The following is a 56,597-nucleotide window of genomic DNA, read 5'->3' on the forward strand; positions in this document are numbered from 1 at the left end:
TCAAGTCGAGTGTCTCGATGCCCTGAAGGATCTGCCAGGCGTTGAAGGGCGAGAGCGACGGTCCGAGGTCGTGGACGTACTTGGATTTCACCAGCGCGGCGAACGCCTGTCCGATGCCGAAGCGCTCCCAGAGCACGAGCTCACCGAACCGAGGGTACGGCGCGGTGAACTGCGGCCAGCGCTCCGGCCGTGCGCCGAAGTCGAACGAGCCCTGATCGACGACGACACCGCCGAGCGATGTGCCATGACCCGAGAGGAACTTCGTCGCCGAATGCACGACGAAGTCTGCACCGTGCTCGCCGGGCCGGATCAGGTACGGCGTTCCGACGGTGTTGTCGATCACGAGTGGAACGTCCGCTTCATGCGCGATGTCGGCGACGAGGCGGAAGTCGAGCACTTGTGCGATCGGGTTGGCGACAGACTCTGCGAACAGGGCGCGAGTGGTCGGTCGGATGGCGGTCCGCCACGCGTCGGCATCGTCCTGATCGACGAAGGTCACCTCGATGCCGAAGTCGTCGAACGTGTCCTGGAAGAGATCGACGGTGCCGCCGTACAGCTGATTCGCGGAGACGATGTGACCACCGCGACCGACGAGAGCCATCAGCGTGACGGCGACGGCCGCCTGGCCCGACGCGACCGCGACGGCGGACGCTCCGCCCTCGAGAGCGGCGACGCGCTCCTCCAGCACCTGCTGGGTGGGGCTGGCGTTGCGGCTGTAGAGATTGCCTGTCCGGCGCAGGGCGAACAGATCGGCGGCGTCGGCCAGCGAGGCGAACTCGTACGCGGCGGTCTGATAGATCGGCGGCACTGCACTGTTCTGCGGGATGCCAGGGGTGTATCCGCCCTGCACCTGCTGCGTCGAGAACGCGGTCATGCGGCGGGCACCTCCGCGGCGCGGCGCACGACGGGCGCGTGCACGTCGCCGCCGCGCAGACGTTCCAGCCACAGCACGACGGATGCCGCCACGCTGCGGTGCGACTGATCGTTCAGTGCATCATGCAGCCCGCCGACGGTCTCGATCAGTTCGATGTCGGGCACCGCGCTCAGCAGGGCTGCGGCCTCGGAGATCGGGGAGATCGAATCGGCTGATCCGTGGAAGGCGAGCACCGACGCGGCGATCGCCGCAAGGTCGGCGGCCACCGGCACCTGTTCGGCGGCGATGTCGGCGGTGCGCGCCTCAACCGTGCCGAGTACGCCGAGATGGATGGGGCACGCGGTGCGCTCGGCATCGTCGGGCTGGGAGGCGCCGTCGACGTCGATCGGGATGCCGGCGACGATCGCACCATCCGGCGTCTCGCCCTGCGAGAGCACTCTCAGAACGGCAGCCGCTCCGGTGTCGGAGCCGACCAGGACGGTCGGTGCGTCGACGACGCCGGCGAGCCAGGCCACTGCAGCATCTGCATCCGCCTCGAAGACCGCCACGGTGTAGCCGTCGGCGCTGAGGCGCCTTCCGAAACGCTCGTACACCGGTGCGCGCTCTCCGCGACCGGTGACGACGGCGAGCGTGCCTCTCACGCGGGCGGGCGGCGTCCAGATGGCGTTGGGGGAACTCGTGGTCATGCGTCCATAGTGAGCGCTGACAGGGGCCTGACGACATGCATGTGTCGAACTGTTGCAGTCTGTGTCGCCCCGCATCGTGGGTGCTGGTTCGGCGTACCCCAGCCTTCTACTTTCACATCCATGACCTCACGACACCCACTCGCGGCGCTCGCCGCTCTCAGCGTCGCAGCCCTCGCACTCGCCGGATGCGCCGCATCGCAGGCGCCGGCAGGCGAGAGCGCCGAAGCGACCTCCCTCACCTGGGGCTGGCGGCTGCCGACCAGCTGGGACCCGGTGACGTCCACCGCAGGCTGGGACACCCACGCGCTGGCGCTCGTGTACGACGGACTCACGCAGCTCGACACGGAGGGCGAGCCCGTGCCCGGCCTCGCCGAGTCATGGGAGTACAACCCTGACGGCACCGCCGTCACCTTCCACCTTCGCGAGGACGCCGCCTTCAGCGACGGCACGCCGGTGACGGCCGAGGCGGTGAAGCTGAACCTCGAGCGGGGGCGCGACCAGGAGAACTCCACCCTCGCGGGTCAGTTGCGGATCGTCACCTCGGTGGAAGCCGCCGACGAGCACACCGTGACGGTGAACCTCGATCAGGCCGACTACCAGGTGCCGTATCTGTTCGCGGGCAAGACCGGCTTCATCGTCAACCCCGCGTCCTTCGACGATGTCGCCTCGCTCGCCACCCAACCGGAAGGCGCAGGTCCGTTCGCCCTGACCGAGTACGTGCCCAATGCTCACGCGACTTTGGAGAAGAACGACGAGTACTGGAACGCCGACCACATCTTCATCGACGACCTCTCGGTCGTTCCGGTCGCCGACGATGCCACGGCCGTTGCGGGAGTGAACACGGGCCAATGGGACGTCGCGATCATCCCCGCCTCCCAGGCGGAGGCGGCGGAATCCGCGGGCCTCGACGTGGAGGAGATCAAGGCGCTCACGGTACGGGCGCTGGACGTGAACGGCACGGTGGCACCGTTCGACGACCAGCGGGTGCTGCAGGCCATCAGTCACGCCACCGACCGTCAGGCACTGATCGATTCGACGTACTTCGGTCACGGCACGGCGAACTGGCAGCCGTTCCCCGACGGCTATGTCGCGCACAGTGAGGAACTGGACGACCTGTACCCGTACGACGTCGAGGCGGCTGAGGATCTGCTCGCGGAGGCAGGCCACCCCGACGGGATCGACATCACCCTCACTCTCGGTGAGGACGACACGGCACTCGCCGAACTCCTTCAGGCGCAGTGGGCCGAGGCCGGCATCCGCGTCACGTTGAACGTGCAGGCTGCGGCTGCGATCTCGCAGAACTACGTGCAGCGCACGTTCCCGTTCGTGCTCGACAGCTACTCGGGCCGCCAGTCGCCGCTGCAGGCGCTCGAGGTTCTGTACGGGCCGGAGGGACTGATGAATCTCGGTCGCCAGACACCGGCGGAGCTCACCGCGGCGATCGACAAGGCACGCGCCACGCCGACGGATGACCCGGCATACGCGGAGACCATCCAGGACGCCGTCGAGGTGGGAGTGAAGCTGCAGCCGAACACGTTCCTGTTCAGCTGGCCGCGCATCCTCATCCACCCGGACAAGGTCACCGGCATCCAGCACTGGCTCGATGTGCAGCGCTGGGAAGACGTGAAGGTCGAGGGCTGAGCCATGACGATGACCGTGTCCGCCGAGGCGCCTGACGCGTCTGAGATCGAGGACGTGCTGAGCGTGCGCCGTGTGTGGCCCGCACTGCGCACCGTGCTCGCCACCCTCGGCACGGCGGTCACGGTCTTCGTGCTCGCCACCTTCGCCACCTTCGCTCTCGGTGCGGCGAGCGGCTCGAACCCTGCAGCGGTCGCACTGGGAGAGGTCGCGACCCAGGAGGACGTCGACCGGCTCAACCACGTCTTCGGGCTGGATCGTCCGTTCCTGGTGCGCTACATCGACTGGATCTCGGGCGCTGTGACCGGTGACCTCGGGGCGAGCTGGTTCACGACCATTCCCGTCGCTGACAGCATCGCGCAGGCGTCTCCGGTGAGCGTGTCGATCGCCGCCGGCGCGATTCTTCTCGCTCTGCTGTTCGGATTCGCGGGCGGCATCCTCGCCGCGGTCAGCCGCGGCGGGCTCGTCGACCGCATCGTGACCCTGCTGGCCACCGTGTCGGCGACGGTCCCTGCATTCGTCGCGGCGATCGCCCTCATCCTTCTGTTCGCCTATGCGATCCCGATCTTCCCCGTCGCCGGATACGTGCCGCCGGAGAAGGATCTGGGCGGCTGGCTCCTCTGCCTCGTGCTGCCGTCCCTGGCGCTCAGTCTGGATGCCGGAGCTGATATCGCCAGGCAGTTGCGCACATCGCTGGTCGGCACACTGCAGGAGAACTTCATCATCGGCGCGCGGGTGCACGGACTCGGACCAGGCCGGATCGTGCTCAGACATGCACTGCCGATCGCGTCGACCCCGGCTCTGTCAGTGCTCGGAGTGCACGCCCCTCGGCTCGTCGGCGGAGCCGTCATCACCGAGGTGATCTTCGGGATGCCGGGACTCGGTCAGCTCGCGAACCGCGCTGCGCTGCAGGGCGACATCCCCGTCGTGCAGGGCGTGCTGCTCATCACGATCGCCATGGTCGTCATCATCGGCGTGATCATCAACCTCGTCATCGCCCGCACCGGCGGCACCGATCGGAGCGCCGCATGAACGCCCTTGCTCGCCTGTGGGCCGCCGGATGGACGGTGCGCGTCGCGATCCTCATCATCGTCGGCGTGTTCGTGATCGCTGTCGCCGGACCCGCGCTGGCACCGTACGATCCGCTGGGACAGGACACCGCGAATGCCCTGCAGGATCCGTCGCTCGCGCACCTGTTCGGCACCGACTACCTCGGCCGCGATGTGCTCTCGAGGCTTCTCGCAGGTGCGCCGGCCTCGCTGTTGAGCGCTCTGGGGGCGGCTCTCATCGGGCTCGTGATCGGCGCGGTTCCCGGTGCTCTCAGTGCCTTCGCGCCGAGGGTCGGCGAGTGGCTGTCGCTGCGCCTCGTCGACGCGCTGCTGTCGCTGCCGTTCATCCTCTTCGCCATCGTGTTCGCGGCGCTGCTCGGCAACGGGCTCGTGCAGGCGACGCTGGCGATCGGCATCCTGATCGCGCCGAGCTTCTTCCGCATCGCGCGAGCGGCGACGCTCCGTGTTCGCGACTCGCAGTACGTCGAGGCCGCCACGTTCCTCGGCGGATCGGCATGGTGGGTGCTGCGCCGCCATGTGTGGCGCCAGGTCGCACCGAACCTCGTCGTCGCATCGGTGTCGGCGCTCGGCGGTGCCCTCCTCGCAGTGGCGTCGCTCACCTTCCTCGGCATCGGAGTGCAGCCGCCGGCGCCGACCTGGGGAGGGATGCTCTCCAGCGACCTCGGGTATCTCGGTCAGCGGCCGTTCGGCCCTGTCGCCCCGGCGCTCGCCATCATCGTCACGGTCGGTGCGCTGAACCTGCTCGCGGATGCCGCCCGCGACGTGCTCGGAGCGGATGCCGTGACCGCTCGCCCCGCACGCAAGGAGGCCGCCCATGTCTGACGCGAACGTGTCGGTTGCGGCAGCATCCGGCCGGTCCCGATCTGCGGACTCGGTCCCGATCAGCGGACAGAATCAGGAGATTGGTCCGCGAATCGGGACACCTTCTGCTGATCGGGACACCTCAGCCGGAGCTCGCATCGCTTTCGCGCCGTCGTTCGACGAAGGCTCGCTGGTGCGCGCACCCGTGGCGTCGGCGGAAGACCTGGTGATCTCGTCATCCGACGGCACGGAACTCGTGCACGGTGTGTCGATCTCGGTGAGGCCGGGGGAGGCTCTCGGCATCGTCGGAGAGTCCGGCAGCGGCAAGACCCTGACCTGCCGGGCACTGCTCGGCATCCTGCCTGCCGGCCTCACCGTGACCGGCGGCGCGGTGACGATCGATGGTCAGGATCTCACGCATGCGTCCGAGAAGCAGTGGCGCCGGCTGCGCGGCACGAATGTCGCCGCCGTGTTCCAGGACCCCGCGTCGTATCTTCACCCCGCGATCCCGGTCGGCGCTCAACTCGAGGAGACGCTGCGCATCACCGCCGGGGTTCCGCGAAAGCAGACGCGCGAACGCGCCCGCGAGTTGCTCGATGGTCTCGGCATCCGCCGCGTCGACCTCGTGCTACGTCAGCGGGTCGCCCAGCTCAGTGGAGGGATGCTGCAGCGCGTTCTCATCGCGATGGCGCTCGCCGCAGACCCGGCGGTGCTCATCGCGGACGAGGCCACGACGGCGCTGGACGTCACGGTTCAGGCGGAGCTGCTCGAGCTGCTGAAGCGGCTGCGGGTCGAACGCGACCTCGCGCTCATCCTCGTCTCGCACGACCTCGCCGTCGTCGCTCAGGTCTGCGAGCGGGTGCAGGTCTTCCGTGACGGCCGGGTCGTCGAAGCAGGTGCGACGTCCCGTGTGCTGCGCGCGCCAGGACACCCCTACACGCGTGAACTGCTGTCGGCGCACGCCGCCTATGGACTGGAGAGGTATCTCGCATGAGTGGCCAGGGACCGGTGCTCGAACTGGACCACGTCTCGGTCGACTACGGCCAGGTCAGGGTGCTCGACGACGTCTCGCTGACCGTGCGCCCCGGCGAGGTCGTCGGCGTCGTCGGAGAATCGGGCTCGGGCAAGACGACCCTCGCGCGCACAGTACTGCGTGCTGTGACGCCTGCCCAAGGGCACGTGCACGTGGCGGGGCGCGACGTCACGCTGCTTCGCGGGGCGGCGCTGCGTGCGTGGCGGCGTTCGGGTGCAGCGCAGTACGTGTTCCAGGATCCGTTGCGTTCGCTGGATCCGGGCGTCGCAGTCGCCGACTCCATCGTGGAAGGACTGCGTATCGCCCGGGTGGCGACAGCGGATGCCGCCCGCCGCCGTGCCGCGGCACTCGAGGCCGTCGGACTCGACGAAGACCTCATCGCCCGACTGCCGTCCGGTCTTTCGGGTGGACAGCGACAGCGTGCCGCGATCGCCAGGGCGCTCGTGGTCGAGCCGCGACTGCTCGTGCTCGATGAGCCGGTCAGTGCGCTCGACGCCGCGAGCCGCGACCGGGTAGTGCAGGCCCTCATCGCGCTGCGCGATCGACGAGGCAGCGATCTCGCGATGCTCGTGATCTCGCACGACATCGGCTCGCTCGCGGCCATGAGCGATCGGCTCGTGGTCCTCAACCGCGGTCACATCGTCGAAGACGGCCCGACCAGGCGCGTTGTCGCGCACCCGGAGCATCCGTACACCAGGCGACTCATCGACTCCGTCCCTCTCATCCACACACCATCCGCCAACCGCCCCTGAACACTGGAGCTGCAGACATGCCCATCGAAATTCTCGGAATGATCGCCACGACCGCAGGCTCGGAGTCGAAGGCGATCGCTGGACCCGTCGTCGATCCCGCCTATGTGCGTGAATTCTCGCGGGCGCATGAGGAGGCCGGATTCGACCGGGTGCTCATCGGATACAGTGCGAGCGCTCCCGACGGCTTCGCCGTGGCCTCCGCGGCCCTGCACTCCACAGAGCGGCTGAAGGTGCTCATCGCACACCGTCCGGGTTTCGTGCCGCCGACGATCGTCGCCCGCAAGCTCGCCACGCTCGACCATCTCACCGGTGGTGGGCGCGTGGCGATCCATCACATCACCGGCGGCAGCGAGGCCGATCAGCGTCGCGACGGGGATTACAGCGAGAAGCAGGATCGCTACCGTCGCACCGGCGAGTTCATCGACGTGCTGCGCAAGACGCTCACGGAGGAGGAACCCTTCGATCACGAAGGCGAGTTCTACCGCTTCGAGGGCGCGTACTCGGCGGCGAAGCCGGCGACGGATGCCGGAATACCGATCTTCTTCGGAGGACTCTCTGACGGTGCGATCGAAGTCGGGGCGAAGAACGCGGATGTCTACATGCTGTTCGGCGAGCCGCTCGCCGAGGTCGAGGAACACATTCGCACGATCCGGGCCGCCGCGGTGAAGGAGGGCCGGACGATCGAGTTCAGCCTGTCGACGCGTCCGATCATCGCCGACACCGAGGAGGAGGCATGGGCGAAGGCCGACCGCATCTACGCCGAGACCGAGGAGCTGATCGCGTCGCAGCGCGACGGGAACACACTGTCGTTCGCCCGCTCTCGTGGGCATGAGCGCAACGCCGTGTCGGCGGATCGCCTGCAGCAGATCGCGAAGCGCGGTGACGTGCACGACGATCGGCTGTGGACCGGCATCACCCGCCTGACCGGCCCATCCGGCAACTCGACGGCGCCGGTGGGCACGCCAGAGCAGGTCGCCGAGGCGTTGCTCAAGTACTACGACCTCGGCGTCACACGATTCCTGATCCGCGGGTTCGACCCGCTCGGGGACGTACGCGATTGGGGCCAGGAGTTGGTGCCGCTTCTGCGGGAGGGGGCGCGACTTCGCGACGAGGCCCGGGTCGCGGCCTGAGCGACGGACTCAGGCTCGGGCGGTGACGAAATCCGCGATCGCGTCCAGAGCAGACGCCGTGCCTTCCAGATGCGGCAGATGAGCGGACTCGGGAACGTCCACCACCCGCCCGTCGGGGATGGCAGCGGCGGCGTCGCGTGCCTGCGCGTGGAAGTGCAGGAGATCCCGACCGCCCACCAGGAAAAGGACAGGCACGGTGATCCGGTCCAGGCGGGACCAGGCATCGGGTGCGTCTGCCGTCGTGCCCGGATCGAGCGCGGAGATCGCGCGGGCGTTCATGTCCAGGAACAGGTCGCGGACGGGGCCGCTCACGCGTCCCTCGTACCCGGCGCCGTCAAGCCACAAGTGCGCTTCATGTCGGTTGACGGCATCGAGGTCCGCCAGGGCGTCGGCGGCGTCGATCTCGGCGTCGAGCTCTGCGACGAGAGGTTCGAGTTCGGGCTCAGGCGCTCCACCGATCGCGGGTGCGATCAGCACGAGCGCGGAGACGCGCTCCGGATGCGCGAGGGCGAGGTCTACCGCTGTCCCTCCGCCGATCGAGCTGCCGATCGCGATCACGGCGTCCACCCCTGCGGCATCCAGCACGGCGACAGCATCGGCGACCGGCGACCAACCGTCGTCGGTGTCGTACTCGGTGTCACCGTAGCCGCGCCTGTCGTAGCTGATGCAACGAACGCCTGCGCCCAGACGATCCACCACCGGCGTCCAGGAGCGCTTGTCGGTCACGCCGGCGTGCAACAGCAGCACCGTCTTCATGTCGCTCGCGCCGGTGTCTTCGACCGCGAGCGATGCGCGGCCTGAGGTGACGCGCAGAGAGATCACGGCACCAGGGTGATCTTGCCGCGAGCGGCGTGCGCCTCGATCAGCTCGTGCGCCTGGGCTGCCTCCGAGAGGGGCAGTTCGGCTCCGAGCTCGATCTGGAAATCGCCCTTCGCGATCAGGGCGATCGCGACGTCGACGCCTTCGTGACGCCAGGCGAGTTCCTGCTCCGTCAGCGGAGTGGGAGCACCGCCGCTGAAGGCGCGGATGCCGAGGGCCGCGGCATCCGGTCCGCGGACGATCGTCGCGATGCGATCGTGATCCTCGATCAGCTCCTTCGACACCTCGATCGCCTCGTCGGTGCCGATGCAGTCCAGCGCCACCGTCACGCCGTCCGGCGCCGCCTCGCGCACGCGGTCTGCAAGACCGTCGCCGTACGCGACGGGGATCGCGCCGAGCTCGCGCAACTGTTCGTGGCGGTCGGGGCTTCCTGTGGCGATCACCTTCGCGCCGGCGGCGACGGCGAACTGGATCGCGGCCTGCCCGACTGCCCCGGATCCGGCGTGGATCAGCAGGGTGTCGCCCTCGCCGACATCGAGCGAGCGCAGGCACTGGTACGCGGTCCCCACCGGGATGCTGAGAGCGGCGCCCTCCGCGGCGGTGACGGCATCCGGAAGGTGGGAGAGATGCGCCACCGGAACCGCGAGGTGCGTCGCATATGTTCCGACGGTGTCGCCGATCGCGACCCTGTCGCCGACTGCGAATTCGGTGACACCCTCTCCGATGGTGTCGACCACACCGGCCCCGTCCAAGCCGACGCGACGCGGTTCGGTGATGGGCGGCATGGGACGAGCGCCGCTGCGCCGCTTGGCATCGAGTGGGTTGACGCCTGCCGCCTCGATCTTCACCACGACCTCGCCGGGACCGGCGACAGGATCGGGGATCTCCACGAGGTGGAGGACGTCAGGGGAGCCGATTTCAGTGTGAACGATCGCGCGAGCCATGCGGCCAGGCTACCCGGAACGGATGAAGCCCTCACACCGGACGGCGTGAGGGCTTCAGGAGATCCGAGAGATCAGTCGACCGGGACGATCAGGCCCTTCCAGGTCTCCAGGATGTACTCCTTCGTGCGATCGTCGGTCAGCAGCTCGACGAGGGCCTCGATGCGAGGGTCGTCCTCCATGTCCGCGCGGGTCGCGAGGATGTTGTAGTACTTGCTGTCGGTGCCCTCGAGGAGGATCGCCTGGTCATCCGAGAGCCCGGCCGGGATCGCGAACGACGCCGTCACGAATGCGGCGTCGTTGTCGGGGAGGGCCAGAGCCAGCGAGGCGTTCTCGATCTCGACGAACTTCAGGTCCTTCGGGTTCTCGGTGATCTCCGCGAGCGTGGTGGCGCCGTCTGCGATCTCGATGATGCCCTCGGCGGCGAGCAGTTCGAGTGCGCGGCCCTCGTTCGTCGGGTCGTTCGGGATCGCGATCGTCGCGCCCTTGTCGAGGTCGTCGAGGCTGTCGATCTTCTCGCTGTAGAACGCGGCGGCGGGCAGGTAGATCTCGCCGACCGTGATCAGATCGTCGCCGGACTGCTCGTTGTACGTCTCGAGGAACGTCGAGTTCTGGAACAGGTTCGCATCGACCGAGCCGTCGGACAGCGCCGGGTTCGGCGTGTTGTAGTCGGTGAACTCCTGCCATTCGATCGTGAGTCCGGCTTCCTCGGCGAGGTTGTCCGAGACCCACTTCAGGATGTCGCCGGCGGGTACCGGCAGCGCGCCGACCTTCAGCGTGCCGAGGCCCTCTGAGCCGTCTGAGGCAGGGGCGTCGTCGGCGCTTCCACCGGCGCAGGCAGTGAGACCGAACGCCAGGGCGCCGGCCGCGACGATGGCGACGCCGCGAGTGAGAGAGGAGAAGGACATGGTGGTGCTCCTTGGGATGTCTGTGTGTAGGAATGCAGTCAGCAGGGGGACGGGATGCCGGGCGTCAGGCGCCGGCGCCGATGACATCGGCGGCGTGCGATGCCCGGTTCTCATGATCGAGCGAACGGGCGAGCACGTTGCACGCCCACTGCACGAGCAGAACGATCACGAACAGCACGATCACGACGGCGACGATGTGCACCCAGCTGTAACGCTGGAATCCGTACGTGAGAGCGACGTTGCCGAGTCCGCCACCGCCGACCACTCCCACCATCGCCGAGAAGTTGATGATCGAGGTGATCGTGGTGGCGACGCCGAGCACGATCGCCGGTGCCGTCTCGGGCAGGATGACGCGGCGGACGAGCTGCCAGCGAGTGGCGCCGATGGAGTCCGCCGCCTCGAGCAGCCCCGAGTCGACCTCCTTGACGGCGATCTCGACCACGCGGGCGAAGAACGGGATCGCGATGAGAGTGAGGGGGAAGATGGCTGGGCCCGTGCCGATGAACGAACCGAGCAGCAACCGGGTCAGCGGTATGAGTGCGATCATCAGCACGATGAAGGGCACCGAACGACCGAGGTTGACGAGGAAACCGAGCACGCGGTTGATGGTCACGCCGAGAGCCGCGGATCCGAGCGGAGCCGAAAGGAACCTGCCCTTCTCGGTGCCGACCAGGACGATACCGAGCGGGAGGCCGACGATGATCGTGAAGAGGGTCGCGACCCCGGTCATCCAGAGGGTCTCGAGCGTGCCCTTGAGCATCGTGTCGAAGAGCTGCGGCCAGAAGTCGGGGGAGGTGTAGTCGATCATGCTGCCTTCACCACCTCGACGGCGACGCTGTGTTCCGTGAGGAACGCCTGCGCCCGGGCGACGATCTCAGGATCGGCCGGCAGCGCGAGACGGGTGCGTCCTGCCTGTGCGCCGGCGATGTTCTCGATGGTGGCGCCGAGGATCGAGACGTCGAGATCCAGCGCGCGCGAGAGCAGCGCGATCGTGGGCTTCTGCGCTTCCTCTCCGGCGAAGGTGAGATCGATCACGACGGATCCGGGGATGTCGGGTACCTCGCCGAGCGGGAACAGGTCGCGCGCGAGGCGGCTGCCCGGCGTGCGGATCAGGTCGGTCAGCGTGCCCTGTTCGACGATGCTGCCGTGCTCGAGCAGAGCGGCGGCATCGCAGATCTGCTTCACGACCGCCATCTCGTGTGTGATCAGCATGATCGTGAGTCCCAACTCTCCGGACAGGCGCCGCAGCAGCGCCAGGATCTGACGAGTCGTGTCTGGATCGAGCGCGCTGGTGGCCTCGTCCGAGAGCAGCACGCTCGGGCGCGATGCCAAGGCGCGGGCGATGCCGACGCGCTGACGCTGACCCCCGGAGAGCTGTGCGGGGTACGCGTCGGCGCGCGCGGCGAGCCCGACCAGATCGAGCATCTCTCGAGCCTCGTGCGCACGGTCACCGCGGTCACGGCCGACGGCCTCCAGGGCGAACTCGACGTTCTGCGCCACCGTGCGGTTGCCGACGAGGTTGAAGTGCTGGAACACCATGCCGATTCCGTGCCGCGCAGCGCGCAGCTCCTGTCCGCTCAGGTGCGAGACCTGCACACCGTCGACCGTGACGCTGCCTGAATCCGGGCGCTCCAGGGCGTTCACTGTGCGCAGCAGCGTCGATTTGCCTGCACCGGACTGGCCGACGACGCCGAAGATCTGGCCGCGGCCGATCTCCAGCGAGACATCTGCGAGTGCGCGGGTGCCGCCGAAGGATCGGCTCACGTGCTCGATGGTGATCATGGGAATGCTGAAGACCCCTTTCGGGGGAACAAGAGGAGGGTAGGGAACAATTCCACCCGATCGGCGGCGCGAACGCCAATTCGTGTGACGCCCCGTGACGCGGTTATCAGGCCTCTCGCAGGATCTTTGCTATGCGCTGCGGTGAGACGGGCTGCGCGGTACCCAGTCGCTGCGCGAACACGCTGATCCGGTACTCCTCCAGCAACCAGCGAACCTCCACGAGAGCGGGGGCGGCGTCCGCGGGCAGCGGGATCGTGCCCCCTGCGTCCTCGAACGTCTTCGACACCCGCTCGTACTCGGTCATCCGAGCGCGGTCCTTTCCGGGCTCGGATGACAGCGTCTTCAGTCGATCGAGCATGCCGTCGAGGTACCGGGGGAGATGCGCGAGGCGCTCCGCACCAGTCGCGGAAATGAAACCGGGATGCAGCAGAGCGCTGAGCTGCGATCGGATGTCGTTCAGCGGTCCGAGAAGAGCGAGGGAGTTCTCGGCCTTGATGCCGCGCTCGACTTCGCGGGATTTCGTGAGAATGCGCGCGACGAGCGACACCGCGTGGAACAGGTCATCGACGAGCCCGGCGTTCACGGCATCCCGTGCCTTATTGAACTCGGCCTCGGTGCGGATCGGCTCCGACGGCAACGCCGCGCGGACGACGGCCGCTCTCGCATCCTCGATCAGTGCGGCGGCCGACGAGTACGGCGACGCGGCGAGGGCCAGCTTCTCCTGCGCCGTGAGGTGCTCCTGCACGTAGGAGGCCGGTGACGGCACATTCAAGAGCATCAGGCGCAGCACGCCGTCGCGAGTCGCTGAGGACGCGGCATCCGCCGTCGCTTCGACACGCACCGAGACGGTCTTTCCGCGGTCGATGATCGCCGGGTAGCCGCGCACGACTCCGCCGGCGACCCTGGTGTCGAGCACCTCGGGGAGATCACCGAAAGTCCAGCTCGTCAGACCGTCCTGCTCGATGGCCCCTCGCGGCGTCGCCGCAGCCACGACCTGAGGGTCGGCTCGTCCTCTGCCCTTCTCCGGACGCGCGATCGAGCGCGCGACGCTGGAGCGGGCGCGATCGGAGAGCGAGCTCTGCAGTTCGCCGAGGTCGCGTGCCGAGCCGGCGACGCGGCCGCGCTCGTCGACCGCGCGGAAGTTCATGCGCAGATGCCCTGGCACACGATTATCATCGAAGTCGGCGGCTGAGACCGGCTGGTTCGCCAGCGGCTGGATCATCCTCGCCAGCGCTTCCTTCAGCGAGCGCGGCGGGCGTCCGCCGTGATTCTCGGGCCCCTCTTCGGCGAGGGCCGCCCCGAACTTGTCGGCCCAGTCGGCGGCCGGCACGACGTGTCTGCGGATCGTTTTGGGCAGAGCGCGCAGCAGTGCGGTGACGAGGTCTGCTCGCAGCCCTGGCACCTGCCAGTCGAAGCCGCGATCCTCGATCTGCGCGAGCAGTGCGAGCGGCACGACGACGCTGACCCCGTCGTCCGCAGCGCCCGGTTCGAAGCGATACGCGAGTCCGAGCACTTGATCGCCCTGCGCCCATCGCGTGGGGAAGTCGTTCTGATCCGCGCGCTCATCGTCTTCGATCAGGTCGCTCTCACGCATCACGAGCAGCTTCGGGGTCTGCTGCAGTGTCTCGCGCCACCATTTCTCGAACGAGCGCACGTCGAAGACTTCGGCGGGGATCCGCTCCTCGTAGAAGCGGAAAACCTCCTCGTCGCCGGCGAGGATGTCGCGTCTGCGTTCGCGTTCCTCGAGCTTCTCGAGGCGTTTGCGGAGCTCCGCGTTGCTGCGCCAGAACGCGCTGACCCGCTTGTCGAGTCTGGTCGGGTCCCACTCTCCTTCGACGAGCGCATGCCGCACGAAGAACTCGCGCGATGCGGCGCGGTCGATGCGGGCGAACTGGATGCGCCGACGCGGGATGATCTCGACACCGAACAGCGTGACCTTCTCGAATGCGACGGCGGCACCGGCATCCTTGGACCAGTGCGGCTCCGAGATCGACCGTTTGGCGAGATCGCCCGCGAGGGACTCGGCCCATGCCGGGTCGATCGCGGCGACGGTGCGCGCGAAGGTACGGGAGGTCTCGACGATCTCGGCGGCCATGACAGCCTGAGGGCTCTGCTTGCGTAGGCCCGATCCAGGGAAGATCGAGAAGCGGATGCCGCGCGCGCCGCGATACTCGGCCATGCGGCGCTTCGGATCCTTCTGGCTCTTCGTCTGCCCCTTCGGAGGGGTCTTGGTATTGCGTTCGTCGAGGATTCCGATCTGCGAGAGCAGACCGGAGAGCAGGGCGCGGTGAATGGCGACGGGATCTGCTGCGCCCTCGTTGTTCGAGGCAGGCGGGGCCTTGACCAGTGAGCGCAGCTGGCGGTGCACGTCGAACCACTCCCGCACGCGCACGTAGTTCAGATACTCGGAGCGACACAGCCGCCGGAACGCGCTCGAGCCGAGCTCGCGCTGCTGCTCGCGCAGGTGGTTCCACAGGTTCAGCGTCGCAAGGAAGTCGCTCGTCGGGTCGGTGAAGCGCGCGTGCATCCGCTCGGCGGCGTCGCGCACGGCCTGCGGTGCCTCCTGCGACGGTCGCTCTCGTACGTCCTGGATGGTGAGGCCCGCCACGATCGCGAGCACGGCTTCCACGACGTCGGTCCCCGAGCCTGTCGAAGGGTTCTGAGCCTCCAGCAGCATGCGCGCGAAGCGCGGGTCGATCGGCATCCGTGCGATGTCGCGGCCGATGCGAGTCAGGCGCGGGGTGTCTGTGCCCGTCGAAGAGCCAGTGCCGAGATTGACGGCGCCCAGCTCGGTGAGCAGATCGAACGCCGCTTTGATGCCGCGCGAATCCGGCGGAGTGAGGAACGGGAACGCCGAGATGTCGCCGAAGCCGAGCGAAAGCATCTGCAGCACGACGGAGGCGAGGGAGGTGCGCAGCACCTCGGGTTCGGTGAACTCCGCGCGCCCTGCGAAATCGTCTTCGCTGTAGAGACGGATCGCGATGCCGTCGCTGGTGCGGCCGGCTCGGCCGGAGCGCTGGTTGGCGGATGCCTGCGAGATGGGCTCGATCGGCAGTCGCTGCACCTTCGAGCGGTTGCTGTAGCGGGAGATGCGCGCGGTACCGGTGTCGATGACGTACTTGATGCCGGGGACTGTGAGGCTGGTCTCTGCGACGTTCGTGGCGAGGATGACGCGGCGGCGAACGCCTGCGACGCGGCTCGGCTCGAACACTCGGTGCTGCTCCGCGGCCGACAGCCTTCCGTACAGCGGGAGCACCTCGACGGGCGCCTTGCTGGACGCATACGCCGCTCGCACGGCATCCGCTGCGTCCCTGATCTCGGCCTCGCCCGGAAGGAACACCAGCACATCGCCCTGGGCCTCGCGGTCGAGTTCACGCAAGGCGGCGACGATGGCGGAGACCTCGTCTTCGGGGTCTGCCGCTGCATGACTCCGGAGGTTTTTGCCGGATCGCCGTGTCCGCCGCGCATCGGAGCCCTCAGATCCCGATTTCTCCGGAGTTATGCCGTCCTCTGAGGGCGCGCGGTACCGGATCTCGACCGGGTAGGTGCGCCCCGAGACCTCGATGACCGGTGCCGGAGTGCCGTCCGGGGCGGCGAAGTGCTTCGCGAAGCTCGCCGGGTCGATCGTCGCCGACGTGATGATGACCTTGAGATCGGGCCGTTCCGGCAGGATGCGGGTGAGGTAGCCGAGCAGGAAGTCGACGTTGAGGGAGCGTTCGTGCGCCTCGTCGATGATGATCGTGTCGTAGCGGCGCAGCAGACGGTCGCGGTGGATCTCGTTGAGCAGGATGCCGTCGGTCATCAGTGCGACCTTGGTCGCCTCCGACACCTTGTCGGTGAAGCGCACCTTGTAGCCGACGACGCCGCCGAGCTCGACGTGCAGTTCATCGGCGATGCGCTCCGCGATGGTGCGGGCAGCGAGGCGGCGCGGCTGGGTGTGCGCGATGTTCGTGCGTCCGAGTTCGAGGCAGATCTTCGGCAGCTGCGTGGTCTTACCGGAGCCGGTCGCACCGGCGACCACGACGACCTGGTTGTCGCGGATGGCGTCGGCGATCTCGTCCCTCGCGGCGCTGACGGGCAGCTCCGGGGGATAGGTGATGACGAGATCGGCAGAAGACATAGCCCTCCATCGTATGACGGCGACGCGCCGCGAGGCGACCTGTCATCACAGGTCGTAGGCTGGGCGCATGACGATCCCCACTGTGACACTCAACGACGGCCACTCCATCCCTCAGCTCGGCTACGGCGTCTTCAAGGTGCCGCCGGCAGACACCGAACGCACCGTCAGCGAAGCGCTCGAGATCGGCTACCGCCACATCGACACCGCGGCGATCTACGGCAACGAGGAGGGCGTTGGAGCTGCGATCGCGAAGAGCGGCATCGCCCGTGACGAGCTCTACATCACCACCAAGCTCTGGAATGACCGGCACGACGGCGATGAGCCGAACGCCGCGATCGCCGAGAGCCTCGAGAAGCTCGGACTCGAGCACGTCGACCTGTACCTCGTGCACTGGCCGACACCGGCGAAGGACAACTACGTCCACGCGTTCGCGAAGCTCATCGAGCTGCGCGATGCAGGACTCACACGCAGCATCGGCGTCTCGAACTTCCTCGCCGAGCATCTCGAGCGTGTCGTCAACGAGACCGGTGTGACCCCGGCCGTCGACCAGATCGAACTGCACCCCGCGTACCAGCAGCGCGAGACCGTGGCGTGGGCTGCAGATCACGGCATCCGCATCGAGTCCTGGGGCCCGCTCGGGCAGGGCAAGTACGACCTGTTCGGCACGCCGGCGGTCGCCGATGCGGCAGCCGCGCACGGCAAGACGCCTGCCCAGGTGGTGCTGGGCTGGCATCTGCAGAAGGGAAACATCGTGTTCCCGAAGTCGGTGCGCGCCGAGCGCCTGCGCGAGAACCTCGATGTGTTCGACTTCAGCCTCACCGACGCTGAGATCGCTGCGATCGACGGCCTCGACCCGCTCGACGGATCCGGACGCGTCGGCTCGCACCCGAACGAATTCAACTGAGCATCTGATGCTTACATGACGCCCCGTGTCGCTTCCTGCGCCACGGGGCGTCGTCGTGAGTACGTTCTATGGCATGACCGCTCCCTATCGCATCGTCGCCGTCTCCGGCTCGCTCCACGAGCCCAGCAAGACGACCGCGCTTCTGCGTGCCATCGCCGCCGCCATCGCAGAGCGGGCGGAGGTCGAGGTGCAGCTGATCGAGCTGACCGCCGTCGGCCCGGCACTCGCCGGGGCGCTGCGGCGCGATCACCTGCCCGCGAGCGTCGAAGCGCAGTTGATCGCCATCGAGCAGGCCGACCTGCTGATCGTCGGCAGCCCGGTCTACCGTGCGTCGTTCACCGGGCTCTTCAAGCACCTGTTCGATTTCGTCGGCCAGTACGCGCTCGTCGGCAAACCCGTGCTGCTGGCGGCGACGGGCGGGGGAGAGCGTCACGCGCTCATCATCGAACACCAGCTGCGCCCGCTGTTCGCGTTCTTCCAGGCGCTCACGCTTCCGCTCGGCGTCTACGCCAGCGACACCGACTTCGACGGGTACGTCATCAACTCGGAGATACTGCAGGCGCGGATCTCGCTCGCCGCTGAGCGCGCGCTGCCGCTGGTCGGATACGCGGCGTCGCGCTCGGCAGAGGCGCTCGTCGGCTGAGAAGCCCGTCCGGTCGAACCGGCACGGGCGTAGCGTTGGCGTCATGACCAATCGCCTCGCAGACACGCTCAGCCCCTATCTGCGCTCGCACGCCGACAACCCGGTCGACTGGTTCGCGTGGGGCGCTGACGCGTTCGCCGAAGCACAGCGCCGGGACGTGCCGCTGCTGATCTCGATCGGCTACTCCACGTGCCACTGGTGCCATGTCATGGCGCGCGAATCATTCTCCGACCCGGAGACGGCTGCCCTCATCAACGAGGGATTCGTCGCGATCAAGGTCGATCGGGAGGAGCATCCCGACGTCGACGGCGCGTACATGGCAGCCGCATCCGCGTTCACCCAGAACCTCGGCTGGCCGCTGACCGTATTCGCCACACCGCAGGGCCGTACGTTCTATGCGGGCACCTACTGGCCACCGGTGGCGCGCGCTCCTCTTCCCGGGTTCAGAGACGTGCTCGAAGCGGTGCGAGAGGCCTGGATGCTGCGCCGCGAGCAGGCGATCGAATCGGCGGATGCCGTCGCCGAGGCGCTGGCGAGTGCGGCGGCCACGACGCCCTCTCCGCTGCCGACGCCGGCGAGCCTGGCCGCGGCCGCGGCGACGATCGCCGCCCGGGAGGACCGACAGTTCGGCGGGTTCGGCAGTGCCCCGAAGTTCCCGGTGGCGACGACTCTGCGGTTCCTACAAGCGCCGCTCGTGCGCAGGGAGGCTCCGGAGGCGGCTGCGGCCGCTTTGCGCGCGCTCGCCGCGATGTCGGCATCCGATCTTCGCGACGTCGACGGTGGTTTCTTCCGCTATGCGACACAACGCGATTGGACGGTTCCTCACTACGAGCGGATGCTGACGGACAACGCCCAGCTGCTCGACGTCGCCGTCGCTGAGGGCGACGAGACGACCGCGAGGGGAATCGTCGGGTTCCTGCTCGATGTCTTGCTGCGCGAAGGCGGTGGGTTCGGTGCCGCGCAGGATTCGGAATCGTGGATCGACGGGCAGCGCAGCGAGGGCGGGTTCTACCTGAGCGCCGATCGCTCGGCGCTGGAACCACCGGCAGTCGACGGGAAGGTCATCACGGGTTGGAACGGGCTCGCGATCTCGGCGCTCGCGCGGGCAGGGGCAGCGCTGGGCGAGCCGGAATGGGTGGATGCGGCGGCCGCAGCGGCCTCGTTCGTGTTGGCGACCAATCGCTCGCCCGACGGACGAATCGTGCGGGCATCGCTGGATGGGGTCGCATCGGCGGCGGTCGCGACGCTTGCGGATCTGGGGCTGCTTTCGGAGGGGCTGTTCAGCCTGGCTGCGACCACCGGAGAGGCGTCATGGGCAGTGACTGCTCGTGACCTTCTCAACGAGGCACTCGACGGCGCGGCGGCCGATCCGGTGCTCTCCGCGCAGAGAGTGGCATCTGCTCCCGACCAGACCGACGGGGACCTGCCGTCTGGACTTTCGGCCGTCGCGGCTGCCGCATCGGCGGCGTGGAGGCTGGGGGCGGGCGAGAAGTACCGCGAGGCCGCCGAGGAACGGGTTCAGGCGTATGCGGCCTCCGCGCTGCAGCATCCTTTCGGGCACGGGTCGCTTCTTGCGGTGGCAGCGGGGCTTGTCGAGCCGCCTCGCCAGGTGGTCGTCGTCACGGAAGACCGCGGCGGGGAGCTTGCCACGGCATCCCGAGGCGTCGACGCAGATGTGATCGCGATCGTGACCCCGGCGCAGGCTCGTGCGTTCACGGATGCGGGCTTCGAGCTGTTCGAGGGAAAAGATTCCGCATCCGGTCTCGCGTACGATTGCCGGGCGTTCGTGTGCCGGCTTCCGACCGCTGATCCTGCGGGGCTCGTGCGGGAACGGTGACACGGGCAGCAGAGGGCTGAGCACGGATGCACCGGCAGTTTCAACGCATCCAGTAGTCCTCGGGCTTCGTGCCTGGGTGAAAGCCGAAGGCCTCGACCATTGACATGGCCTCCGGGAAGCTCGCCGCGAGTGTGGCCGGACCGTGAGCGTCGCTGCCGAACGACACCGCGCGCCCTCCTTCCTCCGCCCACCATTGCGGAACCCACGGCCAAAGTCGTCGGGTGTTCATCTCCAACGCTCTGCCGGAGTCTGCTATCGCACGCATCGCCGCACGAAACCCTTCCTCGAATCGTCGTGGATCGAAAGGCCCCGCCGTGAGAACTGGCCAAGAGCGTGCCGCGTAGTCGATGTGGGTGAACACGACGAACGAGTCCGAGCCTGCGATCATTCGCGGGATCTCATCGAGATACGCCCACATGACCTCATCCGCTGGCCGATGGCGATAGAGGGTCGTCGGCTCCGTTCGATCCCGGCCTTCGTACGGGAGCATATGCAGCGAACCGTTCACTCGATCGATCAGCCCACTCGACAGCAACGGGGCGGCGCTGGTGTCCCACAGGTGGGGTTGCCCGAATTCCACCCCGGTCAGGATACGGAGGTCTGGATGCTTGTGACGGCAGCGTTCAACTGCATCGACATACCCTTCGAAGTCGAACGGAGGAAGCCGCACATAGCCTGAGTCGTCGACGTAGCGCTGTCCGTGGTCACCGATGTCCCCTTCATCGATTCGCCAGTAGTCCTCCAGGTCGAGATGCTCGGTGAAGACGAGCGCCGGGAGCCCGATCTGTGCGGCCCGTGCGCAGATTCGATCCATGGCGCCGGCCGAGGACGGGTCAGCGCCGGCATCCCACGACCATTCGCTATGGACGTGTGCGTCTGCGGTCAGAACCGTCATGCGCCCAAGTTACCCCGGGGCCGAAAGAGACGCTCATGTATATCGTCTTGGACGCGTGTGCCGGGACAGATCGATCAGTCGCAATTCCCAAGCCGTGCTCGACAACTCTCTTCGGAAAAGTGTTCTGACCTGGGTGAAACCGGGTCGGAATGTCGGTGGCCCCCTGTTGAACAGGGGTATGAACAGCATCGTTGCTCGGCTTCGGGATCTGGAGGAGACCCTCGATTCTGTGGCGTGCGACGCGTTCGGTTCGGAGCAGATTCCGGGGATGTCTGACGCGGATGTGGCGGAACTGCTGGTGGTGTCTGGTCGTATTCAGCGGCAGCTGGAGGGTCTGCAGGTCGAGGCGGCGGTGCAGGTCGGTGACCGCTCTGCCGGGCTCAAGGATGAGCGGATGACGACCCGGTACGGGTGCTCGAAGCCGGCGGACCTGGTGCGGATGCTGACCGGCACCGACACGCGGGCTGCGACCCGGCTGGTGAGAGCGGCACGCCTGGTGCGGAGGGATGTCGGGATCACCGATGGTGCTTTCCTGCCGGCCCGGTATCAGGCGTTACGTGACGTGATGATCGACGGAGACCTGGGTGTGGCGGGGTTGTTGGCGGCGACGGATCCGATCGAGCAGTCCGCACGCCGGATCAGTGATGAGGACCGTGTGGAGGCGGACCGTCAGCTCGCCGATTTCGCTCGAGGGGTGGAATCAGATTCTGCTTCGGATAGCGACGCTCCGCGCCCGGCCCCGTTGCCGGAGGATCTGGGCACTCTCGCCCGGGTGATGGTCGCGTATCTGGATCCCGATGGGGCGGAGCCGGCGGAAGAGGCGGCGATGCGGGGCCGCTTCTTCTCGATCGGGAAGGTGAAGGATGGTGCGGCGCCGGTGCGGGGGAGCCTCCTGCCCGAGGTGGCCGCGCAGTTGAGTCTGTTGATCGACAGTCTGTTGAACCCGAAGGTCAACGGGGCGGATGACCCGGAACGGGACGGGGCGTCAGCGGGCGACGCGTCGACGGGTGCGGGTGGTGGCGTGCGGTTCGAGCCGTCGGAGGAGACGGGTCCCGCGGACGGGACGGGTGTCACCGATACCCGCACCCGTGGGCAGAGGCTGCATGACGCGCTCGCGGCGATCCTGAACACCGCGGCCAGAACAGACCTGTTCCCGCACCTGGGCGGTGCGGCGCCGACGCTCACGGTCGCCGCGACGGCCGCTGACCTCGCGGCGGGGCACGGGTGGGCGCAGATCGGGCACAGCGGCGATCTCGTTCCGCTCGCGGCGGCGTTGCAGACCGGGTGCGCCGGTGGTGTCCAGCGGATTCTGTTCGATGACGGGGGTCGGATCGTGTCGATCGGCACCAGCAATCGCATCTTCAACGCCCTGCAACGCCGGGCGATCACCTTGCGCGACGGCGGGTGCGTCATCCCTGGATGCACGATCCCCGCGACCTGGTGCGAAGTGCACCACGTGAAAGAGCACGCTGACGGCGGACCCACCCACACCGACAACGGGGTGCTGCTGTGCTGGTTCCATCACCGCACCCTGCACCTGACCGAATGGGTCATCCGCATGAACCACGGTGTCCCCGAAGTCCGCGGCCCCGCCTGGTGGGACCCCCACCAGAGCTGGCACCGCACCCGCAGCCCCCACCGCCGACAACCCGTCCCCGGCTGATTCGCTTACCGATTGCGCGGATGCTCCCGTGCCAAACGCTCGTTGCCGTGCCGACAGTCTCCGGTCACGCGTGCCATCAGCAGCTGCGGATCGCTCCGATCCACCTCTGAGAGAAACGATACGGCGCGCGGCCCGCGCAACACGCAGCTCAGGTCCCACTGATCGATCAGTCGCCACGACAGCAGCTGCATCGAGAGAGTCTCGGCGAAAAGCAGACCTATCTTGCTCTTGAGTTGTGCGCTCTGCTCTCACACCCAGGTCGGCATCCAGTTGTGGATGAGCCAGAACTCATACGGCACGTTCATGCCGATCCACACCGGATAGTAGAACGCTGACACGAGCACGGTCACGACGAGGAAGACGATCACTGTGCGCTCGCCCGACTGCCGGCGATGCAACGGCTCGTAGCGTCGACCCGCGATCTCACGCAGCGCCAGCACCAGCGCCAGCACCAGGAACGGCATCATCACCACTGTGTAGAACTGGAAGATCGTGCGCTGCGGATACAGCAGCCACGGCACATAGGTGACGGCGAGGCCGACCAGGGGGATCGCGTAGGTCCACGGCATCGGCTGGCGCCGGATCAACCCGCGCACGAATCGGTAGAGCAGGAAGATCGCAGCGGCTACGCCGGCGTACCAGATCAGCGGATTCGGCACCGAGGACACCACGGAGATGCAGTGATCGGTGCCGCAGCTCTGATCGTCGCCCACCCAGACCGCAGTCGGTCGTATGAGGAACGGCCACTGCCAAGCCGGACTCGCATACGCGTGCCCTGTGCTGAGGCCGACGTGGAAGCCGTAGATCGACTCGTGGTATTTCCACAGAGCCGCCAGCGGGTTCGCGGAGAACTGGCGGTCGTATCCGCCTGCCGTCAGCAGCCAGCCGGTCCAACTGGCGAGATAGGTGAGCAGCGCCGCAGGGACCAGCAGCAGGAACGAGACCGGGCCCTGGCGGAACGCGGCATCCGTGGGCCATAACAGCACGCCGGCGCGTCGACGCGCAAGTGCATCCGTGATCACGAGGTACAGTCCGAGACCCGCCAGCGCATAGAGGCCGGACCACTTCACCGCGCAGGCGGCGCCGAGCGCGAACCCGGCCGCGACGACCCACGGCCGGCGCCAGATCACCGGGCCCCAGAGCGGGTCGGGCGAATCACGTTCGACTCGCTCCACCAGCGGAAGACTGCGCCTGCGGTCGTACAGGATGAACAGGAATCCGAGCAGGATGAAGAATGTCAGGATGCCGTCGAGCAGCGCGATCCGGCTCATCACGATACTGAGGCCGTCGATCGCGAGCAGGAGTCCCGCGATGGAAGCCGCGACGACGGACCGTGTCAGCGCCTTGGCGACCAGATACACGAGCAGGACGGTGGCCGTGCCGATCAAGGCGACCGTCAGGCGCCAGGCCGCGCTGTTGCCGGCACCGAAGACGCCCATACCCAGCGCGATGATCCACTTGCCCAGTGGAGGGTGCACGACGAAGCTGCCGGCACCCGTCAGCGCGCTCGTGTCTCCCGTGAGGAAATCCTGGTTCGCGCCATCGCCCCACGTGCCCTCGTAGCCCAGCGTCCACAGGGACCAGGCGTCCTTGACGTAGTAGGTCTCGTCGAAGGCGAGCACGTGCGGGTGCGCCAGGTTCGTCAGTCGCAGCACGGCTGCGAGCGCCGTGATGACGAGCGGGGCGAGCCATCGGATGATGCGATGCCAGTCCGGATCGAGCAGCATCCGATCACGTAGCCTGCCCCATCGCGTCAGACGCTCCTCAGGAGGCGGGAGCAGAGGCACGGGCGCGGTCACGGCACAAGCCTAAGCGGCAGAGCGCGCCTAAGCTGATCGTGTGATCATCCTCGCCGCGACTCCGATCGGAAACCTCGGCGATGCGTCCCGTCGACTCATCGAGGTGCTCGAGAACGCCGAGATCGTCGCCGCGGAAGACACTCGGACGACCGCTCACCTTCTTCGCGCGCTGCAGATCGAGAATCGACCGAGGCTGATCGCGCTGCACGATCACAACGAGAAGCACATGGCGGCAGAGCTCGCCGCTCTCGCCGCCGATCAGGACATCGTCGTGGTCAGCGATGCCGGGATGCCCGCGGTCAGCGACCCCGGCTACGGCTTGGTCGCCGAAGCGGTCGCCCAGGGAGTCACGGTGACCGCCATTCCAGGGCCGAGCGCGGTGCTCACGGCGCTCGCGATCTCAGGATTGCCGACCGATCGCTTCACGTTCGAAGGGTTCCTGCCGCGAAAACCGGGTGAGCGGCGCTCAGCTCTGACGAAGCTCGCCTCAGAACCGCGCACGATGCTCTTCTTCGAATCGCCCGCGCGCCTGGCATCGTCGCTCGCCGACATGGGCGCCGCATTCGGCGCAGACCGCCGGATCGCTGTCTGTCGTGAGCTGACGAAGTTCTACGAAGAGGTTCGTCGTGGCACAGCATCCGAGCTCGTGGAGTGGGCCGCGAAGGGCGTCAAGGGCGAGATCGTCGTCGTGGTCGAGGGAGCCGCGCCGCTCGATGTCTCAGTCGATGACGCGAGCGCGCAGGTGCAGTCGCTCGTCGACGGCGGCATGCGTCTGAAAGAGGCCTGCGCCGAGGTCGCGGCGGCGACCGGCCTGAGCTCGCGCGACCTCTATCAGCAGGCTCTCGCGGCACGTTCGCGATGAGCGACAGCGCGAACTTCGCACAACAGCAGCGATATCGCAGAGAACCGATGGATTCCTGCGAGATCGATGTCGTTCCGCGAGATCCAGGTGATGCCGCGATCGCGGCGGCTTACGACGCCCGCGCTGCCGAGTACATCGAGATCGCCGGAAGCATCGACCAGATGGATGCCGCGGATCGGTCCCTGATCGGGCAATGGCGAGATTCCACCCCGGGCAACCTGCTGGATGCCGGCTGCGGACCTGGTCTCTGGACCGTATTCCTGCACGATGGGCACCGAGAAGAGGGGCACCGAGAAGAGGGGCACCGAGAAGTCGCGGGGCTCGACATCTCCGCCGAGTTCCTCGTCTCGGCCCGGCGGCGCCTGCCGCACCTGCGCTTCGAACAGGGGTCGTTCCGTGCCCTCCCATTCGACGACGCCTCACTCGGTGGCATCCTCGCGTGGTATTCGCTGATCCACACGCCGCCCGAAGAGGTTCCCGTGATCCTGACGGAGTTCGCTCGAGTGCTGGGGCTCCCGGAGGCTCACTCCTGATCGGCTACTTCGATGGCACACCTCGCGAGCAGTTCGCCCACGCCGTCGCGCCGGCGTACTACTGGTCGGCGGATGCTCTCACAGACCTCCTCGCTGAAGCCGGCTTCGCAGTCACAGCCGCGGAGCATCGCGATCGCGAGCCCGGCGAAGTGAGCGGGCGCCCGCACGGTGCAGTGACCGCGGTCCGCACATGAACTGACGGCGTGGAGACGCCGCGGAACGAGCATCGAGGCGCCCGCGTAACCACCCCCGCCGCCACGCCTAGAATTGACCCCATGCCCGCAGGCGAATCCTTCTACATCACCACGCCCATCTACTACCCCTCCGATGTTCCGCACATCGGCCACGGGTACACATCGGTGGCGACGGACACGCTCGCGCGCTGGCACCGTCAGTCGGGTGATGACACCTGGATGCTGACCGGCACGGACGAGCACGGGCAGAAGATGCTCCGCGCCGCCGCGGCGAACAACGTCACACCGCAGGAATGGGTCGACAAGCTCGTCACCGAGAGCTGGTTCCCGCTGCTGGAGACGCTCGACGTCGCCAACGACGACTTCATCCGCACGACGCAGGAGCGCCACGAGAAGAACGTGCAGGTGTTCTTCCAGCGCCTGTACGACGCGGGCTACATCTACGCGGGCGAGTACGAGGCGCTCTACTGCGTGGGCTGTGAGGAGTTCAAGCCCGAGTCGGAGATCGTCGACGGCACCGGACCCTTCGAAGGCCTGAAGGTCTGCGCGATCCACTCCAAGCCGCTCGAGCTGCTGCAGGAGAAGAACTACTTCTTCAAGCTCAGCGAGTTCCAGGACCGTCTGCTCGACCTGTACAAGACCGAGCCCGACTTCGTGCGGCCGCACTCCGCGCGCAACGAGGTGGTCTCGTTCGTCAGTCAGGGGCTGAAGGATCTCTCGATCTCGCGCTCCACGTTCGACTGGGGCATCCCGCTGCCGTGGGACGAGTCGCACGTCATCTACGTGTGGGTCGACGCGCTGCTCAACTACGCGACCGCCGTCGGCTACGGTTCGGATGAAGAGACGTTCGAGCGTCGCTGGCCCGCGTACCACGTGGTCGGCAAGGACATCCTCCGTTTCCACGCCGTCATCTGGCCTGCGCTGCTGATGGCCGCGGGGCTCGACGTGCCCAAGGGTGTGTTCGCGCACGGATGGCTGCTCGTCGGCGGCGAGAAGATGTCCAAGTCGAAGCTCACCGGTATCGCGCCGACCGAGATCACCGACGTGTTCGGCTCCGACGCGTACCGCTACTACTTCCTCTCCGCCATCGCATTCGGACAGGACGGCTCCTTCAGCTGGGAAGACCTCTCGGCCCGCTACCAGTCCGAGCTGGCGAACGGCTTCGGCAACCTTGCATCGCGCACTGTCGCGATGATCGAGAAGTACTTCGACGGCGTCGTGCCGGAAGCGGCTGAGTACACGGAGCAGGATCTCGCGATCCAGAAGATCGTGGCGGATGCTGCCACCGCGGCCGACCGCTGGATGGAGCAATTCCGCATCGACGAGGCGATCAAGGAGATCTGGACCATCGTCGACGCACTGAACGGCTACATCACCGAGAACGAGCCGTGGGCGCTCGCCCGAGACGAGGACAAGCGCGCTCGGCTCGGCACTGTGCTGTACACGTGCGCCGAGGGTCTGCGCGCGCTCGCCGTCCTGCTCTCGCCGGTCATGCCGCAGTCGACCGAGAAGCTGTGGTCGGCGCTCGGTGCATCCGAGACCCTGGGGTCTCTGCAGACGCAGCCCATTCGTGAGTCGGGCACGTGGGGTGCGCTGCAGGCCGGCGCGCAGGTGGCCGCACTGGCGCCGCTCTTTCCTCGTGTGGAGTCGCAGGCTTGACCGAAAACCCCAGTCAGTACGTTCGGGAGCGGGCGGCGGACGGTCGTAAGGACCTCCGTTATCCCGCCGCTCCCGAACCACTGACCGTCCCGGTGTACGACAACCACGCGCATCTGGAGATCACCGACGGCGTCGAACCGCTTTCGCTGAAGGAGCAGCTCGACAGAGCCGAGGCGGTGGGTGTCAAAGGCGTCGTGCAGGCATCAGGCGACATCGAGTCCTCCCGTTGGGCGGTGGATGCCGCGGCATCCGATCCTCGCCTGCTCGCAGCCGTCGCGATCCATCCCAACGACGCCCCCGTCTATGCCGAGGCCGGACAGCTCGATCACGCCATCGATGTGATCGACGAGCTTGCCGGGCATCCGCGTACGCGCGCGATCGGCGAGACCGGCTTGGATTTCTTCCGCACAGAGCAAGAGCGCCGCGGCCCGCAGTTCGAGTCGTTCGAGGCGCACATCGCGCTCGCGAAGAAGCACGGCATCGCGATGCAGATCCACGACCGTGACGCGCACGATGCGGTGCTGGAGACGCTTGCGCGCGTCGGCGCGCCGGCGACGACCGTGTTCCACTGCTTCTCCGGCGACGACGCGATGGCCAGGATCTGCGCGGATGCCGGGTATTACCTGTCCTTCGCCGGCAATGTCACGTTCAAGAATGCGCAGAACCTGCGCGATGCGCTGCACGTGACCCCACTCGAGCGCATCCTCGTCGAGACGGATGCGCCGTTCCTCACACCGGTGCCGCTGCGGGGCCGTCCGAACGCGCCGTATCTGATCCCGCTCACCCTGCGATTCATGGCCGACGAGCTCGGGCTGGAGCTCGACGAACTCGCCGCGCAGGTCGCCGCGAACACTCTCGAGGTCTACGGGGCATTCGCGGACTGAGGCGCGTACACCCGCCGGTCGTTCGGCACACGATCTCAGACCGCGGCAGCGCCCTCCGCCTCGTCGATCACGGGCTTCGCGTTCACGATGTGCGAGATCGGCTTCCACACCAGCACCAGGGTGATCGCTGCTCCGACGAACGCGAACCACCACGGCGCCGTGAGGCCCCACACCTGGGCGATGACGCCGCCGAGCGCTTGACCGATCACCATGCCGCCGAACACGCCGACCATGTTCACCGATGCCACCCGGCCCTGCAGCTCGTGGGGCACCAGGCGCTGTCGCACGGTCGTCGAGATCGTGCCCCAGACGAACGCGTACGAGCCGAACACGAACATGATCACCAGTGCGACCCAGCCGACACTGGTGAGCGCGAACGCCAGGTGCATGAGCACTTCGAGCGACAGCGCCACGCGCATGAGGGTGGCGAAGGACACGTGCCGCTCCAGCCACCCGAACGTGAGTGTGGCGAGGATGCCACCGGCGGCGGATGCCGTGGTGAGAGCCCCGTAGCCGACGGCGCCCATGTGCAGATGTTCCGTCGCGTAGAGCACGAGCACGCCCCAGGGAGCGGCCCAGGTGATGTTGAAGGTGAGGATGATCAGCACCAGCATGCGCACCGGAGGGTTTCGCCACATCCAGCGCACACCCTCGGCGATGTCGGTGTGGACGGGGGACGGCTTCTCGGCCGATGTGGCGCGCGGCGGCACCGGAGTCCGCGCCATCCGTGAGATCAGCACCACTGCGAGCAGCACGCACACGACCTCGACCAGGAACGGCAGCGCGTGGCCGGCGGCGAACAGGAACGCACCGACCGGCGGACCTGCGAACTGGTTCGCGACCAGATACCCCGCCTGCAGTCGCGCGTTGCCGATGCCGAGATCGGCGGGCTTCACGAGCATCGGGAGCAGCGTGCTGCTCGCGGTGTCGACGAACACCTCAGCGGTTCCGTAGAGGAAGGCGGCAGCGAGCACGACCCAGATGCTCGCCGTGTCGGTGAAAAGGAACACGCACAGGCCCGCCAGCACGATCGCCCGTGCGGCGTTGGCGAACATCACGAGCCGTCGCCTGTCGAATCGGTCCGCGATGGCACCGGCGTGCAGTCCGAAGATCAGCCAGGGCAGGAATTGCAGTACGGCGCCTGCCGCCACGAGGATCGGCGAAGAGGTCATGGATGCGATCAGCAGGGGAGCGGCCGCCAGGGCGATGCCGTCGCCGACGTTGCTCGTCCAGGACGACGCCAGCAGCCAGCGGAAATCGCGGCCCATGCGGCGGGGTGCGATGACTTCTCCGAGCGAGGGCACCCGAACACATTACCGGCATGGGGGACAATGGCAGGATGACCGTCACGCTGCTCGGCGCCACCGAGATCCGCCGTCTTGCCGCCGAGCTCGACGTCACACCCACCAAGAAGCTCGGCCAGAACTTCGTCGTCGACGCCAACACGGTGCGCAAGATCGTGCATGTCGGGCGCGTGCAGGCAGGGGAGCGGGTCGTCGAGGTCGGTCCAGGACTCGGCTCCCTCACGCTCGCCATTCTCGAGGCCGGTGCATCCGTCACGGCGGTCGAGATCGATCACCGCCTCGCCGCACGGCTGCCCCAGACGGCTGCGGATCACGGTGTGCCCTCCGATGCCCTCACCGTGGTCGACGCGGACGCGCTGCGCATCACTGAGCTTCCGGGTGACCCGGCCGTGCTCGTCGCGAACCTGCCGTACAACGTCTCCGTTCCGGTGCTGCTGCATTTCATGGAGACTTTCCCGAACCTGCAGCGGGGCGTCGTGATGGTGCAGGCCGAGGTCGGCGAACGCCTCGCCGCGCCACCAGGGAGCAAGATCTACGGCGCTCCCAGCGTCAAAGCGGCCTGGTATGGACCATGGCGCTTGGCCGGCAACGTGTCCCGTCAGGTGTTCTGGCCGGTGCCGAACATCGACAGCGTGCTCGTCGCCTTCGAACGCGACGCAGAGCCTCGCGGCAGCGAGGAGCTGCGCAAGGCAACCTTCCGCATCGTCGACGCGGCCTTCCAGCAGCGCCGCAAGATGCTGCGCCAGGCACTGTCCGTCGTCCTCGGTGGGACTGCAGCCGAAGCATCCGCAGTGCTCGAGAAAGCAGGGGTCGCGCCCACTGCGCGCGGCGAACAATTGACGGTGGATGACTTCGTGAGAATCGCCGAGGCGCTGGACGGCTAACCTGGAGGCGTGACTGAGACGCCGCGCTTCCCCACAGACATCGCCGAGCTCCACCGCCCGTACGCGGCGAAGGAGGACAGGTACAAGAACTTCGAATACCGTCAGGTCGGCACGTCCGGCCTGTATCTGCCGCCGATCTCGCTCGGTCTGTGGTGGAACTTCGGTGACAACATCCCGCTCGACAATCAGCGCGCACTGCTGCGCCACGCATTCGACAGCGGCATCACGCACTTCGATCTCGCCAACAACTACGGCCCGCCGTACGGCTCAGCCGAGAAGAATTTCGGCCGCATCTTCGCGGACGACTTCCGCCCGTACCGTGACGAGCTGATCATCTCGTCGAAGGCCGGCTATGACATGTGGCCGGGACCGTACGGAAACTTCGGCAGCCGCAAGTACCTCATCGCGAGCGCCGAGAAGTCACTCACCTCGATGGGCCTCGACTACGTCGACATCTTCTACTCGCACCGCGTCGACCCTGTGACACCGATCGAGGAGACCGTCGGCGCGCTCGACACGCTGGTACGACAGGGCAAGGCGCTCTATGTCGGCATCTCGTCGTACAGCGCCGAGCGCACAGCGAAGGCGGCAGCAGTCGCCCGCGAGCTCGGTACACCGCTCGTGATCCACCAGCCGGCCTACTCGATCCTCAACCGCTGGGTCGAAGGCGGACTGACCGATGCGCTGCGCACCGAGGGAATGGGAGCGATCGCCTTCACTCCACTCGCCCAGGGGCTGCTGACGGACAAGTATCTCGGTGACGGCACGGCCGAGCGGGCCCAGAAGCGCGGTTCGCTCTCTGACAGGCCGCTCTCCGACGAGGGGCTCAGCATCCTTCGCGGGCTCAACGACGTCGCCAAGGAACGCGGGCAGTCGCTTGCGCAGATGGCGCTGCTGTGGACGTTGCGTGACCCGGTGGTCGCCTCGGCACTCATCGGTGCTTCGCGTCCTGAGCAGCTCGATGAGAACATCGCGGCCATCAACGGGCCTGCTCTCACCGACGAGGAACTCGCTCGCATCGACGCCCTCTCCGACGGCATCGACGTCGATCTCTGGGCGTCATCGTCCACTCTGTGAGTCACGCATGAGCCTCGCCGCGTTCCCGGAAGCGGTGCACGTGCGTGCACCGGGGAAGATCAACGTCTATCTGGGCGTCGGCGGACGTCATGACGACGGATATCACGCGCTGGCGACGGTCTTCCAGGCGGTCTCGCTCTACGAGGACGTCATCGCGCGTGACGCCGACGACTTCACCGTGAGCGTGGTCGGTGTCGCCGATCCCGACACGGTTCCGGTCGACGACCGCAATCTCGCGATGCGTGCGGCGAAGATGCTCGCATCGGCGACCGGATACACCGGTGGTGTCCATCTCGAGTTGCGCAAGAGCGTGCCGGTCGCGGGGGGAATGGGCGGAGGATCAGCGGATGCTGCGGCCGCCCTCGTCGCGTGCGACGCCCTGTGGGGCACAGGGCTCTCACCGCACCGCCTCCATGAACTCGCTGCTCGGCTCGGCGCCGACGTTCCGTTCGCACTGCACGGCGGCACAGCAGTCGGCACTGGTCGAGGCGATCAGCTGAACCCGGCGCTCGCACGCGGTCGCTTCGACTGGGTACTCGTACCCAGCGACGAGGGGCTGTCGACGCCGGAGGTCTACGCGCGCCTAGACGCGCATCGCGCGGAGAACGGCGCTCTGGCGGATGATCCGCCACTGTCGCTCGATGTGCCCATCCCCGTGCTTCAGGCGCTGCGCGCCGGAGACCCGCACTCGCTTGCCGCGTGTATGTTCAACGACCTCGAGGCGCCTGCGCTTCTGGAACGACCCGCACTCGACGACATCATCAACGAGGGCTTGCACGCCGGAGCGCTGAGCGGGATCGTCTCGGGCTCAGGCCCCACGGTAGCGTTCCTGTGCGAGACGCCGGAGAGCGCGCAATACGTGCAGAGCGAACTCATGGATGCCGGCCGCACTGCGCTGCATGTGCACGGGCCGGTGCCCGGCGCTCGGATCATGAGTGCCTGAGTCCAGCTGATCACCGAAACCGTGATCGGCAGCAGGGCCTCCTGCGCGGCGTGGTCTCGACGACGAGAAGAGGAGGTCGGAGCGCGCACGGCGCCCCGACCTCCTCTTCTCGCGTCAGCGCTCAGCGCACCGCGTCAGCGCACCGTGCCGGCGCGGCGCTTGTTGTAGATGTCGAAGGCCACTGCCAGAAGCAGCACGAGACCCTTCACGATCTGCTGACTGGACTGAGGCACACCCATCAGCTGCATGCCGTTCGTCATGACGGCCATCACGAGGCCGCCGACCAGCGCGCCTCCGACACGTCCGACTCCGCCCATCGTCGAGGCGCCGCCGATGAAGCAGGCCGCGATCACGTCCAGCTCGAACATGTTCCCCATGCCGGGCTGCGCGCCGTTGGAGCGCGAGGAGAACACCGCAGCGGCGATGCCGGTCAAGAAGCCCATGTTGACGAAGATCCAGAAGTTGACGCTGCGCACGTTGACGCCCGAGAGCCGGGCAGCCGACAGGTTGCCGCCCACGGCATACACATGGCGGCCGAACACCGTGCGGTTCGCGATCACCTGATAGATCAAGATGAGCACCGCGACGATGATCAGGACGATCGGGAAGCCGCGGTTGTACGCCAGGGCCCATGCGAAGGCCAGCAGCACGGCCGAGACGACGACGAGCTTCAGCACGAACAGCGGCATCGACTCCACGGTCTGGTTATACCCCTGACGCGTGCGACGGCTGCGCAGCGACGAGACGACGACACCGATCACGGCGAGCACACCGATGACGAGGGTGAAGATGTCGACGGTCTGCGGCACGGCCATCAGCCCCTCGCCCTGACCTACGGTGATCGTCCCGAAGGGGCCGTCCAGGAAGCCGCTCGCGACCTCGCGGTAGTCGGTCGGGAATGGCGACAGCGACACGTTGTTGAGCACCAGCCAGGTGAGGCCGCGGAACAGCAGCATGCCGGCAAGGGTGACGATGAACGCCGGGATTCCGACGTACGCGACCCAGTACCCCTGCCATGCGCCCACCACGATCCCCACGATGATGGCGGCGATCACACCGACCCACCACGGCATTCCCATCCGGATGACGAGCACGGCGGAGACGGCGGATGCGAACGCGAGGACGGAACCGACCGAGAGGTCGATGTGGCCCCCGACGATCACCAGGATCATGCCCAGCGCCATGATCAGGATGTGTGCGTTCTGCAGAACGATGTTCGTGACGTTCTCGGGGCTGAGCAGCGTTCCTCCGGTGAGGATCGTGAACAGCAGGATGATCGCGACGAACGCGATGTAGATGCCTGACGTGCGCAGGTTGTGGGTCAGCAGGTCTTTGACCTCGGTGAACACGTTGTTCATGCCGCGGCCTCCTTCGGGGAAGAGTTCTCGATTGTCATGAGGGACATGAGCGCCTCCTGTGTCGCATCCGCGACGGGAAGCTGCCCGGTGATCCGCCCGTAGGCGAGGGTGTAGATGCGGTCGGAGAGCCCGAGCAGCTCCGGCAGTTCGCTGGAGACCAGGATCACGGCCTTGCCGGCCGCAGCGAGTGCGCCGATGATCTCGTAGATCTCGTACTTGGCTCCGACGTCGATGCCACGGGTCGGCTCATCGAGGATCAGGACCTCTGGATCGGTGTAGAGCCACTTCGCCAGCACGACCTTCTGCTGGTTGCCGCCGGAGAGGTTTCCGACGATCTGGGCGACCGTTCGCGACTTGATGTTGAGGTCGTTGCGGTACTTCTCCGCGACCTCCACCTCTCGGTTGCCGTCGATGAACGGCCCGGCGGATGTCAGCTTGCCCAGGGCGGCGGCGGAGATGTTCGTCTTGATGTCGGTGATCAGATTGAGACCGTACTCCTTCCGGTCCTCCGAGACATACGCGATCCGATTGACGATGGCATCCTTCACCGTACGGGTGGAGATCTCCTCGCCGCGCAGGAAGACCCTGCCAGAGGCATCCCGCCCGTAGCTGCGTCCGAAGACGCTCATCATGAACTCGGTGCGGCCGGCACCCATGAGCCCGGCGATGCCGATGATCTCGCCTGCGCGCACCGAGAGCGAAGCGTCGTCCACGACGACGCGGTCCTGCTGCGTCGGATGCAGCACGCTCCAGTTCTCGATGCGGAAGATCTCCTCGCCGATGTTCGGCGTGCGTTCGGGGAACCGGCGATCCAGCGACCTGCCGACCATGCCGCGGATGATGCGATCCTGCGTGGCATCGGCGCCGTGCATGTCGATGGTCTCGATCGTCCGCCCATCGCGGATGATCGTCGTCGAATCGGCGATGTCGACGATCTCGCCGAGCTTGTGACTGATGATGATGCACGTGATCCCCTGCTCACGAAGGCCACGGAGCAGGCCGAGCAGATGCTCGGAGTCGGAGTCGTTGAGCGCGGCGGTCGGTTCGTCGAGGATGAGCAGACGCACGTCCTTCGTCAGTGCCTTGGCGATCTCGACGAGTTGCTGCTTCCCGACGCCGAGCTGCCCGACCGGTGTCGTCGGGTTCTCGTGGAGTCCGACGCGTTCCATGAGCGTCGCCGCTCGCGCGTTGGCCTCGTGCCAGTCGATCAATCCGCGGTGGAGGACCTCGTTGCCGAGGAAGATGTTCTCGGCGATCGAGAGGTGCGGAACCAGGGCGAGCTCCTGGTGGATGATGACGATGCCGGCGTGCTCGGAGTCCTTGATCGCGTTGAACCGCTGCGGTTCGGCGTCGAAGACGATCGATCCGTCGAACGAACCGTGCGGGTACACGCCGGAGAGCACCTTCATGAGGGTGGACTTGCCTGCGCCGTTCTCGCCGCAGATCGCGTGGATCTCTCCGCGGGTGACGGTCAGGGTGACGTCATCGAGCACCTTGACGCCGGGGAAGTTCTTGGTGATGTTGCGCATCTCGAGGATAGCGTCGGACATCGCAGCTCCTGTCTATGAGGGGGTGACAGCAGTCGTGGGGGGCCGGCCCCCCCCCCCGCGCCCCCCCCCCCGGCGGCACCACCCGGGAGCCAAACCGACCCCCCCGGCCGGGCCCGGGCGCCCGCCCCCCACGACGGGGATCAGTCCGCGACGCCTGCGGCGACCTCTTCCTCGGTCCAGTAGCCGGACTCGACCAGCAGCGGGGCGATGTTGTCAGCCACCACGATGTCGGACTCGAGCAGGTAGGACGGGACGACCTTCACGCCGTTGTCATATGTCTCGGTGTCGTTGGCCTCCGGCTCCTCGCCCTTCGCGAACGAGTCGGCGGCGGCGACTGCCTGAGTGGCGAGCTTGCGAGTGTCCTTGAAGATGGTCGCGTACTGCACGCCGTCGGCGATCATCTTCACCGACGCGATCTCGGCATCCTGACCGGAGACGATCGGGAGTCCGTCTTCGATGGTCGAGCCGTAGCCCGCGTTCTCGAGGGCCGTGATGATGCCGCGCGAGATGCCGTCGTACGGAGCCAGCACGCCGTCGAGCGGCTTGGAGCCGCCGTCATAGGTGCTGGTGAGCAGGTCTTCCATGCGCTTCTGCGCGGTGGCCTGATCCCAGCGCAGCGTCGAGACGGTGTCCATGTCGATCTGGCCCGACGTCACGGTGATGCGTCCGTCGTCGAAGTACGGCTGCAGCGTGTCGATCGCACCCTGGTAGAAGAACTTCGTGTTGTTGTCGTCGGGTGAACCGGCGAACAACTCGATCGACTTGGGATCCGCCTGGCCGGTGTCCTCGTTGTTCTCGTCGAGGAAGCCGAGTCCGCGCAGCAACGACTGCGCCTGCTGCACCCCGACGGTGTAGTTGTCGAACGTGACGTAGAAGTCGACGTCCTCGGTGCCGTTGATGAGTCGGTCGTACGCGATGACCGGGATTCCCTTGCTCGCGGCGTTCTCGAGCTGCGTCGCCAGAGCGGTGCCGTCGATGGATGCGACGATGAGGATGTCGGCGCCGTTGGTGATCATCTGATCGAGCTGCTGCTGCTGACGGGGGATGTCGTCGTTCGCGAACTGGAGGTCGACGTCGTAGCCGGCTTCTTCGAGCTGCGACTTCACGGCGTCGCCGTCGGCGATCCAGCGCTCGCTGGTCTCAGTGGGCATCGCGACGCCGACGGTGATGTCGGTCGCCTCGGCGTTGCCCTCTGACTCGGGAGCAGGGCTGCTCGCGCAGGCTGCGAGTCCGAAGGCGAGGGCGAAGGCGCCGGTGGTCGCTACTGCACGCAGGACTTTTCTACGCATTGCGTTCTCTCTTCCTTGAAAGGTCGGCGGTCCGTGCTGTCGGACCGCTCTGTCGGCTGCGGAGCGGCGCTCGCGCGCTTTCCGCCCCCGAAGCATTGCATATTGACGTACCTGCGGACAAATTATTTTTTTCGGTAGCATGACTGAGTCTGATCGACGCGCGGAGAGGCGGTGCGATGCCCGATATGGTCCTGAGCATGACGGGCGTCACGAAACGCTTCCGCGGTGTGACGGCTCTGAATGACGTGTCTTTCGAGGTGCGCCGCGGCGAGGTTCATGCGATCTGCGGCGAGAACGGTGCGGGAAAGTCGACGCTCATGGAGATCCTCAGCGGCGTGCATCCGCACGGCACGTTCGAGGGGACGATCACGTTCGACGGGCGGGACATGCAGTTTCGATCGCTCGCCGACAGCGAGGCCGAAGGCATTGTCATCGTGCACCAGGAACTGGCTGTCGTCCCGCAGCTCTCCATCGCTGAGAACATCTTCCTCGGGCATGAGATGACCCGCTACGGTCTCGTCGATGAAGAGCGCACCTATGCCCGCGCGGCCGACCTGATGGCCAGGGTAGGTCTCCACGAGAGTCCGGCGACGCGGATGTCCGAACTCGGGATCGGCAAGCAGCAGCTGGTCGAGATCGCGAAAGCGCTGGCCAAGGACGTCAGGCTGCTGATCCTCGACGAGCCGACCGCTGCGCTCGGACGCGACGATTCCGATCGGCTGATGGCACTGGTCGCCCGATTCCGATCCCAGGGGATCACCTGCGTGCTGATCTCGCACAAGCTGCAGGAGGTCCTGTACATCGCGGACCGGATCACCGTGCTTCGCGACGGCGCATCGATCGAGACGATGCGCCGCGATGACCCCGACACGGATGAGCGTCGGATCATCCGCGCAATGGTGGGTCGCCCGCTCGATGATCTCTTCCCGCCGCGTGAGCCGGACATCGGCGACGAGCTCTTCCGCGTCGAGAACTGGACCGTTCATCATCCGAGCGACCCGCAGCGGGTGGTGATCGATGATGTGAGCTTCCATGTGAACTCGGGTGAGATCGTGGGGATCGCGGGTCTGATGGGAGCGGGACGGACCGAGCTCGCGCTGAGCATCTTCGGTCGCTCCTACGGATCGACCATCACCGGGTCGGCGTTCAAACGCGGTGAGGAGATCGAGCTGCGCACGATCCAGGAGACGATCGGTCATGGCATCGCCTACGCTCCTGAAGACCGAAGGCAGGACGGACTCAACCTGCTCGCCTCGGTGCAGACGAGCATCTCCTCTGTGGCGCTGGGTCGACTCGCTCATCGCGGGCTGGTCGACGGTGTCCGCGAACGGAAGGTGGCCGAGGCGTATCGCTACAAGATGAACATCAAGACGCCGAGCGTGAGTGCGGCCACGGCGACCCTCTCGGGTGGGAACCAGCAGAAGATCGTGTTGTCGAAATGGATCTTCAGCAACCCCGACGTCCTCATCCTCGATGAGCCCACCCGCGGCATCGACGTCGGTGCCAAGTATGAGATCTACGGCCTGATCAACGAGCTCGCGGCACAGGGCAAGGCGATCATCGTCATCTCCTCAGAACTGCCGGAGGTGATCGGACTCTCCGACCGTGTCTACACGCTCGCAGATGGGCGCATCACCGCCGAAGTGACCAGGGCCGATGCAACCCAGGAGCTGCTCATGCGACACATGATGGTCACGCGTTGATGGCTGCGCGCCAACATATGGCAGATCCTGATCTCGTGGTGCCGTCGCCGGCGTCCGCCCGGCCGGCCGCGCGGACGACGAACGAGGATGTGCGGCAGCAGAATCTTTCGGCCGTGCTGCAGCTGGTGCACGGTCGCGGTGCTCTTTCCCGATCGGAGATCGGTGCGCGTACAGGCCTGACCCGCTCGACCGTGACAGCGCTGGTGCAAGAGCTCCTCGACCTTCAGGTCGTCTGCGAGACGTCGGTGAAGCCCACCGGCCGGGCCGGCCGGCCGTCGCTGGGAGTCGCGGCTGAGGACCGCGTCGTCGCGCTGAGCGTGAGCGCTGACCCGCACGCCGTCTCAGTGGCACTGGTCGGTCTGGGAGGGGCGGTGCATTCGCGAGTCCGCCACGACCTCGCCAAACCCCCGAACCCGAGACGTTTCGCGCAGCTCACGTCCTCGTTGGTCGACGGCATGCGCGCGGACATCGATCGCCATTACCGCCTCGTCGGCGCAGGGGTCGCCGTTCCGGGCCTGGTGGACAGTGGCGGGACGGTGCTGCTGTCGCCCTCGCTCGGCTGGCGGCGCGAGAACCTGGCGCATCGTCTGGCCGATGCGATCGGCATGGACGTGACAGTCGGCAACGACACCAGCGTCGGCGCGATGGCGGAGACGCGGTTCGGCGTAGGGCGAGACGTCGACAACGTCCTCTACCTCAGCGGTTCCATGAACGGGATCGGCGGCGGGCTGGTCCTCGACGGTGCGCTGGTGCGTGGCACGTCGGGGTTCGCGGGGGAGTTCGGCCACACGGTCGTCAACACGTCCGGAGCGCTGTGTTCCTGCGGACGCCGCGGGTGCCTCCAGGTCGAGGTGCACCCGGCGAAAGTGCTCGCGCTTCTGGGCAGACGGGGCCTCGACGAGGATGAGCTCGACATCGAACTCGGCCTCGTACGCGACCCCGTCACTCTGGCCGAGGTGGCACGACAAGTCGATGTGCTCTCGGTCGCGCTGACCAACTTCGTCAACGCGTTCGCGCCGCAGATGGTCGTGCTCTCCGGATATCTCGGTGTGCTGCTGGCCACGAGCCGAGAGCGACTGTCAGCGGCCGTCCGACTCCACCCCGTCGGGGCGGAGGGACGTACCGTTCGTCTCGAGCGAGCGCACATGCGATCGCACCTGATGCAGATCGCGCCCGCCGAACTCGCCTTCGGGCCTCTGCTGAGCGATCCGGTCGTCAGGGCGCCGAGGGCGTAGCGCCGAAGCATCGCCTCCGCCCGCCACGGCCCGTGGGCCGACGGCGTGCGCTGATCTTCGCAACCAGACATAATGAATGGACGATGTGACCGTGCACATATGAGGAGGCAGGTGTGATGTCCAACGCCTCCGAGCGCGCGCGGCTTCCCAGCATCCGTGATGTCGCGCGACTGGCGGGGGTGTCTCATCAGACGGTGTCGCGGGTGCTCAACGAGCATCCGAGCATCCGCCCTGAGACGAAGAAGCGCGTGCAGGATGCGATCGCGGTCCTCGACTACAAGCCCAACCTCGCGGCGCGTGCGCTCGTCACCAGCCGTTCGCGCACGATCGGCATCCTGTCCGCCACGATCGGCGAGTTCGGTCCGACCTCGTCGATCGCGAGCATCGAGGATGCCGCCCGTGTCGAGGGGTACTCGGTCACGACCGTGAACCTGCCGGCCACCACTCCCGAGGCGATCGGCGACGCGATCAGGCAGTTGGGGCGGGAGCAGGTCAGCGGCATCGTCGTGCTCGCTCCACAGGTGCGGGTGTTCAACGTGCTGCGCGGCATGGCCGTCGGCGTGCCGTTCGTCAGCCTGCAGACGGCATCCGGTTCGGACGGGTTCTCACTCTCCGCGGATCAGGTCGCCGGCGCGCGCGCGGTCACGGAGCATCTGATCTCGCTGGGTCACAGCGACATCGTCCATCTGGCGGGACCCCAGGACTGGATCGAGGCCGAATCGCGCATGCGCGGTTATCTCGACGCCCTGCGCGAGGCTGACCTCCCCACCTTTCCGCCCATCCGAGGGGATTGGACGGCGGACTTCGGTTACTTCGCGGGTACCGAGCTCGCACGCCGCCCGGATTTCACCGCCGTCTTCGCGGCGAACGACCTCATGGCGATCGGCCTGATGCACGGCTTCAGGGATGCCGGAATCGACGTGCCGCGTCAGGTCAGCGTCGTGGGCTTCGATGACATACCCGTCGCAGCTCACGTCTGGCCGACACTCACCACCGTGCATCAGGACTTCCCATCACTGGGACAGCGTGCGGTGCACATCCTGCTCGCGCAGATCCGCGGGGAGGACATCCCGGAATTCGGACCGGCCGTGCCGCAGCTGCGCATGCGTTCCTCCAGCGCGTCGCGCTGACGTCACGGCGGCCGAGTCTCGATAGCGCAACGAGAGATGACCTCCACTTGACACCGGAGATCAACAGGCGCAATATTGTGTCTCATGTGAACGGTCACATTGAGAATGGCCGTCAAGTATCGAGGAAGATTCGTGAGCAGCACAGCAACGATGCCAACAGTGTCGGGGCCGATCTTGGAGATGCGTGGCATCACCAAGGAGTTCCCGGGCGTGAAAGCACTCTCCGACGTCTCGATCACCGTGCGCGCTGGCGAGATCCATGCCATCTGCGGCGAGAACGGCGCGGGCAAGTCGACTCTGATGAAGGTGCTGTCCGGGGTCTACCCGTACGGCACCTACGACGGCGACATCCTGCTCTACGGCGAAGAGCAGCGTTTCAAGGACATCGTGGCCAGCGAGCAGGCCGGCATCGCGATCATCCATCAGGAACTCGCGCTCATCCCGGAGCTCTCGATCACCGAGAACATCTTCCTCGGTAACGAGATCGCGCGCGGCGGCGTCATCGACTGGAGCGCCGCCAAGACGCGTGCCACCGAGCTGCTCGCCCGCGTCGGCCTCGATGAGAATCCCGATATCGCGATCAAGCACCTCGGAGTCGGCAAGCAGCAGCTGATCGAGATCGCCAAGGCGCTCAACAAGGACGTGCGGCTGCTCATCCTCGACGAGCCGACCGCGGCGCTGAACGAGAACGACTCGCAGCATCTGCTCGATCTGATCCTCGGCCTCAAGGCCAAGGGCATCGCATCGATCATGATCAGCCACAAGCTCAACGAGATCGAGCAGATCGCCGACGAGATCACGATCATCCGTGATGGTCGCACCGTTGAGACTCTCGACATCACCAAGGGCGAGATCAACGAGGACCGCATCATCCGCGGCATGGTCGGACGCTCCCTGGAGAGCCGGTATCCCGACCGCACACCGGAGATCGGCGAGGTCTTCTTCGAGGTCAAGGACTGGTGGGTCCAGCATCCGACCGTCTCAGAACGCATGGTCGTCAAGGGCTCCGGCATCACCGTCCGTCGCGGCGAGGTGGTCGGCATCGCCGGTCTCATGGGCGCAGGACGCACCGAGTTCGCCCGCAGCATCTTCGGACGCTCGTACGGCAACTTCCTCGGCGGCCAGATGTTCAAGGACGGCGAGGAGATCGAGCTCCGCGACGTCTCCAGTGCGATCCGCCACGGGCTCGCGTATGTCAGTGAGGACCGCAAGACCCTCGGGTTGAACCTGCTCGACACGATCAAGCGCGCGATCGTCTCCGCCAAGTTGTCGAAGATCGCCGCCAGGGGAGTGGTCGATGACCGCGAGGAGTTCGCTGTCGCCGAGCGGTACCGCAAGGCGCTTCGGATCAAGACGCCTTCGGTCGAAGAGGGCGTCAACAAGCTGTCCGGCGGAAACCAGCAGAAGGTCGTGCTCGCGAAGTGGATGTTCACCGACCCCGATCTGCTGATCCTCGATGAGCCGACCCGCGGCATCGACGTCGGCGCGAAGTACGAGATCTACTCGATCATCAACGAGCTCGCGGCCTCCGGCAAGGGCGTCATCGTCATCTCCAGCGAACTGCCAGAGCTGATGGGCATCTCCGACCGCATCTACACGATCTTCGAGGGACGCGTCACCGACTGCATCCCCGCAGACCAGGCAACTCCGGAGGCGCTCATGCGCAGCATGACCTCCACGAACCAGAAAGCGAACGCATGAGCGGCTCCAGCACCACCCCCGAGGTCAAGAATCAGGGATTCCACTTCCGTGACATCCGCAAGATGTTCGGCGGTGCGCAGTCATCACTGCGTCAGTTCGGCATCTTCGGCAGCCTCATCGTCATCGTTCTCCTGTTCGAGGTCCTGACCCTCGTGCGCAACGGACCCAACGGTGCGACACTCACGCCGGGCAACCTGATCAATGTCATCAACCAGTACTCCTTCATCCTGATCCTCGCGATCGGGATGGTGATGGTGATCATCATGGGTCACATCGACCTGTCGGTCGGCTCTGTGGCTGCTTTCGTCGGAATCATCGTCGCGAAATCGATGGCCGAATGGAACCTCCCCTGGCCGCTGGCGATCGTCCTCGGACTCGTCGTCGGGGCCCTGGTGGGAGCGTGGCAGGGGTTCTGGGTCGCCTATGTCGGGGTGCCGGCGTTCATCGTGACGCTCGCCGGCATGCTGTTCTTCCGCGGCGCGAACCAGTGGATCGGCAATTCGCAGTCCATCCCGGTGCCCAAGGAATTCGTGTACATCGGTGCCGGCTATCTGCCTGAGGTAGCACTTCCGCTCCCGTTCAACGTGCCGACCATGATCCTCGCGCTGGCCGGCGTCGCGTGGTTGGTCTTCTGGGAGATCCGCACTCGTCGCGTTCAGCACAAGATGGGCTCGATCATGGCGCCGCTGTGGGTGAGCGTGACCAAGGTCGTCCTGCTGTCCGTCGTCGTGCTCGCTGCCGGCTGGATGTTCGCCACAGGTCGTCCAGGCACGAGCTTCCCTGTCTCGGGCATCATCCTGCTCGCCCTCGTCATCATCTATTCGTTCATCACGCGCAACACCGTCTTCGGCCGGCACATCTACGCGGTCGGCGGCAACCGTCAGGCGGCCGGTCTTTCCGGTGTGAAGGATCGCTGGGTCGATTTCTTCGTCATGATGAACATGTCTGTGCTCGCAGCCCTCGCCGGCATGATCTTCGTCGCACGGTCGCAGGCCTCAGGGCCCGGTGACGGCAACGGCTGGGAGCTCGACGCCATCGCCAGTGTGTTCATCGGCGGCGCCGCGGTCGCCGGCGGCATCGGCACCGTGATCGGCTCGATCATCGGTGGTCTCGTGATGGCGTTCCTGAACAACGGCCTGCAGCTGCTCGGCCAGGGCGCCGACGTCGTCTCGATGATCAAGGGCCTCGTGCTCCTGGTCGCCGTCGGCATCGACGTGTGGAACAAGCAGCAGGGGCGCCCGTCGCTCATCGGATTCATGATGCGCAAGCGCAACCGTCCCGACACCCCGAACCTCACTGACTATCCCACCTCCGCCGCGGGCACCGCGAGCGGCAAGAAGGAGACTTCGTCGCGCTCGTGAGCGGCGTCGTCCCCACACACCAAGAAACAGAGAAAGAGATCGCATGAAGAGAATGGCATTTGCGGCCACAGCGATTGTCGCCGCGACAGCTCTCGCCCTCACCGGATGCTCCGGCGAACGTGGCGGCGACACCGGTGGCGCAGCCGAAGAGGAAGCCGCCGGATTCGAGGCAGGCTCCACGATCGGTGTCGCGCTGCCTGACAAGACCAGTGAGAACTGGGTGCTGGCAGGTCAGCTGTTCACCGACGGACTGGAAGAGGCCGGTTACAAGGCCGACGTCCAGTACGCACCGGCGAGCAACACGGTCGCCGAGCAGCAGAACCAGATCCAGTCGATGGTCACCAACGGCGCCAAGGTCATCATCATCGGCGCGAAGGACGGCAAGCAGCTGGCCACGCAGGTGCAGGCGGCGAAGGATGCCGGTGCCTACGTGATCGCATACGACCGTCTGATCGAGAACACCGACGCGCTCGACTACTACGTCGCGTTCGACAACTTCAAGGTCGGCAACCTCCAGGGCGAGGCCCTGCTCGAAGGGCTCGCCGAGCGCGCCGGTCACGAGGCACCGTACAACGTCGAGCTCTTCTCCGGCTCCCCGGATGACGCCAACTCGGCTGTCTTCTTCGACGGCGCGATGGAGGTCCTCCAGCCGGCGATCGACGATGGCACGCTGAACGTCGTCTCCGGTCAGACCGAGATCGCTCAGACCGCCACTGAGGGCTGGCTCGCCGAGAACGCGCAGAACCGCATGGACACGCTGCTCACCGGCTCATACGGTGGCGATGTCGTTCTCGACGGCGTTCTGTCGCCGAACGACACGCTGGCTCGCGCAATCCTCACGTCTGCTCAGCAGGCAGGCAAGGGCGTTCCGGTCGTCACCGGCCAGGACTCCGAGGTCGAATCGGTGAAGTCGATCATGGAAGACATCCAGTACTCGACGATCAACAAGGACACCACGCTGCTCGTGGAGCAGGCCATCAAGATGGTCGGCCAGCTGCAGAAGGGCGAGGAAGTCGACGTCAACGACACCGAGTCCTACGACAACGGCTCGAAGGTCGTCCCGTCGTACCTGCTTGACCCGGTCATCGTCACGAAGGAGAACGCTGCCGAGGCTTACGCCAACGTGCCGAGCCTCCTGGAGATCGTGGAGTCGTACAAGTAACGACTGCTGTTCATCGGCGCGAGCCGTCCGGACCTTCGGGTCCGGACGGCTCGTTCCGTTCGCGTGCTGATCAGCCTCGCCCGCGGTCGAAGTGCAGTTCGCGCAGCTCCTCGGCGAACGCCGCGACAGGACCCGCGACCTCCAGCGCCGGAGCGACTGTGGTGATGGGCAGCGCCGCAACGGGCGCCGGCGCGGCACCGCGCTCTGAGCCCCACTGCACGAGCTGCGCCGAACTCCCGGCGTAGACGATGCGGCCGAGCCCCATCCATGCGTGCGCTGCCGCGCACATCGGGCAGTGCTCGCCGGACGTGAACACCGTGCTCGATGCGCGCTCTTCAGCGGTGAAGTTCGTCGCCGACCAGCGGGCGATCTCGAACTCCGGATGCCGCGTCTGATCCCCGTGCTTGACGCGGTTGCGGTCCTCGAACCGCACGGTGCCCTCCGCATCCACGAGGATCGATCCGAACGGCTCGTCGCCGTCGTCGAGCGCCTCGCGGGCGAGATCGACGCACCGGCGCAGATGTCCGAACTCGGAAGCAGTCGGTTCGTAGAACGTCGTCATGCCACCGAGGTTAGCAATCAGCCGACTGCCGTAGCCTTGGAGTGACATGGCACATCTTCTCGGGGCCGAGGGCCTCCATCTGGAATACCCGACCAAGGTCGTCTTCGACTCCATCACTCTCGGCATCGAGGAGGGGGATCGCATCGGCATCGTCGGTCGCAACGGCGACGGCAAGTCCTCTCTGCTGGCGATGCTCGCCGGTCGCAAGGAGCCGGATGGCGGACGTGTCACGATGCGTGCGGGCACCACCGTCGGCGTGCTGGATCAGGCGGACACTCTCGACGACACCCTCACGATCGCGCAGTCGGTGGTCGGCGACACGCCGGAATACGAGTGGGCCGGCGACGCCCGCGTCCGCGACGTCATCCAGGGTCTGCTGGCGGATCTGGCGTGGGATGCTCCGGTGCGCGGCCTCAGCGGTGGTCAGCGTCGTCGCGTCGCCCTCGCCGCTCTGCTCGTGAAGGACTGGGACATCGTCGCGCTGGATGAGCCGACCAACCATCTCGACGTCGAGGCGATCACCTGGCTCGCGGGGCACTTGAAGAAGCGCTGGGCCGTGAACTCCGGTGCGTTCCTCGTCGTCACTCACGACCGCTGGTTCCTCGATGAGGTCTGCACCGAGACCTGGGAGGTGCACGATCGGATCGTCGAGCCGTTCGAGGGCGGTTATGCCGCCTACATCCTGCAGCGCGTGGAGCGCGATCGGATGTCGGCCGCCACAGAGGCGAAGCGGCAGAACCTCGCCCGCAAAGAGCTCGCCTGGTTGCGCCGCGGGGCTCCCGCCCGCACCAGCAAGCCGAAGTTCCGCATCGATGCTGCGAACGAACTCATCGAGGACGTCCCGGAGATCCGCGACAAGGTGTCACTGCAGTCGCTCGCGGTCTCCCGCCTCGGCAAGGACGTCGTAGACCTTCTGGATGCCGGTGTCACGTACCCCGCTCCTGATGGTGGAGCGCCTCGCGAGGTCCTTCACGACGTGGAGTGGCGCATCGCGCCGGGGGAGCGCACCGGCATCCTCGGTGTCAACGGCGCAGGCAAATCGACGCTGCTCGGCCTCATCGCCGGCACCGTCGAGCCGACCAGTGGTCGAGTGAAGCGCGGCACGACAGTCAAGGTGAAGACCCTCACGCAGCGCATCGACGAACTGACCGCGGTCTGGAACGAGCCGGTGCGCAAGGTCATCGAGGGCCTTCGCACGGAGTACACGTTCGGCACCGGATCCAAGTCTCAGTCGCTCACGCCGGGCCAGCTCCTCGAACGCCTCGGATTCTCGTCCGCTCAGCTCTCAACCCCGGTGAAGGATCTCTCCGGCGGTCAGCAACGGCGACTGCAGCTTCTGCTCGTGCTGCTCGAGCAGCCGAACGTGCTGATTCTCGACGAGCCGACCAACGACATGGACACCGACATGCTCGCGGCGATCGAGGACCTGCTGGACTCCTGGCCTGGCACGCTGCTGGTGGTGAGCCATGACCGGTACTTCCTCGAGCGCGTCACCGACCAGCAGTTCGCCGTCATGAGAGGGCGACTGCGCCACCTGCCAGGGGGAGTGGACGAGTATCTTCGCCTTCGTGCGGCAGAGCAGAGCGGGGCGCAATCGGCAGTGAAGGCGTCGACGTCGTCATCCGGTCTCGATGGCGCGGCTCTCCGCGCGGCGCAGAAGGAGGTCGCCGCCCTTGAGCGAAAGATCCAGAAGCTCACCCAGCAGATCGACAAGGCCAAGCACGCGATGGTCGAGCACGACCAGTCCGATTACGAAGGACTCGCTGCGAAGATGAAGCGGATCAGCGCGCTGGAGACCGAGGTCGAGGAGATCGAGACGCGCTGGCTGGAACTCAGCGAACAGGTCGGGTGACGCGGGCGTCCATTCGCTGCGACGACGAATCGCTGCGACGACGAACCGGCACACCCGCGACGTTCCTTGCACCTTTCGATGGAGCCTTCGACCTTCCCCCTTTCGCACCTCGCGGCCCGCACCGTCGAATTCCTAGCGTCGTAGAGGCGGGGCAGGACGCTCCGCTCCCAGCGAAAGGAACCGTCCGATGACCTCCCACACCAGCATCCAGCCTCTGAGTACGCTCGCTCCGCCGGAGAGACCTGGTCTCGTCGGCGTGATCGCCCGGCATCCGCTCATCTCCTTCTTCGTCCTCGCGAACGCCCTGAGTTGGCTGGCCTGGATCCCCTACATCCTCTCCAACAACGGCCTCGGCCTGTGGGACTACGACTTCCCCGAACTGTTGGGCACGACGCAGCTGCTGGGCGTGCTGCCCGGTGCCTATCTCGGACCGATCACCTCCGCCCTGCTGATAACGGCCCTCGTCGACGGTCGGCCAGGACTTCGAAGGTGGGCGGGGCGGCTGTGGCGCTGGCGCGTGAACTGGCGTTGGTACGCGCTGGCGCTGCTCGGTGTGCCGGCGGCGCTCATCGCGGGAAGCTTCGTCTTCTCCGGAGGAGCGGTGCAGGCGCCATCGATCGCGGCGCTCGCCTTCCTGCTTCCCGGTCTGGTGCTGCAGATGATCACGACCGGTCTCGCCGAGGAGCCGGGATGGCGCGACTTCGCGCTGCCGAGGCTGCAGGACCGCTTCAGCCCTCTCGCGTCGAGTTTCATCCTCGGGCCTCTCTGGGCGCTGTGGCACATGCCGCTGTTCCTCACCGAATGGGGCGGTTACCCTGACGCGGACTGGACGCGCATCGTGTACTTCGCGGGCTTCTGCATAGCCTTCAACGTCGTGATGTCCTGGGTGTTCAACCGCACGAACCAGTCGCTGCCGATCTCGATGCTGCTGCACGTCGGAGTGAACAACACGGCTTCGATCCTGCTGCCCGACATGTACCCGACGCTGGATGAAGAGACCTTCTCGCTCATGCTGATGGTCCTCGCGACGATCTCGGCGGCGATCATCGTGTTCGCCACGCGCGGGCGGTTGGGCGTACCGACTCCTGCCGCCATGAGCCCCCTCGTCGCCACGGCAATAGACTCCGGACATGGCCGTCGCTGACACACTCCGCGCGCCGCGCGCTGGAGACTTCGCCATCGCGGGGGTGACGGCAGTGGCCGCGATCAGCGCACTGCTGCTGGTCCGCGCACTCCTCTCCGATCTGCCAGAGGATCCGAGCACGCCGGCGATCGGCACCACTTCCTGGTGGCTGGTCGGTGGCGTCATCCTCGTGCAGTGCATGCTGCTGTCCTGGGCGCGTCACGCGCCCAGGACAGTGGTGCTCTCCGTCTCGGCGGCGGCCCTCCTTCTGGCGCTGACGCTGCCGGGGGCCGTCTTCGACGTCGCGACGTTCGCCGTCCCTGTGGCGGTGTTCTTCGGATTCCGCACCGGACCGTCCCGCAGTCTGTGGGTGGTGCTGACGACCGCGGCGATGATCGTCGCCGCGGGGAGCGTCGTCAACGGCATCGGCGCTGAGGGAGCGGATCCGCTCCTCGCGGTCGGCGAGGCGGCAGTGCAGATCGGCGGTCTGTTCATCGTCCCGTTGCTGCTCGCGGCCATGCTGCGCGCTCGGCGGGAGTCGCGCGAGTCTCATCGGCGCGAGGTCGAGGCGCTCACGAGGGAGCGGGACGCACTTGTGGACGCGACCGTGTCTCGCGAGCGCACTGTGATGGCGCGTGAGCTGCATGACATCGCCGCCCACCATCTCTCTGGCATCGCGCTGATGGCCGCGGCGGTCGAGCGGCAGATCAGCACCGACCCGGACGCCGCGCGCGAAGCGGCAGCGCAGATCCGCACCGAGAGCACTGCTGTTCTTCAGAACCTGCGCCGGGTCGTCGGTCTGCTCCGCGACGACGACGCGGCGGAGCGCTCGGTGGAGACGTTCGCGTCGGTGCCGGACCTGGTCGCGAGGGTGAGCGCAGATCAGATCTCCGATGTGCAGTTGCGGATGCTGCGCTCCGCATCGGACCGGCCGTTCGGATCCGGTGTCGGTCCGCTTGCCCAGCTCGCCGCCTACCGCACCATCCAGGAGTCGCTCGCGAATGCGGTGATCCACGCCCCTGGGGGCGCATGTCTGGTGGAGATCGACGACACGCGCGCGTCCGCGGTGCGCGTTCTGGTGCGCAACGCGGTGGCGGAGGTCGCGTCGGATCCTGCGGCGCGGGGCGGCGGATTCGGGTTGGTGGGGATGCGCGAGCGCGCCGACCTCATCGGAGCAGAACTGCGTCACGGGCACACGCCTGAGGGCGGCTGGGAGGTCCGCCTGACCATTCCCCGCGAACCCCTTCCCGGCGAAGCCGAGCCAGTAGGAGAGCGAACCTCATGATCCGAGTCCTCATCGCCGACGACCAGTCGCTTGTTCGTGCAGGGCTGTCGGCCCTGTTGTCGGCGGAGGACGACATCGACGTGGTGGGTGTCGCAGAAGACGGCGTCCAGGCGCTCGAACTCGCGGCCGAGCTCAGACCCGACGTCGCATGCCTCGACATCCGGATGCCCGGACTCGACGGCATCGAGGTGACGCGCGAACTGTGCGCACCGGGGGAGACGGATCCGATTCCCGTGCTCATCCTCACGACGTTCGACCTGGACGACTACGTCTTCGGCGCGTTGGAGGCCGGAGCCTCTGGCTTCCTCCTCAAGGACGCGGAGCCGGAGATCATCATCAACGCCGTACGTCAGGTGGCGGCAGGGCAGGGCACCATCGACCAGGCGCTGACACGCCGCATCCTGAGGGAGTTCGTGCAGCGCCGCCAGCTTCAGCCGGTCACCGCGCAGAGGGCTGACGGCGTGCTCACCGCACGAGAGCGGGAGATCCTCCTGCTTCTGGCACAGGGTATGTCCAACGAGGAGATCGCGGCGGCGCTCGTCATCGAGGTGTCGACGGTGAAATCGCATCTGGCCAGGATGCTCCCCAAGATCGGGGTCCGCTCTCGCCTGCAGGCCGTCGTCTGGGCGTATCAGAACCGGGTGGTCGCGGTCCCGGGCTCCCCGGAGGCCGGAGCAGCGCCCGGCGCGTAACGCAGCCTCCGTCGCGTGAGGAACTCGCGTGGCTCCCCGCTCAACGGATCGGTGAACCGGAGCTCTCTGGCGAGGAGCTGGAGTGGTCGGTCGTGATCGTCCGGTTTCTCATCCGTCAGGATCGGGTACAGATTGTCGTGCAGGATGCCGAGACCGATGCTCGCGAGGTGAACGCGCAGCTGATGCATCTTTCCGGTGTGCGGATGCAGCAGGGTGTGGACCACGTGCTCGTCGGCGTCGATCAGGTCGATGAGCGTCTCCGAGTTCGGTTCGCGCTCGGTGTCGACCTCGACGCACACCTGGGCGCGCGGCTTCTCGATGTGCAGCCGTACCGTGCGGGGGAGGTCATCCGTCCAACCGGCCGGCCGGGCCGAGACGGCCTCGTACACCTTCTCGATCGCACGACGCTGGAACAGCGTCTGATACGCACCGCGCGTCACGGGGCGCGCGGAGAACATCAGCAGCCCGGCCGTCGCACGATCCAGACGATGCACCGGAGCGAGATCCGGGTTGTCGAGCAGACGGCGCAGGCGAACGAGTGCGGAGTTCTGCACGTACCTGCCTGCGGGCGTCGACGGCAGGAAGTGCGGCTTGTCGATCACGACGAGATCGCGGTCCTGATGCAGGATCTCGATCTCGAACGGGATGTGCGTCTCCGCCGGCGGTTCCCGGTAGTACCAGACGAACTCTTCCGCGCCGAGCGGAGCGTCACGAGCGACGGCCGAGCCGTCGAAGGCGACGATCTCACCGTCGTCGAATCGTGACAGCAGCCACCTCGGATCGAGGTGGAAGAAGCGTTCCACCATGTACGCACTCACGGTGGGCCACGGACCGGTGAGCGGCACGTGCAGCCGAGTGGCTCCGACGCCGTCGCGGACGGGGAGCGGGGATCGCATCGCCATCAGAGGGATCTCATCATCAGGCGTCGTAGCTCAGGCTGAGCTTGCGCAGCAGTGATGCCATGCGGTCACGGTCGGCGCGGGAGAGGGCCTGCAGCAGCTCGGCTTCCACATCGACGAGGCGGGTGATCGCGGCATCCACGCGCATCTGACCGTCGTCGGTCAGGGTGACGAGCACGCTGCGACCGTCGCCGGGGTCGGCCTCGCGCCTGACGAAGCGGCGCTCGACAAGCCGATCGATCCGGTTGGTCATGGTGCCGCTCGACACGAGAGTCTGCTGCAGCAGCTGCTTCGGTGAGAGCTGGAAGGGAGATCCGGCACGCCGCAGCGCCGAGAGCACATCCCACTCCCACGGTTCGATGTCGCTGCGACGGAACACGTCACGTCGAGCCCGATCCAGATGCTTGGAGAGGCGGTCCATGCGGGAGAGGACCTCGAGCGGCGAGAAGTCCAGGTCGGGGCGCTGGGTGTTCCACGCGCCGACGATCCGGTCGACCTCATCTGCCTCACTCATCACACCATTATCGGGCAGGGATATCGGAGACTGACGCGCAGGGCAGACGATCCGGCATGGCAGACTTGTCTGGTGACCTCGCGGTCGCGGTCCGCCGTGGTGTAATGGCAGCACGACAGCCTTTGGAGCTGTTAGGTCTAGGTTCGAATCCTGGCGGCGGAGCATGACGGAGAACAAGCTCGCGATCATCGTGCTCGCTGCCGGCCAGGGCACCCGGATGAAGTCCCGACTGCCGAAGGTGCTGCACCCGATCAGCGGTCGTCCGCTGGTCGGACATGTGCTCACCACGGCATCACGACTCGGCGCCGACCACATCGAGGTGGTCGTGCGGCACGAGCGCGACCAGGTCGTCGAGGTCATCAGCGCACAGTACCCGGACGCGACGATCGTCGATCAGGACGAGATCCCTGGGACGGGGCGAGCGGTCGAGGTCGCCCTCGACGCGATCCCCGACTTCGACGGGGACGTGCTGATCCTCTCCGGCGACTGCCCGCTGGCGGATGCCGTGACGTTGACGGCCTTCGTCGAGGAGCACCGCTCCACCGGCGCCGCGGCCACGCTCATGACCGCCGTCGTCGAGGACCCGACCGGCTACGGCCGCGTCATCCGCGACGCAGAGGGCGACGTCGACCGCATCGTGGAGCAGAAGGACGCGAGCGCTGACGAGGCCGCAGTCCATGAGATCAATGCGGGCATGTACGTGTTCCGTGCGCAGGCGCTGCGTGAGCATCTGCCGACTGTCGGCGTCGCCAACGCACAGGGCGAGAAGTACCTCACGGATGTGCCGGGGCTGCTGCGCGGCGCCGGCGACCGGGTCGCGGCATCCGTCGTCTCAGACGTCACGGTGACCTACGGCGTCAACGATCGTGTCCAGCTGGCCGAGGTCGGCCGTCTGCTCAATGCGCGCATCGTCCGGCATTGGCAGCGCGAAGGTGTCACGGTCGTCGACCCCACGACCACCTGGATCGACGACGACGCGAAGCTCGCGCCGGATGTCACGATCCTTCCGAACACGCACATCGTCGGCGCGACCGTCATCGAATCCGGTGCAGTGGTCGGCCCTGACACATCGCTGGTCGACTGCGAGGTCGGAGCGGATGCCGTCGTCCGCCGCTCAGAGGCGACCCTGGCCGTGATCGGGGCAGGCGCCACCGTCGGACCGTTCTCGTACCTCCGTGCCGGTACGATCCTCGGCGCTGCGGGCAAGATCGGCGCATACGTCGAGACCAAGAACGCCCAGATCGGCGACGGCAGCAAGGTCCCGCACCTGTCCTACGTCGGCGACGCGACAGTCGGCCGCGGTGTGAATCTCGGCGCCAGCACGATCACCGCGAACTACGACGACGTGAACAAGCACCGCACCGAGATCGGCGACGAGGTGCACACCGGGTCGCACACGGTTCTGGTGGCGCCCGTTAAGCTGGGAGCAGGTGCGAAGACCGGTGCAGGCGCCGTCGTCCGCAAGGACGTCCCCGCCGGAGCGCTGGCCATGAGCGTGGCCCCGCAACGCAACATCGAGGGCTGGGTCGAGAAGAACAGAGCAGGCACGGGCGCGGCGGACGCCGCAGCTCGGGAACAATCGGCGGAATAGGCGGAGCATGGCGCGCAAGAAGAAGACCGTTGAACTGGATCGGGACAACGGCATCGCGCCGGGACTCGTCGCGAAGACGAAGAAGCGACTCGTCATCGCGGGCGGGCGCTCGCACCCCGCTCTGACGGCTGCGGTCGCCGCAGGCCTCGGGACGGAGATCGCTCCCACCGAGCATCGCACCTTCGCCTCCGGTGAGATCTACTCCCGCTTCGAGGTGTCGATCCGTGGCTGTGACCTGTTCCTCATCCAGACATTCGGCGAGCCGGTCAACGAATGGCTCATGGAGACGCTGATCATGATCGATGCCGCAAAGCGTGCATCGGCCAAGCGGATCACCGTCGTCGCGCCCTACTACCCGTACTCGCGCCAGGACAAGAAGGGGCGCGGACGTGAGCCGATCAGTGCCCGATTGGTCGCCGATCTTCTCAAGACCGCCGGCGCCGACCGGGTCATGAGCGTCGACCTGCACGCCGCGCAGATCCAGGGCTTCTTCGACGGGCCGGTCGATCACCTTTTCGCCAAGCCTGTTCTGCTCGAGTACTTCCGCGAGAACCTCACCGCCGAAGACCGAGAGACGCTCACGATCGTCTCGCCGGACATGGGTCGCGTCCGAGTGGCTGACACCTGGTCTGACAGCCTGGATGCGCCACTCGCGATCATTCACAAGCGCCGCGACCCGAAGGTCGCGAACCAGGTGTCGGTGCACGAGATCGTCGGCACCGTCGAGGGCCGTACCTGTCTGCTCGTGGACGACATGATCGACACCGGCGGCACGATCGTCAAGGCCGCGCAAGCGCTCAAGGCGGCGGGTGCACGCCGCGTCATCGTCGCGGCCACGCACGCGATCTTCAGCGACCCGGCGAACGAACGACTGCAGGACGCGTCGATCGACGAGGTCGTCGTCACGGACACGATTCCGCTGACCGAGTCGCGTCGCTGGGACGGTCTGACCATTCTCCCGATCGCACCGCTGCTCGCGCGGGCGATCCATGAGGTCTTCGAGGACGGCTCTGTCACGAGTATGTTCGGCGGCGACGCGTAGCCGATGCAGACACAGCCCGCCCATAGCAGGTCGACATAATCTCAGAACCATGATGAGCATGAGTGTTCCGTCGTCCGTCCGAAAGAGCGCCGCGGTGGTGGGCGTCGCCGGCCTGCTCGTACTGGCGGGCTGCTCCGGCCCGGCAGACGCTGAGGATGCTGCCGGCACCGGTGCGGAGTCCGACACCGGCTCTGACTCGCAGAGCTCGTCCGGTGCAGGCGAGTACGCCGATGGCACCTATACGGCCGACGGCTCGTACCAGACGCCAGAGACCGTCGAACAGATCTCGGTCACGCTCACGCTCGAGGACGGCATCGTCACCGATGTCGAAGTGAGCGGTGACCCGCAGGCGCGGGAGACCGAGCAGTATCAGGGGCAGTTCATCGACGGCATCGCTGAAGAGGTCGTCGGCGTATCGATCGACGAACTCGATGTCAGCCGTGTCGCCGGATCGTCGCTCACGGGCGGTGGCTTCAATGCCGCCGTCGAAGAGATCAAGGATCAGGCCGCAGCCTGAGCGCCATGTCCGTCTGGGGCTTCGAAGCGATCGGAACCCGCTGGGAGATCGAGACCGAGACTCCGCTGGGCGACGCAGAGCGCAAGAGAGTGAACGCGGTGATCGAGGTCTTCGACCGCACCTGGTCGCGTTTTCGCGCCGACTCCCTCGTGTCCTCACTCGCCCGCGACGACGGTGAAGTGCGCGGCGCCGCAGATGCCGTGCCGATGCTCGACGCGTATCGCGAACTGTCGGATGCCACTCGCGGCGCCGTGAACCCTCTGGTGGGGGAGAGCCTCAGCGCACTCGGTTATGACCCCGGCATCTCGCTCGTCGCCGGGGAGCCTCGGCCGGCGCCTGCGGACTGGACCAGCATCCTCACGTGGTCCGACATGTCCCTGTCAGCGGCGTCCCCGGCGCAGATCGACGTCGGCGCCCTCGGCAAAGGCCGCCTCGTCGACCTCGTGCTCGCAGAGCTCGTCGATTCTCCCGGCAACGCCACGGTGGATGCCGGAGGTGACATCGCCGTACGCGGGGATGAGGTGCGCGTCGGGCTCGAGCACCCGTTCGATCCGACCAAGGCCATCGGCGTCGTGAGCATCCGCGACCAGGCGTTGTGCGCCTCTGCCATCAACAGGCGCGCCTGGGGCGATGGCCTGCATCATGTGCTCGATGCCCGCACCGGTGCACCCGTGCGCACGTGGGCCGCGACGTGGGCGATCGCTCCGGATGCGATGCACGCGGATGCCGTCGCCACGGCGCTGTTCTTCGACGGAGGTCCGGAGCTCGCCGCACGCTGGGGAGTGGAGTGGGTGCGGATGAGCACGACGGGTCGGGCCGAGCGCTCGATCGGCTGTCCTGCCGTGCTGTTCACGACCCCCGGCGTTCGCAGATAGGGAAGAGTTGGATTCGTGACGTTCTCATTCACCGCCATTCGTCAGCGGGTGCTCGCCGTCCTGGGTGCGATGTCGATGTACCGCCTCGTGCTGTTCTCACTCGTGGCGCTCGCCCTGATCGCACTGGTGCTGTCGATGTTCGGCGTGATCGTGTCGCCGACGCCGCTCGAGCTGCTGGCCTCGTTCGTCGTGCTCACGGTCGTGATCTCGGCTGTGGACGCCGGCGTGCAGCGGCTGTTGCACCTGCCCTGGCGCGTCGAGTCGTCTCTCGTCACCGCGTTGATCCTGCTGTTCGTGATGCGTCCTGGGGCCGATCCCGCAGCGCTGGTCGGTCTCGCGCTGGCCGGCCTTCTCGCGAGCGTCTCGAAGTACCTGATCGCCTGGCGTGGTCGTCACATCCTCAACCCTGCGGCGTTCGGCGCGGCTGTGGTCTCGATCATCGGCTCGTTCGGTGCGTTCGAATGGCTCGGCACCTCGGCCTCGTGGTGGGTGGGAAACCGCGCGCTCGCGATCCCTGTCGC

Annotated in this window: 49 protein-coding genes and 1 tRNA gene (2 of these 50 running past the window's edge); 33 read left to right on the forward strand and 17 right to left on the reverse strand. The window is 66.8% G+C overall.

Annotation, left to right across the window (positions count from 1 at the left end):
• Together ACP7AR_RS00870 and ACP7AR_RS00875 are read right to left on the reverse strand one after the other, a co-directional pair.
• Positions 1–874, reverse strand: the 5' portion of a protein-coding gene (locus ACP7AR_RS00870) for an O-acetylhomoserine aminocarboxypropyltransferase/cysteine synthase family protein (protein ID WP_426181526.1). The gene continues 419 nt to the left of window position 1, outside the view; 874 of the gene's 1,293 nt are visible here — the first part of the coding sequence; the start codon lies at positions 872–874; its stop codon lies off the left edge, out of view.
• Positions 871–1,560 carry an alpha/beta hydrolase gene (locus ACP7AR_RS00875; protein WP_426181529.1) on the reverse strand — a complete coding sequence of 230 codons (690 nt, stop codon included), beginning with the start codon at positions 1,558–1,560 and terminating at the stop codon, positions 871–873. The genes ACP7AR_RS00870 and ACP7AR_RS00875 overlap by 4 nt, the downstream gene beginning before the upstream one ends.
• Before the next feature lie 120 nt (positions 1,561–1,680).
• Here ACP7AR_RS00875 and ACP7AR_RS00880 point away from each other — a divergent pair, with 120 nt between their 5' ends.
• Genes ACP7AR_RS00880 through ACP7AR_RS00905 form a run of 6 tightly spaced genes read left to right on the forward strand, consistent with a single transcriptional unit; the run spans position 1,681 to position 7,984 of the window.
• Positions 1,681–3,201, forward strand: coding sequence for an ABC transporter substrate-binding protein (locus ACP7AR_RS00880; RefSeq protein WP_426181532.1), 1,521 nt, complete (start codon positions 1,681–1,683; stop codon positions 3,199–3,201).
• A gap of 3 nt (positions 3,202–3,204) precedes the next feature.
• On the forward strand, positions 3,205–4,230 hold the full coding sequence (locus tag ACP7AR_RS00885) for an ABC transporter permease (protein WP_426181535.1): 1,026 nt from the start codon (positions 3,205–3,207) through the stop codon (positions 4,228–4,230).
• Positions 4,227–5,090 (forward strand): ABC transporter permease, encoded by an 864-nt coding sequence (locus ACP7AR_RS00890; RefSeq protein WP_426181538.1) that lies wholly within the window; start codon positions 4,227–4,229, stop codon positions 5,088–5,090. Before ACP7AR_RS00885 ends, ACP7AR_RS00890 begins: the two co-directional genes overlap by 4 nt.
• Positions 5,083–6,063, forward strand: coding sequence for an ABC transporter ATP-binding protein (locus ACP7AR_RS00895; protein WP_426181541.1), 981 nt, complete (start codon positions 5,083–5,085; stop codon positions 6,061–6,063). Before ACP7AR_RS00890 ends, ACP7AR_RS00895 begins: the two co-directional genes overlap by 8 nt.
• Complete coding sequence (locus ACP7AR_RS00900; RefSeq protein ID WP_426181544.1) at positions 6,060–6,854, forward strand: ABC transporter ATP-binding protein; 795 nt, start codon at positions 6,060–6,062, stop codon at positions 6,852–6,854. The genes ACP7AR_RS00895 and ACP7AR_RS00900 overlap by 4 nt, the downstream gene beginning before the upstream one ends.
• 17 nt (positions 6,855–6,871) lie before the next feature.
• Positions 6,872–7,984 (forward strand): LLM class flavin-dependent oxidoreductase, encoded by a 1,113-nt coding sequence (locus ACP7AR_RS00905; protein ID WP_426181548.1) that lies wholly within the window; start codon positions 6,872–6,874, stop codon positions 7,982–7,984.
• A gap of 9 nt (positions 7,985–7,993) precedes the next feature.
• Here the strand turns inward: ACP7AR_RS00905 and ACP7AR_RS00910 are convergent, their stop codons facing one another.
• The 6 genes from ACP7AR_RS00910 to hrpA all read right to left on the reverse strand — a co-directional run bounded on the left by ACP7AR_RS00910 (position 7,994) and on the right by hrpA (position 16,554).
• Positions 7,994–8,806 carry an alpha/beta fold hydrolase gene (locus tag ACP7AR_RS00910; protein ID WP_426181551.1) on the reverse strand — a complete coding sequence of 271 codons (813 nt, stop codon included), beginning with the start codon at positions 8,804–8,806 and terminating at the stop codon, positions 7,994–7,996.
• A complete protein-coding gene (locus ACP7AR_RS00915; protein ID WP_426181553.1) occupies positions 8,803–9,747 on the reverse strand; it encodes a quinone oxidoreductase family protein in 945 nt (314 codons plus the stop codon). Before ACP7AR_RS00915 ends, ACP7AR_RS00910 begins: the two co-directional genes overlap by 4 nt.
• Positions 9,748–9,818: 71 nt before the next feature.
• Complete coding sequence (locus ACP7AR_RS00920; RefSeq protein ID WP_426181556.1) at positions 9,819–10,652, reverse strand: MetQ/NlpA family ABC transporter substrate-binding protein; 834 nt, start codon at positions 10,650–10,652, stop codon at positions 9,819–9,821.
• A 64-nt stretch (positions 10,653–10,716) separates the two neighbouring features.
• Positions 10,717–11,460 carry a methionine ABC transporter permease gene (locus ACP7AR_RS00925; RefSeq protein WP_426181559.1) on the reverse strand — a complete coding sequence of 248 codons (744 nt, stop codon included), beginning with the start codon at positions 11,458–11,460 and terminating at the stop codon, positions 10,717–10,719.
• Positions 11,457–12,434: a methionine ABC transporter ATP-binding protein gene (locus ACP7AR_RS00930; RefSeq protein ID WP_426181561.1), complete on the reverse strand. Its 978-nt coding sequence runs from the start codon at positions 12,432–12,434 to the stop codon at positions 11,457–11,459. Before ACP7AR_RS00930 ends, ACP7AR_RS00925 begins: the two co-directional genes overlap by 4 nt.
• Before the next feature lie 106 nt (positions 12,435–12,540).
• Complete coding sequence (gene hrpA, locus ACP7AR_RS00935) at positions 12,541–16,554, reverse strand: ATP-dependent RNA helicase HrpA (protein WP_426181563.1); 4,014 nt, start codon at positions 16,552–16,554, stop codon at positions 12,541–12,543.
• A gap of 67 nt (positions 16,555–16,621) precedes the next feature.
• Here hrpA and ACP7AR_RS00940 point away from each other — a divergent pair, with 67 nt between their 5' ends.
• The 3 genes from ACP7AR_RS00940 (at position 16,622) to ACP7AR_RS00950 (ending at position 19,938) form a co-directional block, all read left to right on the forward strand.
• Positions 16,622–17,458, forward strand: coding sequence for an aldo/keto reductase (locus tag ACP7AR_RS00940; protein ID WP_426181566.1), 837 nt, complete (start codon positions 16,622–16,624; stop codon positions 17,456–17,458).
• 73 nt (positions 17,459–17,531) lie between these two features.
• Positions 17,532–18,101, forward strand: a complete 570-nt coding sequence (msuE, locus tag ACP7AR_RS00945; protein ID WP_426181568.1) for an FMN reductase — start codon at positions 17,532–17,534, stop codon at positions 18,099–18,101.
• Between the two features lie 43 nt (positions 18,102–18,144).
• The gene (locus ACP7AR_RS00950; RefSeq protein ID WP_426181571.1) at positions 18,145–19,938 is read left to right on the forward strand and encodes a thioredoxin domain-containing protein; all 1,794 of its coding nucleotides are present in this window, start codon (positions 18,145–18,147) and stop codon (positions 19,936–19,938) included.
• 40 nt (positions 19,939–19,978) lie between these two features.
• Here the strand turns inward: ACP7AR_RS00950 and ACP7AR_RS00955 are convergent, their stop codons facing one another.
• Complete coding sequence (locus tag ACP7AR_RS00955) at positions 19,979–20,833, reverse strand: PHP domain-containing protein (RefSeq protein WP_426181573.1); 855 nt, start codon at positions 20,831–20,833, stop codon at positions 19,979–19,981.
• Between the two features lie 268 nt (positions 20,834–21,101).
• Here ACP7AR_RS00955 and ACP7AR_RS00960 point away from each other — a divergent pair, with 268 nt between their 5' ends.
• Complete coding sequence (locus ACP7AR_RS00960; RefSeq protein ID WP_426181576.1) at positions 21,102–22,496, forward strand: DUF222 domain-containing protein; 1,395 nt, start codon at positions 21,102–21,104, stop codon at positions 22,494–22,496.
• Between the two features lie 248 nt (positions 22,497–22,744).
• On the opposite strand, the gene ACP7AR_RS00965 is transcribed toward ACP7AR_RS00960, so the two are convergent.
• Positions 22,745–24,295, reverse strand: a complete 1,551-nt coding sequence (locus ACP7AR_RS00965; protein ID WP_426181579.1) for a dolichyl-phosphate-mannose--protein mannosyltransferase — start codon at positions 24,293–24,295, stop codon at positions 22,745–22,747.
• A 40-nt stretch (positions 24,296–24,335) separates the two neighbouring features.
• Here ACP7AR_RS00965 and rsmI point away from each other — a divergent pair, with 40 nt between their 5' ends.
• The 4 genes from rsmI (at position 24,336) to ACP7AR_RS00985 (ending at position 28,427) form a co-directional block, all read left to right on the forward strand.
• Entirely contained in the window at positions 24,336–25,157 is an 822-nt protein-coding gene (gene rsmI / locus ACP7AR_RS00970) for a 16S rRNA (cytidine(1402)-2'-O)-methyltransferase (protein ID WP_426181581.1), read from the forward strand.
• Positions 25,154–25,690, forward strand: a complete 537-nt coding sequence (locus ACP7AR_RS00975) for a class I SAM-dependent methyltransferase (RefSeq protein ID WP_426181584.1) — start codon at positions 25,154–25,156, stop codon at positions 25,688–25,690. The genes rsmI and ACP7AR_RS00975 overlap by 4 nt, the downstream gene beginning before the upstream one ends.
• Before the next feature lie 275 nt (positions 25,691–25,965).
• On the forward strand, positions 25,966–27,543 hold the full coding sequence (gene metG / locus ACP7AR_RS00980) for a methionine--tRNA ligase (RefSeq protein ID WP_426181587.1): 1,578 nt from the start codon (positions 25,966–25,968) through the stop codon (positions 27,541–27,543).
• The gene (locus ACP7AR_RS00985) at positions 27,540–28,427 is read left to right on the forward strand and encodes a TatD family hydrolase (RefSeq protein WP_426181590.1); all 888 of its coding nucleotides are present in this window, start codon (positions 27,540–27,542) and stop codon (positions 28,425–28,427) included. The genes metG and ACP7AR_RS00985 overlap by 4 nt, the downstream gene beginning before the upstream one ends.
• Positions 28,428–28,462: 35 nt before the next feature.
• Here the strand turns inward: ACP7AR_RS00985 and ACP7AR_RS00990 are convergent, their stop codons facing one another.
• On the reverse strand, positions 28,463–29,695 hold the full coding sequence (locus ACP7AR_RS00990; RefSeq protein ID WP_426187559.1) for an MFS transporter: 1,233 nt from the start codon (positions 29,693–29,695) through the stop codon (positions 28,463–28,465).
• A gap of 71 nt (positions 29,696–29,766) precedes the next feature.
• Between ACP7AR_RS00990 and rsmA the strand changes: the two genes are divergently transcribed.
• From rsmA to ACP7AR_RS01005, 3 genes are read left to right on the forward strand one after another with little or no spacing between them, the layout of a single operon-like run.
• Positions 29,767–30,615 (forward strand): 16S rRNA (adenine(1518)-N(6)/adenine(1519)-N(6))-dimethyltransferase RsmA, encoded by an 849-nt coding sequence (rsmA, locus tag ACP7AR_RS00995; protein WP_426181593.1) that lies wholly within the window; start codon positions 29,767–29,769, stop codon positions 30,613–30,615.
• Between the two features lie 9 nt (positions 30,616–30,624).
• Positions 30,625–31,692 (forward strand): L-glyceraldehyde 3-phosphate reductase, encoded by a 1,068-nt coding sequence (mgrA, locus tag ACP7AR_RS01000; protein WP_426181595.1) that lies wholly within the window; start codon positions 30,625–30,627, stop codon positions 31,690–31,692.
• Between the two features lie 7 nt (positions 31,693–31,699).
• Positions 31,700–32,635: a 4-(cytidine 5'-diphospho)-2-C-methyl-D-erythritol kinase gene (locus tag ACP7AR_RS01005; RefSeq protein ID WP_426181598.1), complete on the forward strand. Its 936-nt coding sequence runs from the start codon at positions 31,700–31,702 to the stop codon at positions 32,633–32,635.
• A 134-nt stretch (positions 32,636–32,769) separates the two neighbouring features.
• Here ACP7AR_RS01005 and mmsB (ACP7AR_RS01010) read toward each other — a convergent pair whose 3' ends face one another.
• The 3 genes from mmsB (ACP7AR_RS01010) to chvE all read right to left on the reverse strand — a co-directional run bounded on the left by mmsB (ACP7AR_RS01010) (position 32,770) and on the right by chvE (position 36,832).
• The gene (mmsB, locus tag ACP7AR_RS01010; RefSeq protein ID WP_426181600.1) at positions 32,770–33,993 is read right to left on the reverse strand and encodes a multiple monosaccharide ABC transporter permease; all 1,224 of its coding nucleotides are present in this window, start codon (positions 33,991–33,993) and stop codon (positions 32,770–32,772) included.
• Complete coding sequence (gene mmsA / locus ACP7AR_RS01015) at positions 33,990–35,543, reverse strand: multiple monosaccharide ABC transporter ATP-binding protein (protein ID WP_426181603.1); 1,554 nt, start codon at positions 35,541–35,543, stop codon at positions 33,990–33,992. Before mmsA (ACP7AR_RS01015) ends, mmsB (ACP7AR_RS01010) begins: the two co-directional genes overlap by 4 nt.
• A gap of 140 nt (positions 35,544–35,683) precedes the next feature.
• A complete protein-coding gene (gene chvE, locus ACP7AR_RS01020; RefSeq protein WP_426181606.1) occupies positions 35,684–36,832 on the reverse strand; it encodes a multiple monosaccharide ABC transporter substrate-binding protein in 1,149 nt (382 codons plus the stop codon).
• A 176-nt stretch (positions 36,833–37,008) separates the two neighbouring features.
• Between chvE and ACP7AR_RS01025 the strand changes: the two genes are divergently transcribed.
• The 6 genes from ACP7AR_RS01025 to ACP7AR_RS01050 all read left to right on the forward strand — a co-directional run bounded on the left by ACP7AR_RS01025 (position 37,009) and on the right by ACP7AR_RS01050 (position 45,124).
• Positions 37,009–38,535 carry an ATP-binding cassette domain-containing protein gene (locus tag ACP7AR_RS01025; protein ID WP_426181609.1) on the forward strand — a complete coding sequence of 509 codons (1,527 nt, stop codon included), beginning with the start codon at positions 37,009–37,011 and terminating at the stop codon, positions 38,533–38,535.
• Between the two features lie 17 nt (positions 38,536–38,552).
• A complete protein-coding gene (locus ACP7AR_RS01030) occupies positions 38,553–39,770 on the forward strand; it encodes an ROK family transcriptional regulator (RefSeq protein WP_426181612.1) in 1,218 nt (405 codons plus the stop codon).
• A gap of 116 nt (positions 39,771–39,886) precedes the next feature.
• The gene (locus ACP7AR_RS01035; protein ID WP_426181615.1) at positions 39,887–40,900 is read left to right on the forward strand and encodes a LacI family DNA-binding transcriptional regulator; all 1,014 of its coding nucleotides are present in this window, start codon (positions 39,887–39,889) and stop codon (positions 40,898–40,900) included.
• 150 nt (positions 40,901–41,050) lie between these two features.
• A complete protein-coding gene (gene mmsA, locus ACP7AR_RS01040) occupies positions 41,051–42,601 on the forward strand; it encodes a multiple monosaccharide ABC transporter ATP-binding protein (RefSeq protein WP_426187561.1) in 1,551 nt (516 codons plus the stop codon).
• The gene (mmsB, locus tag ACP7AR_RS01045) at positions 42,598–43,962 is read left to right on the forward strand and encodes a multiple monosaccharide ABC transporter permease (protein ID WP_426181617.1); all 1,365 of its coding nucleotides are present in this window, start codon (positions 42,598–42,600) and stop codon (positions 43,960–43,962) included. The genes mmsA (ACP7AR_RS01040) and mmsB (ACP7AR_RS01045) overlap by 4 nt, the downstream gene beginning before the upstream one ends.
• Positions 43,963–44,005: 43 nt before the next feature.
• Positions 44,006–45,124 carry a substrate-binding domain-containing protein gene (locus ACP7AR_RS01050; protein ID WP_426181619.1) on the forward strand — a complete coding sequence of 373 codons (1,119 nt, stop codon included), beginning with the start codon at positions 44,006–44,008 and terminating at the stop codon, positions 45,122–45,124.
• 70 nt (positions 45,125–45,194) lie between these two features.
• Here the strand turns inward: ACP7AR_RS01050 and ACP7AR_RS01055 are convergent, their stop codons facing one another.
• Positions 45,195–45,686: a nucleoside deaminase gene (locus tag ACP7AR_RS01055; protein WP_426181621.1), complete on the reverse strand. Its 492-nt coding sequence runs from the start codon at positions 45,684–45,686 to the stop codon at positions 45,195–45,197.
• 46 nt (positions 45,687–45,732) lie between these two features.
• Between ACP7AR_RS01055 and ACP7AR_RS01060 the strand changes: the two genes are divergently transcribed.
• From ACP7AR_RS01060 to ACP7AR_RS01075, 4 genes are all read left to right on the forward strand, one after another.
• On the forward strand, positions 45,733–47,538 hold the full coding sequence (locus ACP7AR_RS01060) for an ABC-F family ATP-binding cassette domain-containing protein (RefSeq protein ID WP_426181624.1): 1,806 nt from the start codon (positions 45,733–45,735) through the stop codon (positions 47,536–47,538).
• A gap of 187 nt (positions 47,539–47,725) precedes the next feature.
• Positions 47,726–48,682 carry a CPBP family glutamic-type intramembrane protease gene (locus tag ACP7AR_RS01065; protein WP_426181627.1) on the forward strand — a complete coding sequence of 319 codons (957 nt, stop codon included), beginning with the start codon at positions 47,726–47,728 and terminating at the stop codon, positions 48,680–48,682.
• Entirely contained in the window at positions 48,669–49,946 is a 1,278-nt protein-coding gene (locus ACP7AR_RS01070) for a sensor histidine kinase (RefSeq protein ID WP_426181630.1), read from the forward strand. The genes ACP7AR_RS01065 and ACP7AR_RS01070 overlap by 14 nt, the downstream gene beginning before the upstream one ends.
• The gene (locus ACP7AR_RS01075) at positions 49,943–50,638 is read left to right on the forward strand and encodes a response regulator (protein ID WP_426181632.1); all 696 of its coding nucleotides are present in this window, start codon (positions 49,943–49,945) and stop codon (positions 50,636–50,638) included. The genes ACP7AR_RS01070 and ACP7AR_RS01075 overlap by 4 nt, the downstream gene beginning before the upstream one ends.
• Here the strand turns inward: ACP7AR_RS01075 and ACP7AR_RS01080 are convergent.
• Both ACP7AR_RS01080 and ACP7AR_RS01085 read right to left on the reverse strand, forming a co-directional pair.
• A complete protein-coding gene (locus tag ACP7AR_RS01080; protein ID WP_426187563.1) occupies positions 50,578–51,534 on the reverse strand; it encodes a pseudouridine synthase in 957 nt (318 codons plus the stop codon). The two genes, ACP7AR_RS01075 and ACP7AR_RS01080, sit on opposite strands and share 61 nt — an antisense overlap.
• 22 nt (positions 51,535–51,556) lie before the next feature.
• Entirely contained in the window at positions 51,557–52,051 is a 495-nt protein-coding gene (locus ACP7AR_RS01085) for a MarR family winged helix-turn-helix transcriptional regulator (RefSeq protein WP_426181635.1), read from the reverse strand.
• 90 nt (positions 52,052–52,141) lie between these two features.
• Between ACP7AR_RS01085 and ACP7AR_RS01090 the strand changes: the two genes are divergently transcribed.
• The 6 genes from ACP7AR_RS01090 to ACP7AR_RS01115 form a co-directional block, all read left to right on the forward strand.
• Positions 52,142–52,213, forward strand: a tRNA-Gln gene (locus ACP7AR_RS01090).
• A 1-nt stretch (position 52,214) separates the two neighbouring features.
• The gene (gene glmU / locus ACP7AR_RS01095) at positions 52,215–53,642 is read left to right on the forward strand and encodes a bifunctional UDP-N-acetylglucosamine diphosphorylase/glucosamine-1-phosphate N-acetyltransferase GlmU (protein ID WP_426181638.1); all 1,428 of its coding nucleotides are present in this window, start codon (positions 52,215–52,217) and stop codon (positions 53,640–53,642) included.
• 7 nt (positions 53,643–53,649) lie between these two features.
• Positions 53,650–54,684 (forward strand): ribose-phosphate diphosphokinase, encoded by a 1,035-nt coding sequence (locus ACP7AR_RS01100; protein ID WP_259064756.1) that lies wholly within the window; start codon positions 53,650–53,652, stop codon positions 54,682–54,684.
• A 49-nt stretch (positions 54,685–54,733) separates the two neighbouring features.
• Positions 54,734–55,201, forward strand: coding sequence for an FMN-binding protein (locus ACP7AR_RS01105; protein ID WP_426181642.1), 468 nt, complete (start codon positions 54,734–54,736; stop codon positions 55,199–55,201).
• Positions 55,202–55,206: 5 nt separating this feature from the next.
• Positions 55,207–56,076: an FAD:protein FMN transferase gene (locus ACP7AR_RS01110; protein ID WP_426181645.1), complete on the forward strand. Its 870-nt coding sequence runs from the start codon at positions 55,207–55,209 to the stop codon at positions 56,074–56,076.
• Between the two features lie 15 nt (positions 56,077–56,091).
• Positions 56,092–56,597 carry the 5' end (the start) of an FAD-dependent oxidoreductase gene (locus ACP7AR_RS01115; RefSeq protein ID WP_426181648.1) on the forward strand. It continues 1,069 nt past the right edge of the window, so 506 of the gene's 1,575 nt are visible here — the first part of the coding sequence; the start codon lies at positions 56,092–56,094; the stop codon falls past the right edge of the window.

Source organism: Microbacterium sp. TWP3-1-2b2 (assembly GCF_049896145.1).
Classification (GTDB): Bacteria; Actinomycetota; Actinomycetes; order Actinomycetales; family Microbacteriaceae; genus Microbacterium.

What these genes read in the sequence shown, in the direction of transcription:
- ACP7AR_RS00875 (WP_426181529.1), bottom strand. Translation starts at nt 1,560, where the DNA reads ATGACCACGAGTTCCCCCAACGCCATCTGGACGCCGCCCGCCCGCGTG.
- ACP7AR_RS00880 (WP_426181532.1), top strand. Translation starts at nt 1,681, where the DNA reads ATGACCTCACGACACCCACTCGCGGCGCTCGCCGCTCTCAGCGTCGCA.
- ACP7AR_RS00885 (WP_426181535.1), top strand. Translation starts at nt 3,205, where the DNA reads ATGACGATGACCGTGTCCGCCGAGGCGCCTGACGCGTCTGAGATCGAG.
- ACP7AR_RS00890 (WP_426181538.1), top strand. Translation starts at nt 4,227, where the DNA reads ATGAACGCCCTTGCTCGCCTGTGGGCCGCCGGATGGACGGTGCGCGTC.
- ACP7AR_RS00895 (WP_426181541.1), top strand. Translation starts at nt 5,083, where the DNA reads ATGTCTGACGCGAACGTGTCGGTTGCGGCAGCATCCGGCCGGTCCCGA.
- ACP7AR_RS00900 (WP_426181544.1), top strand. Translation starts at nt 6,060, where the DNA reads ATGAGTGGCCAGGGACCGGTGCTCGAACTGGACCACGTCTCGGTCGAC.
- ACP7AR_RS00905 (WP_426181548.1), top strand. Translation starts at nt 6,872, where the DNA reads ATGCCCATCGAAATTCTCGGAATGATCGCCACGACCGCAGGCTCGGAG.
- ACP7AR_RS00915 (WP_426181553.1), bottom strand. Translation starts at nt 9,747, where the DNA reads ATGGCTCGCGCGATCGTTCACACTGAAATCGGCTCCCCTGACGTCCTC.
- ACP7AR_RS00920 (WP_426181556.1), bottom strand. Translation starts at nt 10,652, where the DNA reads ATGTCCTTCTCCTCTCTCACTCGCGGCGTCGCCATCGTCGCGGCCGGC.
- ACP7AR_RS00925 (WP_426181559.1), bottom strand. Translation starts at nt 11,460, where the DNA reads ATGATCGACTACACCTCCCCCGACTTCTGGCCGCAGCTCTTCGACACG.
- ACP7AR_RS00930 (WP_426181561.1), bottom strand. Translation starts at nt 12,434, where the DNA reads ATGATCACCATCGAGCACGTGAGCCGATCCTTCGGCGGCACCCGCGCA.
- hrpA (WP_426181563.1), bottom strand. Translation starts at nt 16,554, where the DNA reads ATGTCTTCTGCCGATCTCGTCATCACCTATCCCCCGGAGCTGCCCGTC.
- ACP7AR_RS00940 (WP_426181566.1), top strand. Translation starts at nt 16,622, where the DNA reads ATGACGATCCCCACTGTGACACTCAACGACGGCCACTCCATCCCTCAG.
- msuE (WP_426181568.1), top strand. Translation starts at nt 17,532, where the DNA reads ATGACCGCTCCCTATCGCATCGTCGCCGTCTCCGGCTCGCTCCACGAG.
- ACP7AR_RS00950 (WP_426181571.1), top strand. Translation starts at nt 18,145, where the DNA reads ATGACCAATCGCCTCGCAGACACGCTCAGCCCCTATCTGCGCTCGCAC.
- ACP7AR_RS00955 (WP_426181573.1), bottom strand. Translation starts at nt 20,833, where the DNA reads ATGACGGTTCTGACCGCAGACGCACACGTCCATAGCGAATGGTCGTGG.
- ACP7AR_RS00960 (WP_426181576.1), top strand. Translation starts at nt 21,102, where the DNA reads ATGTCTGACGCGGATGTGGCGGAACTGCTGGTGGTGTCTGGTCGTATT.
- ACP7AR_RS00975 (WP_426181584.1), top strand. Translation starts at nt 25,154, where the DNA reads ATGAGCGACAGCGCGAACTTCGCACAACAGCAGCGATATCGCAGAGAA.
- metG (WP_426181587.1), top strand. Translation starts at nt 25,966, where the DNA reads ATGCCCGCAGGCGAATCCTTCTACATCACCACGCCCATCTACTACCCC.
- ACP7AR_RS00990 (WP_426187559.1), bottom strand. Translation starts at nt 29,695, where the DNA reads ATGGGCCGCGATTTCCGCTGGCTGCTGGCGTCGTCCTGGACGAGCAAC.
- rsmA (WP_426181593.1), top strand. Translation starts at nt 29,767, where the DNA reads ATGACCGTCACGCTGCTCGGCGCCACCGAGATCCGCCGTCTTGCCGCC.
- ACP7AR_RS01005 (WP_426181598.1), top strand. Translation starts at nt 31,700, where the DNA reads ATGAGCCTCGCCGCGTTCCCGGAAGCGGTGCACGTGCGTGCACCGGGG.
- mmsB (WP_426181600.1), bottom strand. Translation starts at nt 33,993, where the DNA reads ATGAACAACGTGTTCACCGAGGTCAAAGACCTGCTGACCCACAACCTG.
- mmsA (WP_426181603.1), bottom strand. Translation starts at nt 35,543, where the DNA reads ATGTCCGACGCTATCCTCGAGATGCGCAACATCACCAAGAACTTCCCC.
- chvE (WP_426181606.1), bottom strand. Translation starts at nt 36,832, where the DNA reads ATGCGTAGAAAAGTCCTGCGTGCAGTAGCGACCACCGGCGCCTTCGCC.
- ACP7AR_RS01025 (WP_426181609.1), top strand. Translation starts at nt 37,009, where the DNA reads ATGCCCGATATGGTCCTGAGCATGACGGGCGTCACGAAACGCTTCCGC.
- ACP7AR_RS01030 (WP_426181612.1), top strand. Translation starts at nt 38,553, where the DNA reads ATGGCAGATCCTGATCTCGTGGTGCCGTCGCCGGCGTCCGCCCGGCCG.
- ACP7AR_RS01035 (WP_426181615.1), top strand. Translation starts at nt 39,887, where the DNA reads ATGTCCAACGCCTCCGAGCGCGCGCGGCTTCCCAGCATCCGTGATGTC.
- mmsA (WP_426187561.1), top strand. Translation starts at nt 41,051, where the DNA reads ATGCCAACAGTGTCGGGGCCGATCTTGGAGATGCGTGGCATCACCAAG.
- mmsB (WP_426181617.1), top strand. Translation starts at nt 42,598, where the DNA reads ATGAGCGGCTCCAGCACCACCCCCGAGGTCAAGAATCAGGGATTCCAC.
- ACP7AR_RS01050 (WP_426181619.1), top strand. Translation starts at nt 44,006, where the DNA reads ATGAAGAGAATGGCATTTGCGGCCACAGCGATTGTCGCCGCGACAGCT.
- ACP7AR_RS01055 (WP_426181621.1), bottom strand. Translation starts at nt 45,686, where the DNA reads ATGACGACGTTCTACGAACCGACTGCTTCCGAGTTCGGACATCTGCGC.
- ACP7AR_RS01060 (WP_426181624.1), top strand. Translation starts at nt 45,733, where the DNA reads ATGGCACATCTTCTCGGGGCCGAGGGCCTCCATCTGGAATACCCGACC.
- ACP7AR_RS01065 (WP_426181627.1), top strand. Translation starts at nt 47,726, where the DNA reads ATGACCTCCCACACCAGCATCCAGCCTCTGAGTACGCTCGCTCCGCCG.
- ACP7AR_RS01070 (WP_426181630.1), top strand. Translation starts at nt 48,669, where the DNA reads ATGGCCGTCGCTGACACACTCCGCGCGCCGCGCGCTGGAGACTTCGCC.
- ACP7AR_RS01075 (WP_426181632.1), top strand. Translation starts at nt 49,943, where the DNA reads ATGATCCGAGTCCTCATCGCCGACGACCAGTCGCTTGTTCGTGCAGGG.
- ACP7AR_RS01080 (WP_426187563.1), bottom strand. Translation starts at nt 51,534, where the DNA reads ATGCGATCCCCGCTCCCCGTCCGCGACGGCGTCGGAGCCACTCGGCTG.
- ACP7AR_RS01085 (WP_426181635.1), bottom strand. Translation starts at nt 52,051, where the DNA reads ATGAGTGAGGCAGATGAGGTCGACCGGATCGTCGGCGCGTGGAACACC.
- glmU (WP_426181638.1), top strand. Translation starts at nt 52,215, where the DNA reads ATGACGGAGAACAAGCTCGCGATCATCGTGCTCGCTGCCGGCCAGGGC.
- ACP7AR_RS01100 (WP_259064756.1), top strand. Translation starts at nt 53,650, where the DNA reads ATGGCGCGCAAGAAGAAGACCGTTGAACTGGATCGGGACAACGGCATC.
- ACP7AR_RS01105 (WP_426181642.1), top strand. Translation starts at nt 54,734, where the DNA reads ATGATGAGCATGAGTGTTCCGTCGTCCGTCCGAAAGAGCGCCGCGGTG.
- ACP7AR_RS01110 (WP_426181645.1), top strand. Translation starts at nt 55,207, where the DNA reads ATGTCCGTCTGGGGCTTCGAAGCGATCGGAACCCGCTGGGAGATCGAG.